Origin of the sequence: Aequorivita soesokkakensis, from assembly GCF_001641085.1 — a bacterium.
Taxonomy (GTDB): domain Bacteria; phylum Bacteroidota; class Bacteroidia; order Flavobacteriales; family Flavobacteriaceae; genus Aequorivita; species Aequorivita soesokkakensis.
Genome location: NZ_LXIE01000049.1, coordinates 57672 through 115342, shown reverse-complemented (window position 1 = coordinate 115342; position 57671 = coordinate 57672). Strand labels below are relative to the sequence as shown.

The window sequence follows — 57671 nt, the reverse complement described above, 5'->3', positions numbered from 1 at the left end:
TTCCAAAAAAGAAGCGTATAAAAAAACGGAACGTGTAATTACTGATCTTACGGTATTGCTTTTTGCAGGCGAAACGGCCGAACGCCACAATCTTTTGGGAAGTGCTTACAAACGTTTGGCAATGTTGGCTCCAGATGCAAAAAAACGAACCAATGCCTATAAAACTGCAATCTCCCATTACGAAAGGGCTTTTAAAAATGATTTAAATTCAAATAAAACCTATTCCCTCGCAAATGCCATCGAACTCGCCTGTATATTAGTATTTAGTGGCGCATTGAGCCCGGGAAGTGAATTTACGGTAGATAAGAAAAAATATAAATTGAGATTTACTTCCGAAGCACGACAAATACTTAATGAGCTAGAAAGGAAAATAGAAGAAAAGGCTGAAGTTGAAGACCTTGACTATTGGGATTTGATTGCCTCTTTGAATATTGATTTATGCCTCGTCTTGATTATTGAAGATGATAAAATTGAATCAAAATGGAACGAGGTAATTAAAGGTTTTGAAAAGATATGGCAAAAAGCAGGTTCCGAAGCAAAGAAAGCTGCAGAGCTGGAACACCTTGAATTTTTAACCCAATCTCTCAATGAAGTTGTCGGTTTAAATAGCACCGTTTATAAACCGAAAAAAGATTTGGAAACGCGGATAAGTGAATTGAGGACTGCCTTGAGTGGTGTTAGAAAAAAAATGAAGTCGGAAAGCACTGTAAAAGCGAAACCAAAAGCAGCAAAGCAAAGTCCGAAACCAAAACCAAAATCAAAACCTAAAAAATAGTTTAAACATCAAATGTTTTAAATTATAAACCTTGTTGATTTAATTATCGGCAAGGTTTTTTATTTTAGAAAGAATAAGCATTGGCATAATCTTTCCACAAATATTATCTTTATCAAAATTTCAGTTTATGGAAGAAAAATTTAAAACGATTGTCAATGATAATTTTGAGTTTTCATTAAATCCGAAAGATTTGGAAACACTTGATGTTATATCCGATAACAAAAAATCCAATGTTATTTATAATAATAAATCGGTTGAGGTTGAAACCCTCGGGGCAGATTTTAGAAACAGAATTTACACGGTATCAATAAATGGCAATCGCTATCAAGTCAAGATAGAAAACGAATTGGATGCCCTTATTACCAAGATGGGGCTTTCGCTTGGAAATGATTCTTTTGAAGATGAAATCCACGCCCCAATGCCGGGCGTTATTTTGGAAGTCAACATTTCCGCAGGAGATGAAGTAAAAAAAGGCGATTTCATTTGCGTTTTGGAAGCGATGAAAATGGAAAATACCTTGACTGCTCCACGTGACGGCGTTATCAAATCGGTAAACATCGCAAAAGGCGAAACAGTCGATAAAGGAAAATTGCTAATTGAATTGGAAAAAAATGATTAAGAAAATATTAATTGCCAATAGAGGCGAAATTGCTTTGCGAATCATGAAGACCGCCCGAAATATGGGCATTAAAACGGTTGCCGTGTTTTCCGAAGCCGATAGAAATGCGCCCCACGTAAAGTTTGCGGATGAAGCCGTTTGCATTGGTCCGCCGCCTTCCAACGAATCCTATCTTTTGGGCGATAAAATTATAAAGATTGCCAAGGAATTGAACGTGGATGCCATCCATCCCGGCTACGGATTTTTAAGTGAAAATGCGGAATTCGGTGAAAGTGTCGAAAAAAGCGGAATGATATTTATAGGGCCAAAATCGCACGCCATCCGCATCATGGGAAGCAAGCTCGCCGCAAAGGATGCCGTAAAAAAATACGACATCCCGATGGTTCCCGGCACCGATGAAGCTATTACCGATGTTTCCGCTGCCAAGGAAATTGCAAAGGAAATTGGCTTCCCAATTCTCATAAAAGCGTCCGCTGGTGGCGGCGGAAAAGGAATGCGAATCGTTGAAAACGCCAATGAATTTGAAGACCAAATGAAACGCGCCATCAGCGAAGCAGAAAATGCTTTTGGGGACGGCTCGGTTTTTATTGAAAAATTTGTCACTTCACCGCGACATATCGAAATTCAGGTTTTGGCAGATAATTTTGGAAACACGGTTTATCTTTTTGAGCGTGAATGCAGTATTCAGCGTCGTCATCAAAAAGTGGTTGAAGAAGCGCCATCGTCAGTTTTGACTTCGGAATTGCGTAAACAAATGGGCGAAGCTGCTGTTAAAGTCGCAAAAGCCTGCGATTATGTGGGCGCGGGAACGGTGGAATTTCTTTTGGACGACAAACACAATTTCTACTTCCTCGAAATGAACACTCGGCTGCAGGTGGAGCATCCCGTTACTGAATTAATTACGGGACTCGATTTGGTGGAACAGCAGATAAATGTTGCAAACAACGAAAAATTGGCTTTTTCGCAGGAAGATTTAAAAATCATGGGCCACGCTTTTGAACTTCGCGTGTATGCCGAAGACCCGCTGAACAACTTTATGCCGAGCGTTGGAAAGTTGGAAGTGTACCGTCCGCCAAGCGGAAAAAACATCCGCGTGGACGATGGTTTTACCGAAGGAATGCAGGTACCGATCCAATACGACCCCATGCTTTCAAAACTGATCACCTACGGAAAAACCCGAAATGAGGCGATGCAGCGGATGCTGGAAGCCATTTCGGAATACGATATTGAAGGCGTGAGCACCACGCTTTCCTTTGGAAAATTCGTTTTTGAACACGAAGCCTTCCGAAGCGGAAGTTTCGACACCAATTTTGTAAAGAAATACTATTCCGAAGAAAAGCTGAAAGCCATCAATGAAGAGGAAGCCAAAGTGGCGGCGCTTTTCGCATTAAAACAATATTTAAAAGATTCACAAATGCTTCGTATGCCGAAGTAAATTCTTTGCGCCCTCTGCGTCTCTGCGGTGCAATTTATTACCGCAAAGGCGCAGAGTTCGCAGAGGCTTCAATTATCACAAATATGACCGACAACAATAAAAAACTGCAAGCAATCCTTTCCGAAGCCAAAAAAGGCGGGGGCGAAAAACGGATTGCAAAACAGCACGAAAAGAAAAAACTCACCGCCCGCGAACGTGTGGAATATCTCCTCGACGAAGGCTCCTTTGAGGAAATGGGCATTCTCGTAACCCATAGAACCACAGACTTCGATATGCAAAAGGAAGTGTATTACGGCGATGGGGTAGTTACAGGCTATGGCACCATCAACGGCCGTTTGGTATATGTTTTTGCACAGGATTTTACGGTTTTTGGCGGCGCCCTTTCCGAAACCCACGCGGAGAAAATCTGTAAAATAATGGACCACGCCGTGAGCGTTGGCGCACCCGTGATTGGCTTGAACGATTCCGGTGGCGCCCGGATTCAAGAGGGCGTTCGGTCTTTGGGTGGCTACGCCGATATTTTTTACAGAAACGTGCAGGCTTCGGGTGTGATTCCGCAAATTTCGGCAATTATGGGGCCTTGTGCCGGCGGGGCGGTGTATTCACCAGCGATGACCGATTTCACTTTGATGGTGCAGGACAGCAGTTATATGTTCGTTACGGGACCCAACGTGGTGAAAACCGTTACCAATGAAAACGTTACTTCCGAAGAACTGGGCGGCGCACGCACGCACGCCACCAAAAGTGGGGTAACGCATTTCACGGCGGCGAATGATATTGTATGTTTGGAACAGATTAAAACCCTGCTCAGCTATATTCCGCAGAACAACAAATCCGTGACTGAAAAACTGCCTTTTGAAGCCGCCGATGAGTATCGGGAGGAACTGGAGACGATCGTGCCCGATTCCGCCAACAAACCCTACGATATGCACGAGGTAATCAAGGGAATTATTGATGCAGATACTTTTTTTGAAGTGCATAAGGATTACGCGGACAACATTATAGTCGGTTTTGCGCGATTGGGTGGCAGAAGCATTGGCATCGTTGCAAACCAACCGATGAGCCTCGCGGGCGTTTTGGATGTTGACAGTTCCAAAAAAGGTGCGCGGTTTACGCGTTTCTGCGATTGTTTTAACATTCCGCTTTTGGTTTTGGTGGACGTGCCGGGCTTTCTTCCGGGAACTGATCAAGAATGGAACGGTATTATTCTGAACGGAGCAAAATTGCTTTACGCTTTAAGTGAAGCAACTGTTCCAAGGGTAACAGTAATTACCCGAAAAGCTTACGGTGGTGCGTACGATGTAATGAACAGTAAACACATTGGCGCCGATATGAATTACGCATGGCCAACGGCTGAAATTGCCGTGATGGGCGCAAAGGGCGCCAGCGAGATTATTTTTAGAAAAGAAATCGCCGAAGCTGCAAATCCCGAACTAAAACTTTCGGAAAAGGAAGCAGAATATGCCGAAAAATTTGCCAATCCTTTTAAGGCCGCACAGCGCGGATTTATCGATGAGGTAATCCAGCCCCGCGAAACCCGCAGAAAACTGCTGAAGGCTTTTGCAATGCTGGAAACGAAGGACGTTCCGCGGCCAAACAGGAAGCACGGGAATATTCCTTTGTAATTTTTTTTAGTGATATCGATGTCCGGCCGAGCCTGCCTTCCTACGGAGAGCAGACAGGCGCCGTTGAGACCTGGTTTTGGACTTTTTCTTTTTTTAAATGATAGTTATCATAAATGAATGGGTGGGAAATTCATAATTTTAATGATTAACCAAGCCCGTTCCAAAAATGCCCATAACTAACTTCAACATAAAAGGACTGACCAACTCCGAAGTCTTAGCCTCACGAAAAAAATTCGGCAGCAATGTTCTTGAATCAAAAAAGAAAAACCACTTTCTTGAGGCTATAAAGGGCTTGGTAAAGGAACCGATGGTAATTTTACTGCTGGTCGCCGCAACGCTCTATTTTTTCACGGGAAATACGGGTGACGGTATTTTCCTCGCCGCAGCCATTCTTTTGGTCGCTGCCATTTCACTTTACCAGGATGCAAAAACCCATAACGCACTCGAAAAACTAAAGGAACTTTCCCAACCGCACTGCAAGGTAATCCGCAATGGGGAAGTGGTTGAAATAATGAGCCAAGAAGTCGTCGTGGGAGATTTTTTGATGGTGGAGGAAGGGTCAACTATTGTGGCCGATGGCGTTATCGTCCATTCCAATGACTTTTCGGTAAATGAGTCCATTTTAACGGGGGAATCCTTTTCTGTTGAAAAAGATGCAAATTCCGCCGACAATAAGATTTATATGGGAACCCAAGTAGGGGGCGGCCTTGCCATAGCCGAAATAACCGCGATAGGCAACCAGACCAAGGTCGGAAAAATAGGGAAGAGCATAGAGGATATTTCTTCCGAAAAATCGACGCTCGAGCTCCAGATAAACAATTTTGTAAAAAAGATGGTAATCGCCGGAGCGGTGATTTTTCTTTTGGTTTGGGGCATCAATTATTACAATTCCGAAGACGTTTTGGACAGCCTGTTAAAGGCGCTTACCCTTGCCATGAGCATCTTGCCGGAGGAAATCCCGGTTGCCTTTACCACCTTTATGGCCATTGGCGCGTGGCGGCTGATGAATATGGGCGTAATCGTAAAACAGATGAAAACCGTGGAATCCCTGGGTAGTGCCACGATAATATGTGTGGACAAGACGGGAACGATTACGGAGAATAAAATGCGGCTCGATAAAATTTTCACGCTGGAAACCGATAAGGTCACTTCGGTAAAAGAAGTGCTTTCCGCCAGTGAAAAGGAACTTATAATTACTGCCATGTGGGCCAGCGAGCCCATTCCTTTTGATACCATGGAGCAATCGCTGCACAGTTTTTATGAAACAATTACTGAAAAGGATGAAAGGCTCAATTTCAAAATGGTCCACGAATATCCTCTGGGAGGCAAACCCCCGATGATGACCCATATTTTTGAAAATGACAGGGGCAAACGAATTATTGCTGCTAAAGGCGCGCCCGAAGCTTTGATGGCAGTTTCAAATTTAAGTGATAGTAAAAAGGAAATTTTAAAAAAGACAATAACTGATTTGGCAGCCCATGGCTATCGGGTTTTGGGTGTGGGAATTTCAAAATTTGAAGGAACTGACTGGCCAAAAAAGCAACAGCATTTCAAGTTTGAATTTAAGGGTCTGGTTGCTTTTTACGACCCGCCAAAAGGGAACATTTCAAAAGTATTCCAGGATTTTTACAATGCGGGCATTGCGGTTAAAATCATTACCGGCGATATTGCCGAAACCACTGCGGCCATTGCCAAAAAGGTAAATTTCAGGGGCTCTGGGGAGGTTATTTCGGGTGATGACCTTGTGCATCTGAGCGATTCGGAACTGGCAAAGATCACTTCGGAAAAAAACATTTTCGCGCGGATGTTTCCCGAAGCGAAACTTAAAATAATCAACGCCCTGAAAGCACAGGGCCACATAGTGGCGATGACGGGCGATGGCGTAAACGACGGCCCGGCGCTAAAAGCCGCAAATATCGGGGTGGCAATGGGGAAGAAGGGCACCGAGATAGCCAAGCATTCCGCTTCATTGATTCTTGTAGATGACGATCTTTCCAAAATGGTTGACGCCGTGGCGATGGGCAGAAAAATATATTCCAACCTAAAAAAGGCTATTCAGTATATCATTTCCATCCACATTCCCATCATCCTTACCGTTTTTATTCCTTTGGTCTTGGGCTGGGTTTATCCCAATATCTTCACGCCCGTACACGTTATTTTGTTGGAATTGATAATGGGTCCAACCTGCTCGATAGTTTATGAAAACGAACCGCTGGAAAAGGATTCCATGCTCCAAAAACCACGGCCTTTTTCCAGCACCTTTTTTAATTGGAGCGAACTTTTCACCAGTATAATCCAAGGATTAATCATTACGGCAGGAGTGCTTACGGTTTATCAGATTGCGGTAAATGACGGTTCAAATGAAGCGGTAACCCGTACTATGGTTTTCACTGCACTTATAACCGCAAATATTGTGTTGACCTTTGTAAACCGCTCTTTTATCTACTCCATCTTTACCACATTCAAATATAAAAACAACTTGGTGCCAATCATCGTGGGCATTACCGTGGGCATTACCCTGTTGCTCCTTTTTGTGCCGCCCTTCACTAAGTTTTTTCAATTTGAAACACTTGATATAAACCAGCTCGGCATCAGTGTTGGGATCGGGATGTTGAGTGTGTTGTGGTTTGAAATCGTGAAATGGTGGAAACGCCACCAAATTTCAAAAACAGCTATTTCTTCTTCTTAAATAGCTTCAAGTTATTGATAAACAATAATTAACTGATTTTCGTCATAGTAAAAAACTGTTATCCAAAGTAAATTTGAGTGTTTCACGAAAACGTAAACATTATGAAAAAGTTCAGTTTTTTGTTTGTTGCCAACATGCTGCTGTTTTCAATTGGAGCGGAAGCACAGGAAAAATGGTCGTTGGAGTTTAGGCCTGGACTTAATTTTCCCACTGGTGACGTGGGCAATACCGACACTAAAATTGGCTTTGGTTTCGAACTTACCGGCGCATATAAAATTATGCCCCATTTTGCAGTTTATGCGGGTTGGGGCTTAAACGAGTTTAAGGGTGATGATAATTTTTTGACTGAGGAACTTACACTCAAGGAAACAGGATATACATTCGGTTTTCAAATCATAAAACCTATCGGTACTTCCGCATTTTCGTACTTGGCAAGGGCTGGAGCGGTTTACAATCATATAGAAGTTGAAAATAACAGTGGCAGTATTACCGCCGACACTGGCCACGGATTTGGTTGGCAAGTTGCTGCAGGAGTAGATTATGAGTTTGCCCCCAATCTCGCGTTGCGCCCAATGCTTCGCTACCGTTCGCTTTCTAGGGATATAACGATTGAAAATACTTCAACTGAATTAAAACTGAATTATATCTCATTTGGAATTGGTTTGGCTTTGGACTTTTAAGACTGAAATCACGAAAAGTATTTTAAAATGAAAATCGCATTCTTCATTCTTCTTTTACTCCACGGCCTAATTCACTTGATGGGCTTTTTGAAGGCTTTTGACTTTGCTGAAATTCCACAATTGTCACAAAATTTCTCAAAACCGCAAGGTCTTTTATGGCTCGCGGTCGCTTTGACTTTTATAACGATAGGAATTCTATTTCTGTTGAAAAACAAACTTTGGTTTTGGATTGGCGTAGCTGCGATAGTAGTATCGCAGGTTTTGATTATTGTGAATTGGCAGGACGCCAAATTTGGCACCCTTGCCAATTTAATTGTATTGTTTGTAGCCCTATTGGCAATGGCGGGCTGGAATTTTGAAAGGGAATTTAAAAATGATGTTTCTCAATCTTTTGAAAGCGTGAACATTTCCGAAGAAATAATCTCTGAAGCCGATGTTGCCCAGCTTCCTATTCCAGTTCAGAACTATCTCAAATACGTCGGGGCAATCGGTAAACCTAAAATAAAAACTGCAAGAGCCACTTTTAAAGGCGAAATGCGCGAAAAGGGAAAGGATTGGTTTGCGTTCACTTCGGAACAGTATAATTTTTTTGAAGATCCCACGCGCTTGTTTTTTATGAAGGCCAATTTCAAAGGCTTGCCCACCCAAGGTTACCATCGGTATAAAGAGGGAAAGGCATCGATGCTGATAAAACTGCTTTCCGTTTTCCCAGTGGTAAATATCGCGGAACCCGAAATGTTCAAGACCGAAACCGTCACTTTTTTTAACGATATGTGCCTTTTTGCGCCAGCAGCCTTGATTGATAAACGGATCGATTGGCAGACCTTGGATAATAATTCGGTAAAGGCTGTTTTTCACAATGGAGGGGTTTCAGTATCGGCGATTTTGAAATTCAACGAGAGTGGGCGATTGATCAATTTTATTTCAGAAGACAGGGTGGATGTGAATTCCAACCAAAACGTTCCGTTTTCAACCCCGGTTACCGAATACGGCACGGTCAACGGCTATAAACTGCCCGTTGCTGCCGATGCCGTTTGGCACTTTCCCGATGGCGATTTTGTTTACGGAAAGTTTAATTTACAGGATGTTCAGTATAATTTGAAAATTTCAGATTAGGAAAATGGCCTATTCAAAAAACAAGAGACTGCTGTTTATAAAAAGCCTGCACACGGTTATTTGGCTGTTTTTTAATGTGGTTATTTTCTATCTTTTGTACGCCGCCATCGCCAATAAAATTGACAAATGGGTCTGGATCTGCATAGCCCTTGTTTTGATGGAAGGTTTGGTTTTGCTGGCTTTTAGAATGTTTTGTCCGCTTACGGTCTTGGCTCGAAAATATTCTGACTCCACCAGAGCCAACTTCGATATTTTTCTTCCGAATTGGTTGGCGAAATACAACAAGCTTATTTACACAACTATTTTCTTTATAGCTTTAATTATTATCTTTTTTAGAATATTTATTGAATAAAAAAATTAACGCTACCTGTAGATCCATTTGATATGGTTGAAATTTGGTATTTTCGTTATTTAAAAACCAACCAAAAAACATCTCGCATGCTCACAGATTTAAAAGAAAATTTCACCCATATTTTTGAAGACGCTCTCATCGCTGAAATAAACGAAGTAGGTACTTTAAAAGAGGTAAAGGAAGGCGAGAAGCTTATTGAGATTGGCGATTACGTACGTTCCATGCCCTTGCTCCTCAAGGGGGCTATAAAAATTTTAAGGGAAGACGATGACGGGGACGAACTGCTGCTCTATTTTTTGGAGCGCGGCGATACCTGCGCCATGACCCTAACCTGCTGTTTGGGGCAGACCAAAAGTGAGATCCGCGCTATTGCAGAGCTCGACACCACGTTGATAATGATACCCATCCAAAAAATGGAGGAGTGGACGGGCAAGTATAAAAGTTGGCGCAATTTCGTCTTTCAAAGTTACCATGCCCGCCTTACCGAAATGCTCGAAACCATTGACAGCATTGCATTTTACAATATGGACGAGCGCTTGGTAAAATACCTTCAAAACAAAAAAAAGGTAACAAATGATTCCCTGATCAATTCCACGCATCAGGAAATTGCGTATGAGCTTCACACCTCGCGCGTGGTGGTGTCGCGTTTGTTGAAGAAGCTGGAATCCATGGGGAAAATCGAGCTTAACCGAAATAGTATTAAAATAATCGCACTTTAGTTTTAAGATGACATATTTAAACCGTTGAAGTGTAACTTTTGTTACTGTCAAGGGTGAAGTTTCCCTTTATTTTTGAAGTGTCCACAACTTTATACTTAAAATATGAAACTTTTAGCCACATTATTTTTGATCAGTTTATTCACTGCCTGCAATACCAATCCCCGCAGCGAATATTTGGCGATTGCCGAAAATGCAGACAACACTGAAACCGAAATAAATCAGGAACATCCCGGCAAGAAATTGATGGAAAACAACTGTTACGTTTGCCACAATCCAAAAACTGCCGAAGATGCAATGATTGCCCCTCCGATGGTAGCCGTAAAGATGCATTATATTTCTGAGGAAACTTCAAAGGAAGAATTTATTGAGGCAATGGTGGCGTGGGCCAAGAATCCTTCCGAAGAAAAATCAAAAATGCCCGGCGCCATCAAGAAATTCGGATTGATGCCCTATCAATTCTATCCAGAGGAAACTATCAAGCAAATTGCGGATTATATGTTTGATAACGATATAGAAGAGCCCGAATGGTTTGACGCCCACTACAAGCAAATGCACGGCGACCGACCACAGATGAAGGGCCGAATGGGTCGCGCAATGGGCAATGGCAAAGGAATGGGTAAAAACCAAAATACAAATACGCAACCTTCCGTAAATGATCGCGGCATGCAAATGGCACAGACCACCAAAGCCGAATTGGGGAAGAACCTGATGAGCCAAATCCAAAAGAACGGGGTTATTGCCGCCCTAGACTTTTGTAATGTTCAGGCTTTGCCCATAACAGACAGTATGGCTACCGTCCATAAGGCATATATTAAGCGCGTTACGGATAAACCGAGAAATCCAAAAAACAAAGCCAATGCCGCAGAGCTTCAGTATCTTGAAAACTTTAAAAAACAAGTGACTGCCGGAGACGAGGTAAACCCAATTGTGGTTGATTTGGGCAAGGAAACAGAATTTTATTACCCCATCGTTACCAATTCCATGTGCTTGAAATGCCACGGCACTCCCGGAAAGGAACTGGAAACACTCACCTTGTCCAAAATACAGGAGTTGTACCCAATGGATAAGGCCACAGGCTACGGCGAAAATGAAGTGCGCGGCATTTGGAGTATACGTTTTGAAAATTAGCATATGAATTATTACGAAGCTTTCTGGAACCACAAATACCTCAGTGGCGAAACAGGCTGGGATATAGGCCACGTTTCCACGCCTATAAAGGAATACATCGACCAACTTTCAGATAAAGACCTAAAGATTTTGATTCCCGGCGGCGGTAATTCCTATGAGGCGGAATACCTTTTTGAAAACGGTTTCAACAACGTTTACGTGGTGGATATTTCGTCTATTCCCTTAAAAAATCTTGCGGAACGCATTCCGACATTCCCAAAGGAAAATCTGCTGCACGCCGACTTTTTTGAATTGGAGGATACCTTCGACCTGATTTTGGAACAGACTTTCTTTTGTGCGTTGGATCCATCCTTTCGTAAAGAATATGTAAATAAAATGTACAAACTGCTCAAGCCAAATGGCAAGCTAGTAGGATTGCTCTTCAATATTCCTTTAAATGATGACAAGCCGCCTTTTGGGGGGAATAAAGACGAATATGAAAAGCTTTTTTCGGAAAAATTCAAAATTGAGAAAATGGAAACAGCCTACAATTCCATTCCTCCCCGTGCGGGAAATGAACTGTTTTTCATTTTAAAAAGAGAATGAATTTTTAGAGTTTCACACCAAAGGCCAAATCGCCAGCATCGCCCAAGCCCGGCAGAATATAGCCTCGGCTGTTTAGTTTTTCATCAACAGCCGCTATCCAAAGATGGGTGTTTTCGGGAAATTTATCCTGAATATACGCTATTCCAGGTTTGGCGCCGATGATGGATAGAATATGTATCTCCTTTGGCATTCCGTGACTTTTAAAGGCTTTAAGTACGTTTTCCAACGTTTTTCCAGTTGCCAGCATCGGGTCGGTCAATATCAAGGTTTTTCCCTCAACGGAGGGCGATGCCAGATAATTTACGATCACTTCAAAGGCATCGCCGCCATCGGGATGGTGCCGAAATGCAGAAATATAAGCGTTTTCGGCCTTGTCAAAAAAACTTATAACCCCCGTGTGAAGGGGCAGGGCCGCCCGTAAAATGGAACAAACAACAATATCCGTTTCGGGTACTTTCATTTCCTTTTCCCCCAACGGCGTTTTTACCACTTCCGTTTTATAGTGAAGTGTTTTGCTCATCTCATAACTGAGAATTTCCCCAATACGCTCAATATTTTTCCGAAAGCGCATGGAATCCTTTTGAATGGAAACATCGCGCATTTCCAAAACAAATTGGTTGAGAACGGAATTTTCGTTGCTGAAGTCGTGGACAATCATAATCTAACTGAATTGGCACGAAGTTATAATTTCTAACCGATGAATGGAATATTTCAATAATAATATTTCGGCTGTGTAACAAAAGTTACTGTTTTTCTTGTGAAATAGAATCACTTTTGATTTGTCTAATTATTTCATTTCAATATGATTACGGTTATTTTCTGCCGCCATCTTTTGAAGTACTTTAGATGTCAAATCCAAAGAGCCATGGCAAAAATCGTAATATTGGGTGCAGGAATCTCGGGTCACGTTGCTGCCTCACACCTTCGCAGAAAACTGGACAAAACCCATGAAGTAGTCGTGGTTTCGCCCAACAGCAATTACCAATGGATTCCCTCAAACATCTGGGTGGGAATTGGCCGAATGAAATCCAAAGAAATACTTTTTCCGCTTGCGCCTTTGTATAAAAAGAAAGGAATTGGTTTTATGCAGGCGAAAGTTACTTCCTTTTATCCCGAAGGCGATAACGAAACTGAAAAGCCGTTTGTGGTGGCTGAATATGTTTCCGCAGAAAAAAGAGGCCAGACCGAAAGAATAACTTATGATTACCTCATAAACGCCACAGGTCCCAAACTCAATTTTGAGGCTACTGAAGGATTGAATCCCGGAACAAACAAAGCGTATTCGGTTTGTACCTATACCCATGCAGACCATGCCAACGAAGGTTTACAGGCCCTAATTGCTGAAATGAAAAAGGGTAAAGAAGCAAAAATTGTTATCGGCACGGGCCACGCCAAGGCTACCTGCCAAGGTGCTGCCTTTGAATATATATTGAATGTGGAACAGGAGCTTCGCCGCCAAAAGGTTCGCGACAAAGCTAAAATTACTTGGATTTCCAACGAATATGAATTGGGAGACTTTGGAATGGACGGTATGTTGCTAAGCTACGGCAGCAACATTATGAAATCGCACGAAATGGTCGAGATGGTTTTTGAAGACCGCAATATTAATTGGATACTTGGAGCAGGCGTGAATAAAATTGAAGACGGATTAGCTCATTATGAAACTTTGAACGGAGAACACAATAGTATTGAATATGACTTTGCGATGTTGATTCCATCCTTTTCTGGCCACGGATTCAAGGCTTTCGATAAACACAATAACGACATTACGGAAAAACTTTTTAAAGGATTTATGATCGTGGATGCAGACTATACGCCAAAACCTTATGAGGACTGGACCGTACAGGATTGGCCCGAAACCTATCAAAACCCAAACTATAAAAATATTTTTGCTCCGGGAATTGCTTTTGCACCGCCGCATAGCATTTCCAAACCCCGTAAAAGCCCAAATGGGACCGAAATCTTTCCAGCGCCGCCAAGAACAGGGATGCCCTCGGGAATTACGGCCAAATTGGTTGCCGACAATATTATAGACAGTATAAAAAACAAAAAGGAATTTTTGCACCACAAAGGCTCTATGGGCAATATGGGCGCGGCTTGTATCGCCTCTGCGGGCTTTGGGATGACAAAGGGCAGTGGGGTTAGTATCACTACCTTTCCAATTGTGCCAGATTACAAAAAATATCCAGATACCATGGGCAGAAAACTGGGCAAAACCTTTGGAGAGATTGGGCTGGCAGGCCATTGGCTAAAGCTGATGCTCCACTACGCCTTTATATACAAGGCCAAAATGAAACCTTTTTGGTATTTAATTCCTGAATAATTAGGCAGTAGTCAGTAGGTATTAGGCATTAGGCATTAGGTAGTAAGTAGTAAAGTGAGAATCATAGGTAGTATTCAAAAACCAATAATAATAGTAATAAAAATAAATAATAAGAAATGACACAGAGAATATCAAAATTCAAACGGTTTGTGATGATGAACCCCATCATCCAATTTTTTAAATTTATTTTTTTAAGCATTAAGGTATTGCTTATTGTGGCGGGGGGTCACGGGGGAACCCGAAAAGAAGGCTACTAAACTGATACTAATCATAAATTATTCGAAAAAGATTATATATTTTTGAACCCTAAGTGAAAACAATTATTGCCATATCGCTTTCATTCCTCGTTTTTTTTCAAAGCGCGGGACTTGGTATGTCCGACATTTTTTTGCTTGGACGTTTTGTGGAACATGCGCAATACCATTCTGAAAACTATGGCGATGATTTCTTAACTTTTTTTGAAAAGCATTACGGTTCCCTAAAAACCGATCATCAAAAAAATCATAAGGAAGAGGAACAGGAGCATCAGGAGCTCCCTTTTCAGCATATTTCCTGCCATCACGTTTTAACCGATTTGGTTTTGGTTCCTTTTGAAATTCCTATTGTGAAAGTGGAAATAAGCAAAAAGCAATTGCACGCATTCCACTATCAGAATCTATATTCTTCACTTGAAAAATTCTCTATTTTTCAACCACCAAAGTTTGCATAACTAAATAGGCCTTTCTTGGAAATAATTATTTCCAATTTCTTCTGAGGTCAGTATTTACCGCTTTCAAAGCGGTCATTATCAATTTTTATTATTTCGATTTTCAACAGGTTTATGTTGAAGATGCTAAATCCATAATTTGTTATGCTAACAAAAATCATTCAATTCAGTATAAAGAACAAACTCATCATCGGCTTGTTCACGTTGCTGCTGATAGGCTTTGGGGTGTTTTCGCTCACGCAGCTTTCCATAGGTGCCGTGCCCGATGTTACCAACAACCAAGTACAGGTAATAACCACTTCCCGCAATCTTTCTACCCAGGATATGGAGCAATTCATTACCTATCCCGTGGAGCTGGAAATGGCAAATTTGCCGGGTGTAAAGGAAATCCGATCCGTTTCAAAATTTGGGCTTTCTGTGGTTACCATTGTTTTTGAGGAAAATCTAGGCACTTACCTGCCACGCCAACTCATAGCCGAAAAGATACAATCGGCTGCCGAGAATATTCCCGAAGGTTTCGGCACGCCACAAATGGGACCGATTACTACAGGTCTTGGTGAAATCTACCAATATATTTTGGACGTAAAACCAGAGTTTAAGGATAAATATTCAGTAACGGAACTCCGCACCATCCAGGATTGGATCGTAAAACGGCAACTCTCCGGGATTCCCGGCGTTGTTGAGGTAAACACTTGGGGTGGATATTTAAAACAATATGAAGTCGCCATAAACACCAATAAGCTAAACGCTATGAATATCACTGCCCAAGAGATATTTACAGCTTTGGAAAAGAACAACAGTATTTCGGGAGGCGGGTATATTGAAAGGGAGAACCAAGCTTATTTTATTCGTGGCGAAGGTTTGGCGTCTTCTCTTGAAGATATTGGAAATATCGTTGTAAAAAACGAAAATGGTTTCCCTATTTATGTGAAGGATATTGCGAAAGTGCAATTCGGTAGTGCACCCCGTTTTGGGGCAATTACGGGTAATGGGGAAGGTGAAAAAATCCTTGGGCAGGTAATGATGCTGAAGGACGGCAACTCAAACCAAGTGATTGAAGCCGTTAAGGAGCGTGTAGCAAATATTTCCGAATCGCTGCCCGAAGGGGTTTATATCAATCCAGTTTTGGACCGCAGCGTGCTAATAGGCAAAACCACCTTCACCATAGCCGAAAACCTCATTCTCGGGGTGCTTATCGTAATTTTTGTAGTGGTACTCTTATTGGGAAATCTCCGTTCGGGATTAGTTGTTGCGTCCGTGATTCCGTTGTCATTGCTTTTCACGCTTTCACTGATGTACATTTTTGGCGTAGATGCAAATTTGATGAGTCTTGGCGCCATCGACTTTGGGATTATTATTGACGGAGCAGTGATTATTGTTGAATTTGTGGCATTTCAAATAAGTAAAAATGCCACCAGATTGAATGCCTTTTCTTCCGAAGAGAAACAGCAGGCGAAGGATGAACTCACGGTAAAAAGTGCGTCAAAAATGATGAACTCTGCCATCTTTGGCCAGCTTATTATTTTGATTGTCTTTATCCCAATCCTTTCGCTTAGCGGGGTAGAGGGCAAGATGTTTAAACCGATGGCGCTTACGTTCAGCTTTGCGCTTATTGGGGCCATGGTGCTTTGTTTTACCTACGTTCCCGTTGCGGCTTCCCTATTTTTAAAACCTACTGTAACTTCAGAAAAAAATATTTCAGTTCGAATAATGACTTTCCTGAGCCGATTTTACGAACCGACAATTCGTTGGGCATTAGGTGCTAAAAAGTTGGTATTGGGAGTTGCAATACTGATTCTAGCTTCAACAATTTATCTTTTTTCAACTATGGGAGGCGAATTTGTACCAACGCTGGACGAAGGCGATTTTGTGATCCAGCCCGTACTGAAAACAGGGACTTCCCTTAAAAACACTATTGCTACTACCACACAGATTGAGAAAATCCTGATAGAAAACTTTCCGGAAGTAGATCAGGCGGTTAGTCGTATTGGCGCTGCCGAAGTCCCCACAGACCCTATGTCTATGGAAGAGAGCGATATTATTATTACCCTTAAACCAAAAAGTGAATGGGTTTCGGCCAAAAGTAAAAATGAATTGGCGGAGAAGTTTAAGGAGGCCTTGGCGATAATCCCCGGGATGGAAGTGGAATTTACCCAACCCATTGAAATGCGCTTTAACGAGTTAATCACTGGAGTCCGGGCAGATATTGCCATCAAGATTTTTGGGGAAGATCTGGAAGTGCTTAACAAAAAGGCAAATGAAATTAAAAGCCTTGTAGAAAATGTGGAAGGCGCCGATGATATTACGGTGGAGAAAGTGGTAGGTCTGCCAGAGATGAACGTAAAATTTGACCGAGCCAAGATTGCCCGTTACGGCCTTAACATTGAGGATTTAAACGAAATGATAGCCATGGGTTTTGCGGGTAAATCCCTCGGAAGCATTTTTGAGGGCGAAAAGCGCTTTGACCTTGTTGTAAGGCTGGATGAAAACAACCGCCGCGATCTTTCAAACTTGCAAAATCTATATGTGGATACCCCTTCCGGGGAAAAAGTGCCGTTGCGCGAACTTGCGGAAATAAAATACACAAAGGGTGCGGCAAAAATATCAAGGGACGATACCAAACGCCGCATCGTGGTGGGGATAAACGTACGCAGCCGCGATCTGCAAAGTGTGGTGGACGATGTACAAAAGTTAATCGATGAAAACATACAACTTCCCGTGGGCTATACCATCGATTACGGCGGGCAGTTTGAGAACCTGCAAAGTGCGAAAACCAGACTGCTGTTTGCGGTTCCCGTGGCCTTGTTACTGATTTTCTTCCTGCTTTATTTCGCATTCAATTCCGTCAAGGAAGCCCTGATGATCTATTCGGCTATTCCTTTGGCGGCGGTTGGCGGCGTGTTGCTGCTATGGCTGCGCGATATGCCCTTTAGCATCTCGGCAGGGGTCGGTTTTATCGCCCTCTTCGGAATTGCGGTGCTCAACGGCATTGTGCTGATAGAACATTTTAAGGAATTAAAAGAAGAAGGAATGAAAGATAAAAAGGAGCTTATCATACAAGGGACAAAAGATCGTTTAAGAGCGGTTTTACTGACTGCCTCAGCTGCAGCCCTCGGGTTTTTACCGATGGCAATTTCCACCAATGCCGGGGCTGAGGTGCAAAGACCCTTGGCAACCGTGGTTATTGGCGGCTTAATAACCGCTACCATTTTAACCTTGGTTGTGTTGCCGGTGCTCTATTCAATTTTTGATTCAGATAAAAAAACAATCAGTTTAAAAAGAAAAGGTAAAAAGTTGCCTATGGCCATACTTATTTTCTTGCTTGGCTTTTCTGGAGTGGCACAGCAAAATCCCAAAACATTGGAAGACTTACAGCAAATAGCTTTGGAAAACAATGCTGGCCTAAAAGCCGCTTCGCTTCAGAAAGAGGAAGCAAACGCTTTGATAGGCAGTGCTTTCAATTTCGATAAAACCACTGTTTTTTATGAGTATGACGAGAATAATTTAGCACCAAACAATGAACCCCTCGAAGTTTTTGGCGTGCAGCAGGGTTTTCTTTTTCCAACGGTTTATTTCGCTGAAAAAAATGTAAACAAGCGTCAGTTTGAAATGCAAAGCAGTCAATACGAACTGCAAAAACGCAAAACGGAAGGGATGGTGGCCGCTGCCTATTATCAGTTGCAGTTTGAGAAAAACAGAGAGCGTGTTTATAAAAGATTGGACAGTCTCTACCAAAACTTTGCCCACGCTGCCCAACGCCGTTTTGAGCTTGGGGAAACCAATTATCTGGAAAAGATAACCGCCCGCGCCAAACAGCGGCAGTTGGAAACCGATTATAGGCAGAGTAGGGAAGACGTGCAGATTGCAAGGGAACGCTTGAAGGCAGCTGTTCAATCTAAGGATAGTTTAGTAATTCCTGACCAACCCTTGGAGAAGTTACAGCTTTCGCTCTCAGGTATGGAAGCGCATCCGGCAATAGATTATTACCAAAACAGAACTGATTTCTATGAAGCTAAACGCAGTCTGGAAAAGCAGCATTTGTTGCCCGACATCAGTCTTTCCTACTCTCTGGGAAGCAATTCGGGTTTGAGCCAAAATCTATATGCCTATCAGATCGGTCTTAAGATTCCGTTGCTCTTTAGCGGGAATGCCTCAAAAATAAAAGCCTCAAAAATTGCGGCGGACGTGAGCCAACAGCAGGCTGAGGATTATAAAATCCAACTCGATTCACGAAAACTTCAATTGCTCAATGAGGTTTCAAAATATGAAGAAGCGCTGAGTTATTATGAAACCGAAGGAAAATCCCTTTCCGAGGAAATTTTAAAAACGGCAAATATCGGTTTTAAAAATGGGGAAATTGACTTCTTTCAATACATCCAAAGCCTTGAAAACGCTTATGAAATTGAACTGCAATACCTCGAAAATCTCAACAATTACAACCAGGCGGTCATCGCCCTTAACTATTTAATACTCTAAAAACATTTGTTATGAACTATATAAAATCACTTATGTTGCTTTCCGCTTTAGTGTTGACAGCCTGCAACAATTCCGAAAAAGAAAGTCCCCTCCTAACCTCCCCAGAGGGGAGGGATGACATCGTACATCTTTCAAAGGCACAGTTTGAAAATGCAAAAATGGAGGTAGGCCAACTCACCGAAAAACCCTTTGCGGAAACCGTGCAAACCAGTGGGATGATTGACGTGCCGCCACAGAGCCGGGCGGTGATAAGTGCCTTTGCAGGTGGATATATCAAAAACACTCCTTTATTGGTGGGTAATAAAGTCTCCAAGGGTCAGCGTTTGGTAACCCTTGAAAACCCTGAGTTTATTACAATGCAACAGAACTATCTGGAAACCGCCGAGCAGCTTTCCTATTTAAAATCGGAGTACGAGCGGCAGCGGATTATGTTTGATGAAAAAATCACTTCCCAAAAAAGTTTTCTAAAAGCCGAGAGCGAATACAAATCGAACTTGGCGCGCTACAACAGCTTCAAGAAAAACCTTGAAATGTTGAATATAAACCCAGCATCGGTCCAGGCAGGAAATATTGTTTCAGCAGTGAACATTTACAGCCCTATAGACGGCAATGTGACCCAGGTTTATGTTAATACGGGCACCTACGTTTCCCCGGCCGATAAGATTATGGAAATTATGAACACAGACCATATCCACTTAGAGTTAAAGGTTTTTGAAAAGGACTTGCTTCAACTTAAAAAAGGGCAGGAAATACTTTTTACAGTACCCGAGGCTTCAAAAGAAATTTTTAAGGGCGAAGTTCATTTGGTTGGAACTTCAATAGATCCAAATACACGAATAGCCTTAATTCACGGGCATATTGACGAAAAGGACGAGCAGAATTTTACCGCCGGTATGTTTGTAGAGGCCCAGATTGTAACGGGCACTTCAGACCAGTGGGCGCTTCCGGAAAACGCTGTGGTGGAAATGGAAGGGAAAAATTACGTTTTATTGATTGAAAACGAGAATGCTGAAGAATTTGAAATCCTTCCCGTGGAAGTAAAAATTGGAGCGACTTACAATGGCTTCACAGCGATTGGGAAATCTGAGAAATTTAAACCTGAAACTAAGTTTTTAACCAAAGGTGCATTTGTGCTTTTACAGGAAGAAGGAGGAGGGCACGATCATTAAGAGCTGGGCGTCATTGAGATTGCTTCAGTCGTACTTTCTTTGCAATGACCTCTCGACTCCGCTCGAGGCAGGCTCTCTCGACTCCCTTCGACTGTGCTTAGGCAGGCTATCGAGGCAGGCTAGCCAACCGATTGTTTCAGTTGTGTCTCCTTTGCGATGACAAGGGGCTTGCCATCGCAAAGGAGCTAAAGTTGGGCAGATTGATTTGGTATAATGATGATATTAATGGGTTATAGGATGTATTGAATGTTTTTAATACGCTATATATATGCTATAAATATACTATATACACGCTATAAATATGCTTTAAATACCCTTTAAAATTTATATCATTTTGAATTTTTATTATATTAGTATTCTTTAAATCTTACTGTAATGGCAAAGCAAACTGGAACAATAAAGTTAAAGGGAACCATTGGGGATATTAATTATTACAGATCAAAGAACGGGGGGTATTTGGCGCGAGCAGCTGGGGGTGGATTTCAGAAGGGGTCAAAGCACAAGGAAAGCATGGTGCGGACTATGGAAAACGCTTCGGAGTTTGGACGGTGTAGCAAGACCAAGAAAGTTTTTCGCATTGCGCTTGCTCCATTTTTATGCGTTCGCAAGGATGGAGAACTTCATGGGCGGATGATGCAATTGTTTACAAAATTGAAGGATTTGGACTCTGTGAATAGACGAGGGGAAAGGAGGGTAGGACGTGGATTGGAGACTCCTAAGGGCAAACAGTTAGTAAGGGATTTTGCGTTTACCCCTTCGTGCAGTATTACGGAAGTATTGGCTTGTTCATTGAGCTATGATTTAGATTTCAGAACCCTAAGCGTTACGAATTTTGATATAAAAAATGTTGGTTTTCCTGCTGGGGCGACACATATAGCGCTTACATTGGGACTTTTGCATTTTGATTTTGACACTTTGGACTACCGATTGAAGAGCAGTGCTCCGCTTTATATGGACAAGGAATACAGTGCTACATCGTTTGAAATGAGTACAGAATTACCTGATGTTGCTGGAATTGCAGTTGCGGTTTTGGGAGTGAAGTTTTATCAGAAGGTTGAAAGCACTTATTATTTGTTTAAGAGTGCCAATGCTGTTGGAGTTGAGGTGTTGGTGGTTGGTGGTTGATGGTTGGTTGTTTGGCGCAAAGCTAATCCCTAGTACTTCGTATTTCGTACTTCGTATTTCGTACCTCGTATTTCTAAACTCGTCGTTCATTTCATTCCTCAGCATCATCTATTTTCCCATCTCTTTTATCCTTTCTATATTCCTTTTCCTGATTGGCATTGTTCTTCTTTGGGTCAACCGGGCTTTGTTCCGGGCGATTATCATTTTTCTTATCTTCCATGATTATATGTTTTAAAAATTAGTATCGAATAGTACCACACCAATAAATTTAATGCAGCCTACTTTAAAATTAGTTATAAAAACTATAAATAAAATGTAATACTTTGGATTACAATTAGGTTTTTCCTACTTCATCTTTCGTAGTTCGTGTTTATTTTATAGCTCATCGCTAGACGTTCAAATGTCAAGTAAAACACTATAAATTCCTGTTAAGTACTCCCTATATGAAGCTAATTTTCATTACCTTAGAAAAGAAACATTAAATAACCTATCTATAATAAAACCTAAAGATTATGAAAAAACTCTTGATTTTAGCACTTTGCTCCAGTTTTGTTCTTACATCATGTGTAACAAAAAAGCAGTATGCAGAACTTGAAGCCAAACAAAAAAACACTCAAAATTTATTGAACACAGCAACCGTTAAGCTCAACGACTGTCTAGCAGAAAGAGCTGTTGCGACCGCTCGTGCCAAGGAGCTTGAGGGGCGCTTAGCCGATATGAAACAAACAAATTCCGATCTTATACAAAGCTCCAAAGAGCTTACCATGTTAACCTCAAAAGGAGCTACCAACTTAGAAAAATCCCTGGAAAGCTTAAAAGAAAAAGACCTCAAAATCACGCGCTTGCAAGATGCGCTTAACAAAAAGGACAGTGTTACCCTTGCCCTTGTTACTAGCCTTAAGCGGGAAGTGGGTATAAACGATCCCGATATTGAAATAAATGTTGAAAAAGGGGTAGTGTATATTTCACTTTCAGACAAAGTACTGTTTAAAAGTGGAAGCTATCAAATTTCAAACAGAGCGACTGAAATCTTAGGGAAGGTTGCTAAAGTAATCAACGGCAAACCTAACTTTGAGGCCATGGTAGAAGGCCATACAGATAATGTGCCTTACAGCAATGGCTTGTTGCTGGACAATTGGGACTTAAGTGTGAAAAGAGCTACCGCCATTGTAAGGGAACTTCAAAACTTAGGCGTGGAACCCTCTAGATTAGTTGCTTCCGGACGTGCAGACTACGTACCATTAGTACCAAACGACACTGCAGAAAATAGAGCAACCAATAGACGTACGCGTATTTTGGTACTTCCAAAAATCGATCAATTCTATGATATGATTGAAAAGGAAATGAAAAACCTGGAAGCTGGTGGCAAGTAAGAACCTCTAGTATAAAACTAAAAAAAACCAGCTTTTAGCGCTGGGTTTTTTTGTTGGTTTAGTTTTTAGTAGTGAGTAGTTCCACCTACGCTGAAAAAGCTTCGGTGGACGAAGGGAGTGAGACGTGAGACGAGAAACGGAAGCCAGGAATCAAGAAAAAAATAATAAAAAACCCCCAACAGTTCCATTTTTATGGAAAGTTGAAGGTTTTAAAGGAACAATTTAACCTAACTATTAACCTAATCTCTTATTTTAATTCCGTAATAAACTCTGCTTTTGGGCTGCGCACTTTTTTCATGTTTACCAGCCAGTCTTCTGTTTCATTGCGATAGCCCAGGGCTAATATCAACACGCTTTTTAACCCCTGTTCCTTTAGCTCCAATAATTCATCTACCGCTTCGGGCGTAAAACCTTCCATTGGTGTGGCATCTATCTTTTGTTCTGCTGCAGCGGCAATGGCCATGCCAAAAGAAATATATGCTTGTTTTGCTGCATGGTTTGCCTGCCATTCTTCGCCTAGGGGTTTATACATGCCCCATAGCTTTTCTTTGTAAGCATCCATGGTGTCGAGGGGCAGTCCACGCTCGTTCATGGTATAGTTAAAAACCGATTCAATTCTGTCTAAGGAATACCCATCCCACGCCGCAAAAACCAATACGTGCGAAGCGTCCAATATCTGACTTTGGTCCCAAGCAACAGGTTTTATCTTTTGTAAAAGTTCCCTGTTGGAGATTACGAATATCTTATAAGGCTGTAGGCCCGAGGAGGAAGGCGCCAATCGGGCTGCTTCCAGTATATAATCCAGTTTTTCTTGCGGAATGGTTTTGCCATTCATCTTTTTGGTGGCATAGCGCCACTGTAAATCTTCTACTAAATTCATATCGTATAGTGTTTTTTATTTATTCAATTGGTCCCAAAGCTTTTCGGCAACCAACTCAGACGATGCAGGATTTTGGCCTGTAATTAAAAGTCCGTCTTCCACAGCATACACTGCCCAGTCATCACTTTTGGAATAGTCCCCTCCGTTTTCCTTCAGCATATCTTCCACTAAAAAGGGAACAACATCGGTAAGTTGTACTGCCGCTTCTTCACTATTGGTAAAACCAGTAACCTTTTTATCTTTTACCAACGGTAAGCCATCAGCGCCTTTTGTATTTTTAAAAACCGCTGGGGCATGACAAACTGCTGCCACTGGTTTATTGTGTTTGTAAAATGACTCTATTAGGGCAATGGAATTTTTGTCATTTGCTAAATCCCATAACGGGCCGTGGCCTCCTGGATAAAAAACCGCATCAAAACCAGCTTGGTCCACGGTTTCCAGTTTTACCGTGTTTGCAAGAATTTCTTGCGTCTCTTTGTCACCATTAAAGCGCACAGTTGCGGGGGTTTGTGCATCTGGGGCAGCACTTTTTGGATCTATGGGGGGTTGTCCGCCTTTTGGGGATGCAATAGTAATTTCCACACCTTTATCTTTTAATAAATAGTATGGGGCTGCAAATTCCTCAATCCAAAATCCTGTTTTTTCGCCAGTGTTCCCTAAGTCGGAATGGCTTGTCAATACAAATAATACCTTTTTCATTGTTTTTTCTTTTTCAATATTTATAGTTTCAATTTTAGACTTGTCTTCTTGTTTGCTACCACAGGAAGTAACCACAGCGGCAATAACAATTGCAAGTAAAGTAAATTGGTATTTCATAATCGCGTTAAATTGCTGAAATTAGAATAGTAGCTATACTGTATTTCAACTACTTCTAGTGAATACAAAGTTAGCTGGCAGGGTTGAGAAAAAAATTGACCTATGGTAAGAAACTATCCCTGCACCAATTCCTTTCGAATGCGGCTTAGGCTCTGGGTTGTGATACCTAAATAGGAAGCAATATGATAGTTTTTAACGTTTTGTTCTATGTTTGGGTAGGTGTTTATAAAATTTAAATAACGCTCGGAAGCCGTTTGTGAAAGATTGGCAATAATTCTTTTTTGGAAGGAAGCAAACGCGCGTTCCATCTTTTTCCGGAAATAAGATTCAAGCTTTGGCATATGGTGGTACAGCTGCTCCATATCATTTTTGGAGATTTTGTAGAGTGTGGCATCCTGAATACATTCAATATGCATCAAGGCGTTGCTACTATTGAAAAATGCGGTATAGTCACTGATCCACCAATCGGTTATAGCGAACTGTACAGTGTGTTCTTTGCCATCTGGGGCTATATAATAAGTTCGCAGGCAACCCTCGGCAACATAATATTGCTCATACACGGCTTCACCTGCTTTCAGGAGCAAGCTGTGTTTTGGGAGATGCAATTTTTCAAAACTCCGCGTCAACAGTTTCCTTTCCTCTAAGGTGAAGGACAGGCCGTTAAAAATGGTAGTTATCAGTTCTGTTTCTAGCGTCATTGCTTTTTGGTACTGTAAAAATACATCAAAAGGAAGTACGAAGGACAAAATACGAATGATGCAGGTTGAATTATAAAGTACAGGTATTAACTTTCTTGCTGAGTTCAAGTTCCCACCCCACAACCCACAACCGATAACTGACAACCGACAACCATCAGCCATCAACTAACAACTAACACCAACAACCACCATAAGAAGAGAGCAAGGTTTTCATAACGGGAACTTAATGCATACAATCATTTCGTAAAAGTAGCTATAATGGGTACTTTAAAAACAAATGAACGTTTGGTTCTTTCCCAACTTTAATTAAAGGTTAAGTCTACTTGATGATATCTGTTTCTGCTGTTCTTGCCTAAAAAGCCTTAGTATATTTGCCTGAAAAAATTAATCTTTTAAATCATTTACAAGAAATGAAACAATTCAACTATTTATTTATTCTCTCAATTTTCTGCGTTTTTTCAAACGCGCTAATTGCCCAAACGGTAATCGGATTTGAGGATTTTGATGGAAATGAAATTAATTTAACAAATACCGCAAACGTAGCCGATTATGGAATGGCTGGCGGAACAGGCGGCGATGTGTTTGGCCGTGTGGATGGCCAACTGGGAGGGGTAGGAATGCCTTTTGACGTTGCCGACGACACTCAATTTGATGTGAGCGGAGCTGGGGCTGGATCAAGCTTTCCAGCAGACCAACTTGGTATTGCCGGACAAAATACCACGGCCTTTTTTGCCCTAAATGACATGGACGCAATTAACATTAATAATGCAACATTCACCTTTTCTGGATGGGGTGCAGCGGTAATTAGTGATATAACTATTGATCTAGCCGCTATGGGTAATTTTGAAGCTGCTTCCAGTGATGGATTTATTATTGAGGCAGCAATTGATGGAGGCGCTTTTCAGGAAATATTTAGGGGAGCAACCAATGAGGCGGCTTCCAAAGCATACAGACCATTGGACGGCGGTTTTGTTTTTACTGATGATGATCCCTTAGAATTATTTATTGACGGAAGCAGTACTGCATTTGGTTTTCTTGATAAGTGCGATGTTGCTAGTGGGAACTTTGATACCTATACTTCCACACTTTTAAACGGTCAACTGGCTACCGAGGTTCAAATTAGAATTCGTTGGGAGGGAACCCCAAGCGGATCTGAACCTATGGGGATTGATAACATTACGGTTAATGGTACTTTGAGTAATGGTATGCCGCAATTGGTGATTTCAGAAATTATGTACAATCCTTCTAGCGCTGAGGATGATTGGGAATGGATAGAAATCTACAATGCAGGGGCTGTTGCGGTGGACCTAACAGGTTTTGTAATTGACGATAATAATGGAGTAGCCCACACAGCGGCAAATATTGCGGGGGGTACAATAGCCGCAGGGGCTTCGGGGGTTTTATATAATGCTGACGATATTACGGCTTCCAACTTTACAGCTGCTTGGGGCGATGTTGCACTAATTCCAGTTACCAACTGGACGGCTATGGCATTAAACAATGGCGGGGATACCATAGGAATTTGGGAAAGCTTTGCTGATTATTCTGGCGACCACCAAACACAATTAAATACTGTTGAGCAAGTAGTCTATGATGATGCCAGCGGATGGCCAAGTGATGATGGCTTAGGTTCTATCTTTTTAAATGACCTAATGGCTGATAATAATGTGGGTGCCAATTGGTCGTTAAGTACAAATGGGGCATCTACACCACTTTTTAACGCCTACACCAGCACTGCCACTGGTGGAAATTCTGGGTCCGATATAGGCTCCCCTGGCTTAAAAGCGGGAGGAGTCCAATCCTTGCTTATCAGTGAAATTGTGGTAACCCCCACAGCTGGTGAGTTTATTGAAATATACAACCCGAATGCAACGGCAATGGATTTAAGCAATGTGTATATTACAGATGCTACTTTTGCCGGCGGTTCCACTTACTATTACAACATCGTAACAGGAAGCAACGCTGGGGGCGGAAGCTTTGCAGATTTCTTAGCGCGTTTCCCTGATGGGGCAACTATAGCCCCGGGTGCTTACCAAACGATTGCCCTAGCAGGTTCCGATGGGTATTTTGCTGCCTATGGCTTAAATCCAGATTATGAACTTTTTGAGGACAATGCCACTGCTGATGGGATTGCCGATATGCGCGAGGCATTGCCTGGGTCTATTAACAATCAAGGAGGGTTAACCAATGGAGGCGAAGTTGCAATCCTTTTTTATTGGGATGGCACTACCGATCTGGTTACCGACCTCGACTACGTTATTTGGGGCGATACCGATGAGGCCGTAGATAAAACAGGAGTTTCAATTGATGGTCCAGATGCCGATAATACGCCTTCCGTTTACAATAACGATACCGCCATCGCTTCACAGCAAATAATAAGTGCCTCAGCGCATTCCAATGGGCAATCCTTCCAAAGACAGGATCTTAATGAAGGGAATGAAATTACTACTGGAGGAAATGGCGTAAACGGTCAAGATGAAACTTCGGAAGATTTGATGAACACTTGGTGTTCTTCTGCCGTAACTCCGGGAGCAGAAAATTCCTGTGGTGTGCTTCCCATTGCTGAATATAAAATTCACGAAGTGCAAGGCGCTTCCTCAGCTACCCCCTTAGCCGGACAAATGGTAAAAGTTTCTGCCATTGTTACTGCTAACTATCAAGCAAATGATCAATTGAGCGGTTTCTTTATTCAGGAAGAAGATGCAGATGCCGATGCAGACGATGCAACTTCAGAAGGAGTGTTTGTGTATTGCAACTCGTGTCCCGATGCAGTGGCGATTGGCGATTTGGTAGAGGTAACAGGTTTGGCGGAAGAATTTTTCGGAATGACCCAAATAGATATTTCTGAAACAGGAGGCCTTGTTTCAATTATCAGCCATGCAAATGCGCTACCAACCGAAACTGCAATTACATTGCCTGCAGCCTCAAGCACCGAGACTGAAAGCACTTTTGAAAATGTGGAGGGAATGATTATCAATATTACTACCGATCTAGTAGTAAGCGAATATTTTGAGTTGGCTCGTTACGGTACTTTGGTGCTTTCTGCTAATGAAAGGGTACATCAGTATAGCCACGACAATGCTCCTGATCCAGCGGGATATTCTATTTTCTTGGAGGAATTGAACAAAAACAGAATTTTATTGGACGACGATAACAACCTTCAAAACGATGCTATAGTAGGCCCTTCCGATGAGCCCTATTTCTGGCCACGCCCCGGCTTGAGCAACACAAACCTAATTCGTGGCGGGGATCAAATAAGCAATTTAAAAGGAATTATGCATTGGTCATTTTCAGGACAAAGCGGTACCGATGCTTGGAGAATTCGCCCTGTGGATGTTTTTGATTATAACTTCACTGCTGTAAACCCAAGGGAAACTACCCCACCTGAAGTAGGGGGAACTTTTAAGGTTGCCAGTTTTAACGTCCTTAACTATTTTACTACCATTGATTCCCGAGGCGCAGATTCTGCAGCCGAATTGACACGCCAACGCGAAAAAATAGCTACTGCTATTTGCGCATTGAACGCCGATGTGGTAGGGCTTATAGAAATTGAAAACAATGGAACCGTAGCAATAAACGACCTACTGAATGGAACAGGCGGAATAAATGAAATGTGTACGGGTACTTATGCTGCTGTTGATACAGGAGTTGTGGGTACTGATGAAATTGCCGTAGCCTTTATTTATAATACCGCAACCGTTTCTTTGGAAGGAGCACATGCTATTTTGGACAGTTCTGTTGATCCGCGTTTCCTTGACAATAAAAACCGTCCTGCTTTGGCACAAACTTTTAAGGAAACTGCTTCAGGCGCTAAAATAACGGTAGTTGTAAACCACTTTAAATCTAAAGGTTCTTCCTGTAATGATGTGGGCGATCCAGACTTAAATGATGGAGCGGGCAATTGTAACCTTACTCGTACTGATGCTGCAGCTGCCTTGGTAGATTGGTTGGCTACAGACCCAACAAATAGTAATGACCCCGATTTCTTGATTATTGGCGATTTGAATTCCTATAAAAGTGAAACTCCAATCGATGCCATTAAAGCCGGTGCTGATGATACAGCAAGCACAGGAGATGATTTTACTGATTTGTTGGAAAATTTTGTTGGCGATGACGCCTACAGCTATGTGTTTGATGGGCAATTGGGCTATTTGGATTACGGCTTGGCAAGTGCGAACCTCGTGAGCCAAATAACTGGTACTATCGCTTGGAACATCAATGCCGATGAGGTGAATGTATTTGATTATAACGACGCAATCCAAGATGCAGGCGAATCGTCCTTCGAACGCGAATCAGACGCCCTTCCTATTTATGAGGCCAATATGTTTAGAGCATCAGATCACGATCCTATTTTGGTGGGGATGAATCTTGACCCAGCAAACAATGCCCCCGTTATTAGTTGTACTCCCAATATTAGTACAACTACCGATGCAGGGGTTTGTGGGGCAGTGGTTACTTTTCCAGATGCTACGGCTACGGATATTGATGGAGATTTAGATACAATAATGCAAACAAGTGGTCTTATCTCAGGAAGTGAATTTCCAGTGGGAGTTTCAACAATTGAATTTACGGCTACTGATTTAAATGGAAATGCTACAGTTTGTACTTTCACTATTACAGTAGAGGATAATGAAGCTCCCGAACTGGTGTGTATGGATATTACAGTTGAATTGGGCGCAGATGGAACAGCTACTATCGCACCTCAAGATGTAATTGCAAGTAGTTTTGATGCCTGTGGTATAGCTACCTTGGCGATAGACATTAATGCAGTTAGTTGTACTGATATTGGAAATCCAGTTGCTGTAACTGTTTTTGCAGAAGATGTAAATGGAAACTTGGCGCAGTGTGCTACTACAATTACCGTGGTTGATGCATTGGCTCCAGAAGTAAACTGCCCCAATGGCTTGACGGTTGATCCGGGTGCTGGGAACTTGTTCTATGAAGTTCCAGACTTTTTTGCAACTGGTGATGCTTCCGCGATTGACAATTGTACCAATCCAGTCATCACGTTCACCCAGGACCCTGCGGTAGGCGACTTGCTTGCGGATGGTATCTATCAAGTTAGGGTAACTGCGGAAGATGAATATGGAAATATAGGGGAATGTACTTTTGAATTGATTGTAGAAAGTGTATTGGGAACCCAGGATATTACATTGGAAAATTCAGTAAGTCTATATCCAAACCCAGCTACAAATAAAGTTATTATCGCGAAGCACCAAAGCATCTCTTTAACCGAAGTGGTTATTTATGATGTGACCGGAAGAATGATAAATACAATCGATTTAAGCAAGATGGGACAAGAAGAAACAATTGATGTTTCTGCTTTGGAAGCAGGGATTTACCTTTTCCAAATTAGAGGAGAAAATACAAGTATGGTAAAACAGTTGATTAAGAAATAAAACAGAGTTAGCCCAATTTTGAAAAGACCGCCTGCTTTTGTGGGCGGTACAGCACTTTATAAAAAAACCGTAGCCCTAATCCGCGCCTATGCCAACATAGCTGAAGAGATGGAGGATGCAGGTTATACTTTAAAAGAAATAGAAGGCATTAAAAAGGAAATAGATTATTATTTAAAACTTCGGGAAGAGATTAGAAGGGCAAGTGGTGAGACTTTGGATCTAAAAAGCTATGAAGCAGATATGCGGCATTTAATAGACACCTATATTCAAGCCGATGACTCCATAAAGGTATCTGCTTTTGATGATATGACTTTACTGGATATAATTGTGAACTCTGGAATTGCTGATGCGATCAACTCGTTGCCAACAGGTATAAAAAAGGATCAGGGTGCTATTGCAGAAACGATAGAAAATAATGTTAGAAGCAAAATAATTAAAGATCATTTAATTGACCCTGCTTTTTTTGAAGAGATGTCGAAGTTATTAGATGCTGTAATACAAGAACGAAAGGCCAAAGCAATTAGTTATGCAGTTTATTTGGAAAAAATTGCTTTTATAGCAAAAACAGTAAAAGAAGGAAAAAGTGATGCAACTCCTGATATTTTAAAAACACAAGGCCAACGTGCGATTTATAACAATGCCGGTAAGGATGAACATTTAGCTATTCAGCTTGATAAGGCCATAAAAAGAGTAAAACGTGACGGCTGGAGGGGAAACCTTGCCAAGGAGCGGGAAATAAAAGCTGAGATTTTTAAACAAATAACAAAATACGGAGCTGAAAATGGTATTGATATCGCAAACGAACCCCCAGAGCCTTATGGAATAGAAAATAAAGTGGAAGCCATTTTCAATATTATTAAAGCACAGGAAGAGTATTAATGCAACAACTTGAACTAGGAAATATAACTATTGATGTAGAGCTAAAGGATATTAAAAACATCCATTTAAGTGTCTACCCTCCTAATGGTGCAGTTAAGATAGCTGCTCCATCTAGAATGGATATGGACACGATTAGGGTTTTCGCTCTAAACAAGTTAAAATGGATAAAGAAACAACAAGCCACATTTAAAGGTCAAGAACGCGAAACTCCAAGAGAGTATTTGTCAAAAGAAAGTCATTATTTTAAAGGAAAACGCTACTTGCTAGAAGTAATAGAACACTCGCATCCTCCAAAAGTAGTTTTAAAACATAGTACACTTAAACTCTATGTTAAGCCAGATACACCCTTAGAAAAAAGGAAGGAGATTTTGGAAGAATGGTATCGCACCCAACTTAAAGAAATAGTACCTAAGCTTATAAAAAAATGGGAACGTAAAATAGATGTACAAGCCAATGAATTTGGTATACGGAAAATGCGTACCAAATGGGGTACTTGTAATACAGAGGCCAAACGTATTTGGCTCAACTTAGAACTTGCTAAAAAGCCTGTAGAGTGTTTAGAATTTATTATTGTACACGAATTGGTGCATTTGCTAGAAAGAAGTCACAATGAGGTTTTTGTAAATTATATGAATCAGTTTATGCCTAAATGGAGGTTTTATAGAGAAGAATTGAATAAGCTTCCTTTTAGTCATTTGGAATGGAAGTATTAAGACTTCCTATAAGAAATTTTTTAAATATGAAAGAGCTTGTAAAACATTACATTAAAAAACTAACAGATCAAGGCGATCCAGACGAAGCATACAAATGGGAAGCTATTAACCATTTTCAAAAACATTGGGATATTGAAGCTATAGATTTTAATGCAATGTTTTTAGAATCTTTCAAGCAAGTGGGCAATCTACTTTACCAAAACTCTTGGGGTTACATTAGATCCTTAACAGCAAATTTTCCGGAAGAAACTCGAGAAATGTTTCGAGAATTGTATGATGAATCCGAAGGCATTGGAATTAGAATTAAAAATTTTCAGAAACAAGCAAAGGATTTGGTTCCTCGTGTTAAGGAGGCTTTGGGAAAAACGAAAATTAATCATCAGCAAGATGAGCGCACCATTTCGGTATATCTATCTTTTAAATTCCCAGAGAAATATTACTTATATAAGTCTTCGTTTTATACCCAACTCTGCAACCAGCTTCATATAAAGCCAGTAGAAACAGGAAGAAAATATTTACATTATTTAAAGCTCGTTGATGACTTAAATGAGCAGTACATATCTACTAACCAGGACATTCAACAAATTCACCAGGAAATTTATCCTAAAACATCGTGGAATGATGACAACTTAATTACACAGAACTTTTTGTATACTATGTTAGAAAAACCAATCTTGGACACCAACGATTCAAGTACTCTCCAGTTAGTCGAAAACAGAAAATATTGGCTTTTTGCTCCAGGCAAAAATGCAATTAAATTCAACGAATTTTATGAAATAGGAGAAATAGGAATGGGTTGGGACAAAATTGGCGATTTGGCACAGTATACATCACTCGATGAAATCAGGCAGGCGCTATATGCCGCTTATGGAGGTGAAGGAGATAAACGAAATGACACTACAGCTAATTGGGAATTTGCAAACGTGATGGACATCGGAGATATAGTGATTATAAAAAAAGGCAGAAGTCATATATTGGGCTATGGCCTTGTTACGTCAGGTTATTATTATGATGGTTCTAAATCCGAATTTACAAGTCGCAGAAAAATTGAATGGAAAAAAAAGGGAGATTGGAAAGTGGAAAACAGTTTAGTGCTTAAAACGTTGACAGATATCACAAAATATCCAAGTTACTCCCAGAAGTTTAATACTTATTATGATGAATTGATGAATCTTATGGAATTTAATGTGGAAAGCAGTATAAAGTTTAATCAGCTAATTAAAGAAGTATTTCCATTAAATCAAATACTTTACGGCCCACCAGGAACGGGAAAAACATATATCAGTAAAGAGATTGCAGTTAAAATTGCTGCTCCTGAATTTAAAGTTGAAGAATCATTAAACTCAAAGGAAATAAGGAGAGAAATTAATTTGAAGTACCAAGAATTATATGATAAGGGTCAAATTGTCTTTACCACTTTCCATCAATCTTTCAGTTATGAAGATTTTGTTGAAGGTATAAAACCGCTTTGGGAAAAATCTGATGATAAGACTGATGAATTAGAATATGGAATTGAAGCAGGAATTTTTATGCGCTGCTGTGCCTATGCTGCCTATAATTGCTATAAGCTTTTAAGACAAAAGGATACTAACGAAAAATACAGTTTTGATGATTTGTATGAAGCCTTTATAGATCAATACCGCGAGGTGGAAGAAAAGCCTAATTTTAGGACTATCACGGGTAGGGAGGTTGAAATTTTTGAGATTAATAAAAATGATTCTATTCGAGCTAGAGCTAAAGATTCAAAAGCTACACACGTTGCTCCTCTAACAAAAGAAAATTTACAAAAGTTATATGATACATTTGATTCTGTTGCGGAAATTAAAAATCTACAACAAGTTAGAGATGCAGTAGGGGTAAGTCCTAGAATTACTGAATTTTACGCCATTTTTAAAGGGATTAAAAATTTTGAGAAGAAGGAGTATAAAAATTTACCTAAAGAACTTTTAGAAATTGATACTACAGAGTTAGATGATGCAGAGATAATCAAGAAATTTAGGGCGGGTGTATTTGATAAAGCGTTTGAATTATATTCAAATAAAGCAAACCCAGTGGTACTCATTATAGATGAAATAAATAGAGGTAATGTTTCCTCAATATTTGGAGAATTGATAACATTAATTGAAAAAGACAAAAGGTTAGGAGGTGAAGAAAAATTACGAGTACAACTTCCTTATTCAAAACTTTCATTTGGAGTACCATCAAATTTGTACATTATTGGTACTATGAATACCGCAGACCGCTCAGTGGAAGCTTTAGACACCGCTTTGCGAAGAAGGTTCAGCTTTAAGGAGATTATGCCAGACCCATCGCTTATTGAAGCTATAGAATTTGATGGCTTCAATCTAAAAGAAGTGTTGGAAACCATCAATGAACGTATCGAATTTCTATTGGACAGAGACCATACAATTGGCCATTCCTATTTTATGGATTTGGAAAGTGATGATACCGATGGTTTGGAAGAAGTTTTTAAAAATAAAGTCATTCCACTATTGCAAGAATATTTTTACCACGACTATGAAAAGATAGCTCTTATACTCGGTTCTGGTTTTGTAAAAGTAGAAACAAATCATCAGGTTAAATTCCCAAGTATTGAAGGAATCTCCAGACCAGATCAAGTTACCTTATGTGAACTTGTAAATGATATTGACGATATAGAAGCTGCTGTACTTAAACTTCTAAACAGGGATGGGGAATAAAGTAATTCAGGTTTTTGAACATCAAACACTTAATTACGGTGGGGTATATAAAAACGTGCCTTTCACCAAAAAGCACTTTTATGCGCTCGCCAAACTGAATGAACTTCACGATAATAAATATTTTACCTTACTACATAAGGGCATTAAGTTTTCGCAATATGTGGGGGTGGTTCAAATTGATACACTTACGATTGAGATTTTGCCCAAAGCAGATTACTCGAAGTCTAGCAATGGAGAAGAAGGCATATGGCGTGATGTATTGATTGATATGCTTCGCATTACTCGAAAACTTAAAGTAAATCAGGTAGGGCAGGCCAATGTGAACAAACAGAATATCCATCTTTTGGATATTTACTTTGAATGGTTTTTAAGAGAGGTGGAACTCTTGCAACGGCAGGGTTTGGTGAAAAAATACTACAAAGAAACCAAGAATGTTACCGCACTAAAAGGAAAGCTAGAATTTGCGGGGCATATTGCCAAAAACCTAATTCATAAGGAACGGTTTTATATTACCCATCAGATTTATGATAAGGACCATCAGCTACATCAAATATTAAATCTTGCGCTTTGTATTATTGAACAAGTTTCAAAAGGAAGTTATCTATACGCTAAATGCAAAAGGGTACAGTTGGATTTTCCAGAGGTTTCCGGCATAAACTGTAATGCATCCACTTTTGAAAAAATAAAGCTAAACCGGAAAACACAGCCCTATGAAACAGCGCTCGAAATTGCGCGATTGATCATATTGAATTATGCGCCTAATATATCTTCTGGCTCAGAAAGAATGTTGGCATTATTGTTTGATATGAATAGTTTGTGGGAAGAGTATATATTGATTCAGTTAAAAAAATCCTGTATTCATAAACCCTACGAAATACTTGGGCAGCAATCAAAATCCTTTTGGGGTGGCATGACCATAAGGCCCGATATTCTTATAAAACAGGGCGATACTACAAAAATTGTTATAGACACTAAATGGAAACGGATGGATGGCAATAAGCCTTCTACAAATGATCTTAGACAGATGTATGTTTACAATGATCATTGGAAATCCAATTGTTCCATATTGCTATATCCCGGGGTAAAGCAAGAAAAAATATATCATCAGCCATTTAAATTTCCAGATCATTCTTGTGGTATTTTAAAGATGAATGTACTAGACAATGATGGGGTATTGGATAAAGAAATTGGTGAGAAGATTATAATGGCTTTTGAGGGTGCGAGCTTTATTTCATCATAAATAAATTATTCATAAAAACCTTAAAAAGGAGTTCGATTAATAACACCAATTAATCATAAAAATTTATAGGTTCAAAAAGATGACTTCCTAAACCAAATCGTATATACCCTAAATATTGCAATCTACCTATTATGCAAGCAGGATGGGTAGTGAATTTTTTAGCATATGTTAGAATGTCCTCTTCCATTAAATTTGGGGTACACCATATTTCATCAACCTGTGCCTCAGTTAAAATTAAATTAGAAGCGAATTCATCAGCTTCCTTTTCATAATCTTCATTCTCGCCAGAGTATGAAACATTTTCAATAGAGATGTATTTTTTTCCATGTAGTAATATATGTCCTACTTCGTGAAAAAAAGTAAACCAAAAAATATCATTTCTTTTATACCTGCCACTTAATTGTATCAAAGGAATATCATTAATCCATCGTGTTGAACCGTGAATAGCCGTATTTGGCAAACAAGGTGTATGCACAACTTTAACGCCAGCTGTTAAACAGATTGCTTGTAATTGGGCAAAAAAGTTTTTAGGATGTACCGCCATTATATCTTTAATCTTGGGCAGTAATGCCTTAAATTTTGCTCTATCATATTCTGGAGCTTTCAAACTTTGAGATTGAATTTCTCCTTGTCTTAACCAAGAGGCAATAGCAGTAGCATTTTCCTGATCCTTTAATGAAATTCTAAAAGCTACTTGTAATTTCTGGTTAAGGTAGAAGTCATTCCAACCTTTTAAACTGGCGACTTCAAAATAGTCAAACAAATGGATAACTTTTTCCCTTAGCTTAACTGTCTTTGGCACCCAATTAAATTTTGCCATTTTAGCATAAGGAAAAGATTGAGCCCATTCTTGGGCTTCATCAATGGCATTTTGGTAATTTAACCTTGCTTGGTATTCATCAAAATTTCTTTGGGCTTCCATCCAAAAATGAGCGGGTATCTTAAGCACTTGTTCAAATAAAACTGCCATATCTGGTGTTATGGCACTTTCCCCTTTTAATACTGCTGTAATTGTTTTTTCTGGTTTCCCAGTTCTAATTGCAAATTCTTTTGCTCCTAAGTCTCTTTCTTCTAATGTTTCTAATAAAATCTCTCCAGGGTGTGTAACACTCTCCGGATAATACTGATTAATAGTAGCCATACTTTCTCCCCTTTTTAATGTTCTGTGTTAATGGTAATCTTCAATTTCAATAATTTCCACTCCTAAAATTTCAACCCAAATAAATTTCCCATGATTATCAGTAGGTATTGGGTTTTCTTGTGGAATAAAAATGAGTCTATAAGGTTGGTCTAGATCACAAGCCCATTCACCTTTTCTGTTCTCTTTTAATTCGTGGAATCTACCTGGTGAATACCTTAAGTCTTCTAGATTTTTCGCCGCTCTAATTTGGTCAAGTCTTTTTTTGTAGATTTTAAATCGAATTACTCCCAATTTTTTATAGCCCTCTCTGTCACTGTTGGCGTACTTCTCTAACTTATTGTTCCCAAATAGTATATCCATTGCAAATATATAAATATTATTAACATCAAGTGTTAATTAAAAAACAAAAATACAAATTAATATTTTATTGTCTCTTAAAATTCCCACTCTTATTCGAAAAATTATTTTATTCAGAACAGATATATGTGCGAAACAGTTTTCCATTAATACAAAAGCGGGCTTATTTAATTAAATTGGATAAAATGATTGGCAACCTTAATACTAGTTTCTGTACTAGGGCCAAATTAACTGGTCCTCCTACGTTATTTGCAATAAATTCGGAGGACGAGGGGGAGAGTGCCAAAAATAAATATTTTCTTCGGGCTTTAAAATTTAGGTTCAAGCTATAAATACCGCAATTACTTGACGCGCTTTTCTAAGCTATTCTAGGGTGGAAGTGCTTTTAAAGTTACACTATACAGCATATCGCATATCGCAATATGCGATATAGTTATTAAGTAATTTGGTTTTCAGTTATATATAATTTAATATTGCATATCGCAATATGCAGTACGTATGAATATTTCAAAAAACAATCTCAAACCACAAGATGTGGTAATTTTATTAAAAATAATTGCTTTGGGTTCAGAGCTCTGGTATCATCATACTCTTGCAGAGGATTTAGGAATAAGCCAGTCTGAGGTGAGCCAGTCATTAAATAGGTCTAAATATGCAGGACTTATAGACAATGCTAAAAAAAAAGTAAACAAATTGGCGTTTATCGATTTCTTATTACATGGCGTTGCATATGTTTTTCCACAACAACCTGGAGCGTTGGTAAGAGGAGTTTTAACTGCGCACTCAGCGGCACCATTGAACCAAATTATCATATCAAATGACAAGTACGTTTGGCCATATGCTAAAGGCAATGAAAGAGGGCAAGCTATAGAGCCCTTGTATAATACAGTTGTAGAAGCATCAATAAGGGATAAAGAATTATACGAATTGCTCACCATGGTAGACGCTATACGGGTGGGAAGAACTAGAGAAAAGGAAATTGCAAAAAACGAACTCCACAATAGAATTCTAAATGCATAATAAGGTCATAAATCTAGCCTTAGTGGCTCAAGTGGCAGAAGGCTTACACGAACTACGAGATAGAATGGTATTTATTGGAGGGGCAGTAATTAGCCTATATACGGATGATCCAGCTGCAGATGAAGTGCGTCCAACGGGAGATATTGATATGACTATCAATTTGGCAAATTATACAGAATGGACACAGATGCAGGAACGTCTGACAGAATTAGGGTTTTATCCAGATCCACATGGACAATCAATTTGCTCATACAAGTATAAGGATATTGCCATAGATATAATGCCAGCAGATGACAGCAGCATCGGAATTTCAAATAGTTGGTACAAACCTGGTTTTGAATATCAACAACAAATTGAATTACCAGCAGGGATAAAAATCAATATTTTACCTTCGCCTTATTTTTTAGCAACAAAACTAGAGGCTTTTATAGATAGAGGTAAAAATGATTTTTATGGCAGCCACGATTACGAAGATATTATCTATCTAATTGATAACAGAACAACTATAGTTGAAGAGATTCTGGCAGCTGATATTAAGGTGAAAGAATTTATTAAAACTCAATTGACTGCTATAAAAAATCATCCTCAAGCTGAGGAAATTCTAGCCATGCATATTCATCCTTTGATTAGAGAGGAGCGATTTCAAATGTTGATGGAGAAAATAGAACTTATAACTAATTAACCCTTTTTCTTCAATACCTGTTGAAGTTCCTTTTCGGTGAGCTGAAGTTTATCAGTTAAGAGTTTAATTGCTTTCTTGATTTGGCTCCCAGATTCGCTCATTATTTTATCGGCCTGGCTTAGCACTTTTATCTCATCTTCCAGATAAGTTAATTTTTTGCGGAGTATATAGGGGCTCTTCGCTTCGTTTACTTGCAGCTCCTGAATTTTACTTTCGGTTATCATAGGTTCCTTCCCACATAATAACCAAGAAGGATTTAACTCTGGACACTTATTGTAAAGGAGTTCGGCATCAAACGAATTTCTGCTTTTCCAATTAGAAAATGTTTGCGGTGTAATTCCTAGAAATTTAGCAAAATCCACATCCGTTTGAAAACTATAGTGATCTTTAATCCTATCTAACATTATGGCTTTATCCATAATTATAAACTTTTTGTGTATAAAATTTGCATAATAAACAAAGTGTTTATATATTTGATTTTCAGTTTAAATATCTGTTCAATAAGTGGGAACAGTTTATATAATTTGTAAATATAGTTAAAATGAAGCAAACTTATAGCGCAACACTTGTAAAGGCGCTGGCTAAGAAATATAAAATATCACCAAAATACGTTAGGTATTGTCTTAAAGGAGAACGTTCTCCATGCTTTGCAGATAAGATTAAGAAGGATTATAAAAAGTTTATTAGTGAGATTGAAATTGTTTTGGAAAGGAAATGTAAGCCTAAACCATAGAATTTCGTGAAAAAATTTAAACGAGCCCTTTTGAATGGGGCTTGGTCGGTTTTTCTTTCTTCAATCTTCTTTCAAGGCGTTTTTTGTGAATTTGTGAGTTTGTGAGTTTGTGAATTTGTGAGTGGTGAAACGTGAAGTGTTAATCGTGAATTGATTTATTCAGCACCCCCTCTCCGCCGTTGGTGGATCTCCCCCTTAAAAGGGGGCGAAGCTTTGGGGGATTAATAATTAGTAATGAATTAAGGTATGTTTACCTGCCTTTTAAACTTCTTTTGAAACCGAAACCGAAACCGAAACCGAAACCGAAATCGAAATCGAAATCGAAATCGAAATCGAAATCGAAAATGAGAATGTCGGAGTAAGTGCAGTCGAACCTCGGTTAGTGCGCGTTCGCAACGCGTGACCAAATCCATTACCCGTAAAACATATCAGTCTCCACAACAACCCACTCCCATAATCTCCCAAAAATCCGTATCTTAAACCTTCATTTTTAAAACCTACGGACTATGAAAAAACTAATGACTCTTTTCGTTTTGGCAATGGCGTTCTCAACTTTTGCCCAAAACAAGATTCTTCCAAAGGACATACAGATTAAGACCGCCGTCTTGGCCGCCCCCGAAATGTACCGCGAAGATGCCACGGTTTTGGGCTATAACCAAGAAGGAAAAATCGTCACTCTGCGCGAGGGCAACAATGGCATGGTATGCCTGGCAGACGACCCCAACAAGGCGGGCATAAGCGTGGCCTGTTACGGCGCCGAATTGGAACCTTTTATGGCCCGCGGCCGTGAGTTGGCCGCAGAGGGCAAATCAAACGAAGAAAAACGGGAGGCGCGAAAAAATGAAATAGAGGCAGGCACTCTTAAAATGCCTTCGGAACCGTCTATGGTATATATTTTGGCGGGAGAGGAAAAGGACTATAGCGCCGAAACGGGCGAACTTCTAAAGAGCAAGATACGCTACGTAATCTACAAACCCTATATGACGGGCGAAAGCACAGGCCTGCCCACAAAACCCCAAGCCCCCGGTATGCCCTGGCTGATGGATGCGGGCACCCACCGCTCGCATATTATGATTACGCCGGCGAATTAGTTTTCGGTTGTGGGTTGTGGGTTTTCGGTTGTGGGTTTTCGGTTGTGAGTTGTCGGTTGTGAGTTTTCGGTTGTGGGTTGTCGGTTGTGAGTTTTCGGTTGTGAGTTTTTGGTTGTGAGTTGTCGGTTATGGGTTGTCGGTTGTGGGTTGTCGGTTGTGGGTTGTCGGTTGTGGGTTTTCGGTTGTGGGTTGTCGGTTGTGAGTTTTCGGTTGTGGGTTTTCGGTTGTGGGTTGTCGGTTGTGAGTTTTCGGTTGTGAGTTTTTGGTTGTGAGTTGTCGGTTGTGGGTTGTGGGTTTTTACTTCGTACCTCGTATTTCGTACCTCTTACTTCGTACCTCTTACTTCGTACCTCGTATTTCGTACTTCATATTTCATAAATTTTTCCTTATGTAATCTTTGTTACAGAACTTCCCGTTTTGCAGGCTTACCTTTGTTTCAGATTGTTAAAGCAAATTAAATAATCCGAAAATTATGAGTTATTACATCAGTACAACATTAAAAAACACAACTTTTGAAGACGCCATTGAAAAGACAACGGCAGCTTTAAAAGAGGAAGGTTTCGGGGTGTTGACCGAAATAGATATAAAAGCCACCTTAAAAAAGAAGTTGGATGCAGATTTTTATAATTACACCATTCTAGGTGCCTGCAATCCGCAAATGGCACATCAAGCATTGCAAGCTGAAAACAAAATAGGTACTATGCTTCCCTGTAACGTAATAGTGCAGGAACGCGAGCCCGGAACTGTTGAGGTTTCGGCAGTAGATCCAGCGGCATCCATGATGGCGGTAGAAAATGATTCTTTGGCTGGTATAGCGAAAGAGGTCCAAGAAAAATTGACCAAGGTCATTAAAAGTATTTAGGAGCGTTTCTTGGTTGGTTCGTTCCTGATAAGTGCAGATTTTATTTGGTTAGTGAAGAGGCTGTCTTAATAGGCGGTCTCTTTTTGATATAATAGGGTAGGGTTGAGGGATTAATTTTCAATACTCAATATTCAATTTTCAATACTCAATTATCAATTATCAACATTCACTACCCACTGTCCACTACCACTATCAATACTTCTTTGGTAACATTAGTTACTGACCGTTGTTAAATTCTGAACTATGTTTGCATCAAATTAATTTAAAAAATGAAGATCAACAAGTTTTTTCTATTTCTCGGTTTCTTGCCCGCACTGGTTTTTGCGCAAGAAATAATCCCAATTTCCAAAGCTGAGGTTTTGGAAAAGGTTAGTACACAAAACAATCAGCTAAAAATAGGGGAGCAACAGGTGCTTGCCGCCAAAGGTGATTACAACCAAACCAATGCGGTTTTCCTGCCTAATATTTCTGCGTCGCATACAGGAATGGCAACAACCAATCCGTTGATGGCTTTTGGGTTTAAGTTGAACCAGGAAATAGTGACCCAAGCAGATTTTGATCCGAATAAATTAAACGATCCTTCCCAAATAAACCTGTTCGCAACAAAGTTTGAAGTGCAACAGCCCCTTATAAACGTTGATGGTATTTTCCAAAGAAAAGCGGCAAGGGCAACATGGGAGGCCACCCAAATGCAATTGGCTAGAACTGGCGATTACCTTTCCCTGGAAACTGAAAAAGCCTATATGCAGTTGCAGTTGGCCTATAAAAGTGTGGAGGTTTTGGAAAAAGCTTTTAATGCCGCCAACGAAAACCTGCGCTTGGCTAACAATAGTTTTAAGCAGGGGTATTTGCAACAGAGCGATGTTTTGGCGGTGCAGGTCCGTGTTACTGAGGTAGAGAACCAATTGCAATACGCAAAAAGCAATGTGATAAATGCTTCAGAATATCTTACAATGTTAATGAATGAAGAGGTTTCCGGTGTTTTAAAACCAACGGATTCGTTGACGGTTTCTTCGGAATTGAATTCCGCTGAAACCCTTTCCAATTCCAGGGCCGATATTCAGGCGATGGAATTTGCCGCCGAAGCCTACAGACAAAATTACAAGGCAGATAAAATGACGTTTTTGCCAAGGCTGAATGCTTTTGGAAGCTACGAACTCTACGACGACCAGATTTTTCAGGCAGATGCCAATGGTTATTTGTTTGGCGCAGCTTTAACCTGGAATCTCTTTGAAGGCTCAAAACGTTTTGGGAAAACCCAAAAAAGCAAGGCTGAATTCAACAAGGCAAATTTGGAATTGGAGCAATACAAGGCCGAAAGCCAATTGGAGCTGAACAAGGCAAAACGAATGTTACAGGATGCAAAAAGTAATTTAAAACTTACCGAATTGGCGCTGGAACAATCAAAGGAAGCACTTAGAATCCGCACCAACCGATTTAAGGAAGGCCTGGAAAGAACCACCGACCTGTTAATGGCCGAGACGCAGTATTCGCAAAAGCAATTGGAGTATTTCAATACCGTATTTCAGCATAATTACGCCTTGGCATATCTTCAGTTTTTAACAAAGAATTGAAAACGAAATTGAAAATGTCAAGTTGAGCCCTTCGACTGCGCTCAGGGTGACAGCAGAATGTCAGGTTGAGCGCAGTCGAAACCTACTTATGGAAACCAAATAATTATAGATTAGAATTTCTCTTAAACAGAAATCGAAAACGAAACCGAAATCAAACAAGATTTAAAAAATATAAATATGAAATTATTATACTCAAGCTTGATATTGACAGCAGTTATAGGTCTTACTAGCTGCGGCAATTCTTCAGAAGAAAAGAAAATTGATAGCACTCCAGCTGTTCCAGTAACAGTAGGTTCTGTAGCTGCAGAAAATAACACCCCATTTTTAACCGCCAGTGGAAAAATTGAAGCTGCAAACAGTGCCACCCTTAGCACCCGAATGATGGGCTTTGTGGATAAGGTGCACGTGAATGTGGGTGACAAGGTTTCAAAAGGGCAGTTGTTGGTGAGTATTAACAATTCAGATCTTTCAGCAAAACAAGCCCAGACCAGTGCCGGCATTACCGAGGCTCAGGCGGCTTTTAACAATGCCGAAAAGGATTACCAACGTTTCCAAAACCTTTTTGCTGAAAATAGCGCGAGCCAAAAGGAACTCGACGACCAACGCGCCCGATATGAAATGGCAAAAGCCAGATTGGAAGGGGCAAAGCAGATGAAAAACGAGGTGCAATCGCAGTTTGCCTATGTAAATCTTCGCGCTCCTTTTAGCGGCGTGGTTACCAATAAATTCATTGAAGCGGGCGATATGGCAAATCCCGGGGTGCCATTGGTTTCAGTGGAAGGGCCAGGCAATTTTGAAGTAACGGCTTCAGTTCCCGAAAGTGAAATTTCAAAAATAAAGTCTGGAACGGAGGTACAAGTGATTGTAAAATCTTCAGATAAAATACTTCCCGGCACGGTTACCGAGGTCAGCACTTCCGCTAAAAACACGGGCGGGCAGTATTTGGTAAAAGTAGTTTTGGACAAAACCGATGCCAGCATTCTTTCGGGTATGTATGCTACGGTCCAGTTTCCCATTGAAAAGAAAGCAGACGTTACCGCGGTTATGGTGCCAAAGGAGGCCTTGGTCAAACGCGGACAATTAACTGGAATTTACACCGTGAGCCAAAGCAATACCGCCTTACTGCGCTGGTTACGCCTTGGTCGCACTTTCGGCGATAATGTGGAAGTACTTTCGGGCCTTGCCGCAGATGAAAATTATATTATTTCTTCCGAAGGAAAACTTTTCAACGGAGCAAAAATAACCATTAAACAATAACGATGAAGGACGGATTAGCAGGCAAAATTGCCAAGTTATTTATAGGCTCAAAGCTTACGGTGCTGTTGATGATCGTGTTTATGGTCATCGGCGTTTACAGTTCGTTTTTGATACCGCGCGAGGAAGAACCACAGATTGATGTGGCGATGGCCGACATCTTCGTGGGCTACCCCGGCGCCTCCCCAACCGAGGTAGAATCGAGGGTAGTAAAACCTTTGGAAAAACTGGTTTCCAATATTCCGGGGGTGGAATATGTTTATTCCACTTCTTCGAAAGAAGGCGCGATGGTAATCGTACAATTTTATGTGGGCGAGGGTATTGAGCGTTCCTTCGTAAAACTCTATAACGAAATGAACAAGCATATGGACCAAATGCCTCCGGGCGTTACCATGCCGCTTGTAAAACCGCGTGCTATTGATGATGTGCCAATGCTTGGAATTACACTTTGGAGCGAAAATTATGACGATTTTCAACTGAAACAGATTTCGGACGAACTCACACAAGAAATTGAAAAGGTGAGTGAAGTTTCTAATACCAAAAAGGTTGGCGGTCGAAATAGACAACTAAGAGTGGTTTTGGACAAAGACAAATTAGCTGCAAGCGGTCTAGACTTTTTGGGCGTTGCCGAAATGATAAAGGCAAACAACCAGCAACTGGGCTCGGGCAGTTTTGATAAGAACGATACGGAGTTTTTGGTTACTACCGGAAATTTCCTAAAGTCCGTAACAGATGTGGAAAACTTGGTAGTGGGCGTACAGCAGAACCAACCCATTTATTTAAAACAGATTGCGGCTATTTTTGATGGTCCGGAAATTCCAAGTCATTATGTTTCCTTTGGATTTGGAGGCGCTAGCGATAATATTTCAAAGTATCCTTCCGAATATCCTGCCGTAACCATTTCGGTTGCAAAAAGAAAAGGAGCCGATGCAATGAAAATTGCGGATGTAATTATCGATAAAGTAGATCATTTGCGAAGCAACTTAATTCCAGATGACGTTCACGTAGAAATAACACGTAACTACGGCGAAACAGCTTCCCACAAAGTATCAGAACTGTTGATGCACCTTATTGGTGCTATCTTCGCCGTTACTTTGGTGGTAATGCTCGCCATGGGCTGGCGCGGTGGTTTGGTGGTTTTTCTTTCAGTGCCAATTACGTTTGCCTTGACACTTTTGAGTTATTATTTGCTTGATTATACGCTAAACAGAATTACGCTTTTCGCTTTGGTATTCGTAACGGGAATTGTGGTGGACGACTCCATCATTATTGCAGAGAATATGCACCGGCATTTCAAGATGAAGCGCTTGCCGTTTAAGCAAGCAGCTATTTACGCAATAAACGAAGTAGGAAACCCAACCATTTTGGCAACGTTTACGGTAATCGCTTCGGTATTGCCAATGGCGTTTGTTTCCGGACTGATGGGGCCATATATGTCGCCAATGCCTATTGGAGCTTCTATTGCGATGATACTATCGTTATTCGTGGCCTTGACTATAACACCATATTTAGGCTATATTTTTCTTCGTGAAAAAGAGAAAAAAGGAAAAGCACCGAAAGAGGAAAAACCTTTGGAGCGTACTTTTATTTATAGAATTTACTCAAAATTTGAAACGCCTTTAATCGAAAACAAAAAAACACGTTGGCTGTTTTTGGGGATTACCATTGTGATGCTTTTGGGATCGATAATGATGTTTTTTACCAAATCGGTTGCCGTGAAAATGCTGCCTTTCGACAATAAAAACGAAATGCAGGTAGTGATAGATATGCCAGAGGGAACCACTTTGGAAAGAACAGCAGTGGTTGCCCGTGAAATTGGACAATATCTTTCAACACAGCCTTTGGTAGTGAATTATCAAAATTACGTGGGTACTTCGGCACCGATAACCTTTAACGGTTTGGTGCGCCATTACGATTTACGCGGTGGTAGCAATATGGCTGATATTCAAGTGAATTTGGTAGGGAAGAAAGATAGAAAAGAACAGAGCCACGATATTGCAAAATTGATTCGTCCGCGCATTCAGGAAATTGGAAAAAAGTTTGGCGCAAATGTGAAAATAGTGGAAGTCCCACCGGGACCACCAGTACTTTCTACGATAGTTGCTGAAATATATGGACCCGATTATGACCAACAAATTGCAGTTGCAAAACAAGTTGAAAACATTCTGAACGAAACCCAAGATGTGGTAGATGTAGATTGGATGGTTGAAGCAGACCAAAAGGAATACGAATTTATTATAGACAAAGAAAAAGCGATGCGTTACGGCGTGGCGCCACAACAGATTGTTTACACAATGAATATGGCACTTTCGGATAAACCTGTTACCAATCTGTATGCTGAAGATGCTACGAACCAAGTAGGTATTTTGCTTGCTTTGGATGAAAAGGAAAAATCGACCATTCAGGATATTTCACAGTTGAAGATTGCTTCCAAACAAGGTAATATGTTTTCTGTGGGCGATTTGGTCGATATACGGGAAAGCATCCGTGCCAAGAGTATTTATCGCAAAAACCAAAAACGCGTGGTTTATGTGTTGGCGGATATGGCCGGGGAGCTCGAAAGTCCGGTGTATGCCATATTGGGGATGACGGACAAGCTGAATAATATTGAACTACCAACTGGTTACAAAATGAACGAACTGTATTTACAGCAACCCGAACACGAAGACGATTTTACGGTGAAATGGGATGGCGAATGGCAGATTACACTGGAAGTATTCCGCGATTTGGGGATTGCGTTTTTGGGCGTAATCATCATCATTTACATTTTGATAGTTGGTTGGTTCCAAAACTTTAAAGCGCCTGTGGTAATGATGGTTGCCATTCCCCTCTCATTGATAGGGATTGTGCTTGGCCACTGGATAATGGGCGCGTTTTTTACCGCTACTTCCTTTATTGGGATGATTGCCCTGGCAGGAATAATGGTGCGGAACTCGGTGTTGTTGATTGACTTTATAAATCTTCGAACTGCTGAGGGAATTCCGTTAAAGCAAGCCGTTATTGAAGCGGGCGCCGTACGGACAACCCCAATTTTATTGACTGCGGGAACGGTGGTAATTGGAGCATTTGTAATACTGTTTGACCCAATTTTCCAAGGACTTGCCATTTCACTAATGGGCGGAACTATTGTTTCAACTGTACTTACATTACTTGTAGTACCATTGGTTTATTATATGATTGAACGGAAGAATTTTGAGGAAAAAGACAAAGAGTTAGGGGAGAAAAAAGAGTAAAGAATAAACAGAAAAGATGTGATTGTGAGTAAAATAACCAAAAACCACAAACAATAAACCATAAACATTTTTATTATGAAACTACTAATTGTAACCGTTGTAGACGAATTTCAGAAAGACGTGCTACAGCTTTTCAAAAAAGCGAAAATTGAGAGTTATAGCGGCTCCGATATTGAAGGCTATAAAAATGTGTCATCCTTTATGATGAACTCCAATTGGTTTCCTTCGGAAAAAGGCGGAGCGGACAGCAGTATGTTTTTCTCTTTTACCGAGGATGAAAGGATTGATTCGTTTTTCGATTTGGTAGAAAAATTTAATGAAAACCTGGAAACAAACAACCCAATTCATGCGGTTGTGGTACCGATAGAACGGAGCATTTAGGCCCCTCCCGGCCTCCCCGAAGGGGAGGTGATGGAGAGGACAATCAAGATTGTTTAATTTTAAAATTTCAATATTATGATTAACAGATATATCAGGGCAATTGCCGGGACTTTTATTTTGACCAGTCTTATTTTGGCTGTTTATGTGAATATTAATTGGTTGTGGTTCACAGGTTTTGTGGGTGTCAACTTACTGCAATCATCTTTTACAAAATGGTGCTTGATGGAAAAAATACTCAAGAAACTCGGTGTAAAGGACGAAGGAGAAAGCTGCTGTGCATAGCTAACCTCGTAAAATCAGTTATAATTTAAATAAATCCTGTTTTCAATTATTTTGGGAAACAGGTTTTTTTATGATAAAATCTTTCTTTTTAATTAGCTGAAAAATGTGACGAAAATCATTTTTGAAACGGCTTAGCGATACTATATTTGCTCTGTGAAAAATGTAATTCTCATAGTCGCTTCCCTGATAATGCTCACAAAACCATTGTGGCCCGTGGTTGAGTATGTTGTGAATTATGATTACATAGTAAATGTACTTTGTGAAAACAAAGACAAGCCCGAAATGCACTGTAACGGAAAGTGTCATTTAACCAAAGAACTTGCAAAAGAGGCTGGGGCAGAAGATAAAAACCCGTTCAGCGGCAAAACATTAAAAACTGAGATTCCACAATTTATCATTTCAGAAAATATATCAGAATATACTTTTGCTTCGGCAACTGAAATTATTTCCTTTAAAAACATAGGCTACAAGCCAAATTTGAATTCTTCCCTTTTTACTTCAAAAATCCTTCATCCGCCACAGTTGGGATAATTTATAGCAACGGTCATAATTGAAATTTCTTCGGAATATTTTCAACGTGACAATTCTTATTAAACTATCAAAACTATCATAAAATGAAAGCATTTATAAGTGTATTTCCTTCACGGGGAATACTTATGGGCTGCCTTTGGTGTGCACTGTTTTGCGGTACTTTTATGTCGCAATTGTATGCACAGGAAACGCCTGCGGATAGCTTGAAATTGATTCATCTTAACGAGGTGATCGTAATTTCGGCTGGCAAGCAATTGGATCATCAAAAGCAGCGAAAACCGTTGTCAACTCTAGACGAGTTTTTGGAATCATCGCTCAGCATCAATATGGTGAAACGCGGCGCCTACGCTTGGGAACCAACCATGAACGATATGGCTTCGGAACGTTTGGCGGTAACCATTGACGGTATGCAGGTTTTTGGCGCCTGTACCGATAAAATGGACCCGATAACATCTTATGTTGACGTGTCAAATCTTTCGGAAGCGCAAATTGGTTCAAGTCAGCAAGGTGCAGCTTTTGGAAATACAATTGGTGGTGGCATCAACCTAAAACTGGACAAAAGCAATTTTAAACCAACTGGCTGGAACGGTTCAGTGGAAAGCGCTTTTGAAAGCAATAACCTGATGCGTGTGTTTGGTGGTGAGCTGAACTATTCTGATGAAAAATTCTATTTGAACACTGACGGAATCTATCGAAAAGCAGATAATTATAAAGCCGGCGGCGATAGAGAAGTGTTCTTTTCTCAATTTGAAAAATATAATTTCTCTGTCAATTCTGGATATAAATTGGCTGCCGACAAATCCATTTCTGCCACTTTAATTTATGACGAAGCGAACGATGTGGGCTATCCAGCATTGACGATGGATGTTTCCTTGGCGCGCGCGGTGATTAGCTCGGTGAGTTTTAATCAGGATACTTTGCTTGGTAATTTCACCAATTGGGAATCTAAACTGTATTACAATAACATAAAACACGTAATGGACGATACCAAGCGCCCAGACGTGCCGATACACATGGATATGCCGGGTTGGAGCGAAACGGCTGGTTTTTATACGCAAGCCAATTTCAATAAAGAAAAGAATCATTTCTTCTTAAAATTAGATGGGTTTTACAACAAGAGTTATGCGGAAATGACGATGTACCCGGCTGACAGTAACGAGCCGTTGATGTTTATGTTGACGTGGCCAGATGTGCGGACAAAGGATGTTGGATTTTATGCCGAAGACCATATTGCTTTTGAAAAAGCTTCACTGAAACTTTCCACACGTTTGGCGTACCATTCAAACACGGTTGCGGATGATTTTGGGTTGAACAGTTTAAAAATCTTTTACCCAGAAATGGATCGTACAAATACCCGTTTTCTGAAAAGCTTTTCAGCACAATACCACAAAATGGTGAATGATTTTCACTTTAATGGTGGTGTTTCCTACGGCGAACGGGCGCCTTCGGTTTCGGAAGGGTATGGGTTTTATTTGTTCAATAGTTTTGATAACCACGATTACATTGGCGATCCAGACTTAAATACGGAAAGCTCTGCAGACGCCAATATTTCCGTGACCTATAAAAAACCAACTTTTGAAATTACTGCCGCTGCAAATTATTTCCACATTTTCAATTATATAATTGGTGTGGTGGATAATTCGCTGAGCACGATGACCATTGGCGCTGATGGGGTGAAGATTTATACCAATCTGGAGTATGCGCAGCTTTTCAATGCAACGCTTACGGGAAAGTATAGTATTTCCAATGCCTTTAAATTAACGGGTAATATTTCCTATCACCGTGGAATTGACGACGAAGGTGAAAACCTGCCATTAATAAGTCCCATTTCATACAGAAGCGCCCTCGATTTTTATAAAAATCAATTTTCAGCATCGCTATCCGTTGATGGCGCTGGAGAGCAAACCAATTTCAATCCTACTTATGGCGAAACCAAAAGTGCTGCTTATGCAACGCTTTCGGCGAGTTTCGGGAAGCGATTTTTCATCAATGAAAATGATCTTTTTGTAAAAGCTGGAATTGAAAACATTCTAGACACTTATTACTCTACCTATACAGATTGGAACAACATTCCACGGATGGGCAGAAATTTTTATTTAACAATTTCTTATTCAATCAATTAATAAAACTATAATTATGAAAACATTAAAATATATTTTCGCAATCCTAATTCTGTCAGTTTCATTTGTAAGTTGTTCCGATGACAATGATGAAACCCCAATGGAACCAAACCCAGTAGAAGGTTTGAATAAAATTTATGAATTTCCATCCGCAGACCATTCCGTAGAAATCTATTCAGAAAAGACTGCTTTGGAAGTAGGCTACAATGAAATTTCAATCAGAATAAAAGACATGGCTAGCGACAAATACGTTACCAATGCTGCTGCAACCTGGATGCCGATGATGCATATGGAAACAATGGAACATTCGGCACCGCACAGTATGTTGAGCAATACGGAAAGCAATTCGGTTTATAAAGGCTATATTGTTTTTCAAATGCCAGGAAATGATACAGAATATTGGGATGTAACGCTCAATTATAACTTGAACGGACAAGCAATGACCGAAACCCACCGCGTTTCTGTAACACAACCAGCAGACGGACTGAATAAAGTGCAGGTGTTTATGGGAAGTGATGACAATAGATATGTTTTGGCATACGTAAATCCTAAAACACCACAAGTTGCCATCAATGATTTTCAGGCTGTGCTTTACAAAATGGAGAATATGATGAGTTTTCCCGTGGTTGAAAACTATAAAATCACGGTTGACCCAAGAATGCCTGGAATGGGCAACCACAGTTCGCCAAACAATGAGGATTTAACCTTTAATCCCACAACAAAAATGTATAACGGGAAATTGTCTTTAACTATGACTGGTTACTGGAAAGTAAATCTAAAACTGTTAAACCAAAGCGGCGAAGTATTAAAAGGCGAAGACGTTACGGAGTCCAATCCAGAAAGTAGTCTTTACTTTGAACTGGAATTTTAAATATTGTTGTTTTTTATTGTTTCTGAAAACGCCTGCGAAAGTGGGCGTTTTTGTTTTAAAGGTAACTGTATTTATATGACTTTGGTCATTTTAAATGCTCTTAATAAGAGCTATATTTGAAAAATAGAAACCAATTCAGGAAATTATGACTATAAACATTCAATACGTGAAAATGCCTACCAGTGAAGCGATGAACGAGTTCGTTGGAAAAAAACTCAAAAAGCTGGGTGAAAAATATGAATGGCTAATTAGAGCCGATGTAAGTTTTAAGCTTGAAAACAATAATTATGGCAAAGGCAATATTTGCGAAATAGAACTTAGTCTGCCAGGACCAAAAATCTTCGCTACTTCAACAAAGGAGAGTTTTGAGGCAGCCGCAAAAGAAACCATTTCAGATATTGAAAAACAGCTAAAAAAACGAAAAGCAAAATTCACAACCCATTAAACTCAAAATCATGAAAAAAATATTAGTTCCCGTAGATTTTTCCAACCATTCAGAATATGCGCTGGAAGTTGCAGCAAACATCGCAAAAAAGCAAAATGCTGAAATAGTAGCGCTGCACATGATGGGGCTTAGCGACGCTGTTGTAACGCGCGATGAAAGCAAAGAGGTTTTTGAGGCTATGTACTATATGAAATTGGCTGAAAAGCGTTTTGCTGAATTTCTGGACAAAGACTATTTGGAAGGAATTAAGGTAACGGATGCCGTGCACAATTATAAAATTTTTAGTGAATTGAACGATGTTGCCCGCGAGTTTGAAGCAGATTTAATTGTAATGGGGTCTCACGGAAGTTCTGGTTTAAAAGAGGTCTTCGTTGGAAGCAATACTGAAAAAGTAGTGCGCACTTCTGATATACCAGTTTTGGTAATAAAACACCGCCACGAAAATTTCAATCCTGAAATTGGCGTATTTGCTTGCGATTTTCTGGAAAATTCAATTGGCCCATACAAGCGCGCGCAAAAGCTATTTGATACTTTAGGAATAAATATGCAAATGCTTTACGTGAATCTTGCAGGCGATTTCCGCAGCACCCGAGAAATTGAAAAACGAATTCTCAGCTTTTTGAAAGATGCCGGAGAACCGAATCCACTTGAAACCTTAAACAAAGTGATCCAATACAATGAATATTCTGTGGAAGCTGGCATTTTCGGTTATAGCCAAGTGAGCAATGCAGATATTATCGCTTTGCCAACCCAAGGCCGTCAAGGCTTGGCGCACTTTTTCTCCGGAAGTATCGGCGAAGATGTGGTAAACCATTCAGATTTGCCAGTGATGACTTTTAAAGTATAGTTAATTGCTATCGACAACAATTAACACCGAAAAGCAGGAATTTCAATTTTGAGTTCCTGCTTTTTTTATGGGAAATAGGGAAGAATTTACTTTAAATGCTATGTTGATTTATAATATTTACCAAATCATTTTTCTGAAGCACACCGCTCTGTCGCCAAAGCTGTTTTCCGTTTTTAAAGAGAATCATTGTAGGGACCCCGCGCACTTGATACTGCGCCGCTAACGGTTGATTTTTATCGACGTCTATTTTTACAATTTTTACTTTATCTCCCATTTCATCCTTTACTTGTTTCAGTATGGGAGCAAGCATTTTACAAGGGCCGCACCAATCTGCAAAAAAATCGATCAGTACGGGCGTTTCAGAATTTATTATGTCTTTAAAATTACTTTTCATAAGAACGGTTGTCGGTTGTCAGTTTTCGGTTTTCGGTTTTAAACTTTCTTCTTTCTTCTTTCGTCTTTATTCTTTTTTCTTTTTTCTAAGAAATTAACCAATCAAAAGGTTCTTTTTATATTTTCTTAAAACGGGCATCAGCATTTCCAAGGGAATTTGGATGGAATAAGTTCCCGTATAGGATGGGCAGATTACGCAGTCGTCAAAATAGAACTCCACCACATCGTCATTTATCACAAAATTATTTTTGGCATCGAAGAAATCATCTTCGGAAATAGCCCAACAATCGTAATACATTTCGCCGGAATTTATTTTTTCCTTTAAAAGATCGTTTAAGATTTTGCGAAGTTCTTCTTCAGAACCATTATTAAAAAAATCCTCATAATTCATAAAAACCGCTCTTTCCAAATCAAAGTTTAAACAATCAAAAGTATAGGCAGCATGCGCTGCGCCGGTGTAGTGGTTTTCTTTGTAAAAAAGCACACTTATAAGTCTATCGTTAAGGTTGTAGATTTTATAATCTACCATTCGCTTTTCGTTCTGCTTTGGAATTCCCAAGGAGTCGCATAATCTTTTTTCTTCCAAAATCTGCTTTTCCACGCCTTTGGCATCCAGATAATATTTGCTTATATATTCATTAAAATTTTCAAATTGGGGTTTTATTTTTTCGTTGAGGTACGGATATTTAAAATCCAAAGTGTACCAATCACCTTCTTTCAAAAATGATTTTGAGATCAATAGGTTTTCCATCTCAACCTTTGAATCTTTTTTCTCTATGAGTTCCTGCCGTTTTAGGTTTAGGGTTTTTTGTTGCATTTCCAGATTTCTGTCAGAAACGCGCAAGGAATCTACAATTTCCTCTGAATTGGTTTCCTTTTCAATCTCACTCTTTTTCGAGTCGTTTTTGCAGGCGATACATGTGAAAAGTATCAGAATTGGCAGAAAAATTTTCATGGGTGGGGTTTTAATTTATAAAAATAGGGAAACAATTGAGACGATAAAAAGAAGACTTTTTAAAAAATTACGATTCTTCCAAAAGCATTTTCAGCTTTGCCAGTATAATCAGTTCGTTTTTGTTTTTTCCCGAAAAGGCATTTGCAATCGCGTTTGCGGTTTTCCAAATAAGTTTCTTTCGCTCTTCTGTGAAGAGCTTTTGGTTTTCCTTTTTATAATCCGCAAAACTTTCAAAGCAGTCATTGGCGTCCAGCTGTTCATAATCAAACCAGTCAAAAACCACTTCAATTTGGTATGCAGCATCGGTGTGGAAACCATCCTCATAATCATCAAGATCTTTCCATTGTTCGGCAACGTTTCTTTTTAAAGCTTCATATTCCGCTTTTCGCACCACATTATCTGCCGCCGCAATGGAATAGAAAAGCTCTCCCATTTTCTGGTAAAACAGGAGTTGGGGTTTATCTATAGTTCCCATAATTCTTTGGTTTTTTTATTTCTAATGCTGTAAAACTAAAGGGTTTTTACGTGAAATTTTATGACATAAATCAGTTCGTGAAAACTGTTTAAAATCCTTACTTTTGGGGGATGAAGGTTTTTGAGGAAAAAAAAGGAAATATTTTCAGAATTCTTTCCGAAGCCATATCGGAAGGTATCGTTATTGTTAATGAAAAGCAGGAAATTGTTACTTCTAACGACGCCGCGGGCAAAATGTTTGGCTATAAGCCGGAAGAGCTTTTGGGGAAAAACCTGGGTATTTTAATTCCGAAGGAATACAGGAATAGCCATCCCAAACAAGTTGAAGGTTTTTTGGAAAAGAGTGACCCGCGCCAAATGGGTCATGGCCGAGATCTTTACGGACTTCGAAAAGATGGCAGCACCTTTCCGGTGGAAGCCGGTCTAAACCCTTTTGAAATTTACGGCAGTAAATATGTGATGGCTTTGGTAACGGATATTTCCGTTCGTAAAAGTCAGGAATTGCAAATTTTGGAGCTGAATACCGAACTGGAGCAAAAAATTGAAGAACGTACAAAAGCCCTAAAGGAAACGGTGCGCGAGCTTAAAGCTGAAGTTTTGAAAAGAATGGAAGCAGAGCATAAAATAAAGGAATCCTTAAGAAAGGAACGCGAGCTGAATGAGTTGAAAACAAAATTCCTTTCCTTGGTTTCACACGAATTTAAAACTCCTTTGAGCGGGATTCTTACTTCCGCCACCTTATTGGGAAAATATACCCAAGAAGAGCAGCAGGACAAGCGCGAAAAACACATAAAAACCATTCAGAATAAAGTGAAATATCTCAACAATATTCTGAATGATTTTCTATCCATAGAACGTCTTGAATCTGGCAAGGCAACTTATAAATTTGACACCTTTCCTTTAAGTAAAGTTGTGAATGAAGTTATTTATAACGCCAATATGCTGTTGAAGGATGGGCAAAAAATTAATTACCCCAACAATATTGATGATATAATCGTGAATTTTGATGAAAAAATTCTGGAACTCTCGCTTACCAATCTCATAAACAATGCAGTGAAATATTCGCCAGAATTTACAACTATTGATGTTGATGTGGAGCAAAAAAATAACAGGCTCAGCATTAAAATAATTGATGAAGGAATGGGCATTCCCGAGAAAGAGCAAAAATTTATTTTCAACAGATATTTTAGGGCTGAAAATGCGTTACTGGACCAAGGAACAGGCATAGGCCTAAACATTGTAAAAAGCCATTTGGAAAATGTGGGCGGCAGCATTTCCTTTAAAAGTGAAGAAAACAAGGGAAGCACGTTTACTATTTCATTCCCAACAAAAAACAATACAAATTAAAATGAAGACAATACTCCTTATTGAAGACGATACCGCATTAAGAGAAAACACGGCAGAACTTTTGGAGCTTTCGGGCTACAAAGTTATCACTGCTCCAAATGGTAAAATTGGGATTGATAAAGCTAAACAGGAAATTCCAAATGTTATTATTTGTGATATTATGATGCCCGAAATTGATGGTTATGGCGTATTGGAAGCTATGGCTTCTGGAGAAACCACCCAGCATATTCCTTTTATATTTCTTTCGGCAAAAACCGAGCATAAAGAAATTCGTAAAGGGATGGATATGGGCGCAGATGATTACCTGACCAAGCCTTTTGATGAACAGGAATTAATCAGTGCGGTAGAAAGCCGTTTGGCAAAGGCAACTATTTTGGCAATGCGTGAGCAGAGTTCAGCTTCCGGGATCGATGAAAATGATGAAAATCCGCAAAACCTAAACCAACTAAAAAACTTTTTTTGTGATGAAGGCGTTGTAAATACATTTAAAAAAGGAGAACATATTTATAAAAACGGTGATCATTCCAATAGTTTATTCCTGCTTTTAAAAGGCGTTGTAAAAACCCACACCATGGATGCCAATGCCAAGGAATTGATAACGGGACTCTATAAAGCCGATGATTTTTTAGGATTCACTTCTTTTGAAGACAACATTCCCTACAACGAAACTGCAACTGCGGTGGAAGAAACCGAAATTGTGGGTATTTCAAAAAAATATGTGAAGGATATTTTAAAGAAAAGTCAGGATGTTTCTTTGGAATTGATGAATTTGCTTACAGATAATCTTTCTGAAATAAAGCTACAATTAGTAAAGATGGCGTACAGCTCCGTTCGGAAAAAAACGGCCAGCACGATTCTT

At 40.0% G+C, this 57671-nt stretch carries 49 protein-coding genes (2 of these 49 cut by a window edge); 38 read left to right on the top strand and 11 right to left on the bottom strand.

Annotated elements, in window-relative coordinates:
* The 11 genes from A7A78_RS13505 to A7A78_RS13455 all read left to right on the top strand — a co-directional run.
* Positions 1 to 775, top strand: the 3' portion of a protein-coding gene (locus A7A78_RS13505; protein WP_068762997.1) for a CHAT domain-containing protein. Its footprint begins 4709 nt before the window's first position; only the last 775 of its 5484 coding nucleotides appear in the window; the start codon falls outside the window, past its left edge; its stop codon occupies positions 773 to 775.
* Positions 776 to 902: 127 nt separating this feature from the next.
* The gene (locus A7A78_RS13500) at positions 903 to 1394 is read left to right on the top strand and encodes an acyl-CoA carboxylase biotin carboxyl carrier protein subunit (RefSeq protein WP_068762996.1); all 492 of its coding nucleotides are present in this window, start codon (positions 903 to 905) and stop codon (positions 1392 to 1394) included.
* A complete protein-coding gene (accC, locus tag A7A78_RS13495; RefSeq protein WP_068763030.1) occupies positions 1390 to 2829 on the top strand; it encodes an acetyl-CoA carboxylase biotin carboxylase subunit in 1440 nt (479 codons plus the stop codon). Before A7A78_RS13500 ends, accC begins: the two co-directional genes overlap by 5 nt.
* Positions 2830 to 2912: 83 nt before the next feature.
* Positions 2913 to 4454, top strand: a complete 1542-nt coding sequence (locus A7A78_RS13490) for an acyl-CoA carboxylase subunit beta (protein WP_068763029.1) — start codon at positions 2913 to 2915, stop codon at positions 4452 to 4454.
* A 166-nt stretch (positions 4455 to 4620) separates the two neighbouring features.
* The gene (locus tag A7A78_RS13485) at positions 4621 to 7143 is read left to right on the top strand and encodes a cation-translocating P-type ATPase (protein ID WP_068762995.1); all 2523 of its coding nucleotides are present in this window, start codon (positions 4621 to 4623) and stop codon (positions 7141 to 7143) included.
* Between the two features lie 101 nt (positions 7144 to 7244).
* The gene (locus A7A78_RS13480) at positions 7245 to 7823 is read left to right on the top strand and encodes an outer membrane beta-barrel protein (RefSeq protein WP_068762994.1); all 579 of its coding nucleotides are present in this window, start codon (positions 7245 to 7247) and stop codon (positions 7821 to 7823) included.
* A gap of 27 nt (positions 7824 to 7850) precedes the next feature.
* Complete coding sequence (locus tag A7A78_RS13475; protein ID WP_068762993.1) at positions 7851 to 8939, top strand: DUF6544 family protein; 1089 nt, start codon at positions 7851 to 7853, stop codon at positions 8937 to 8939.
* Between the two features lie 4 nt (positions 8940 to 8943).
* Complete coding sequence (locus A7A78_RS13470; protein WP_068762992.1) at positions 8944 to 9291, top strand: hypothetical protein; 348 nt, start codon at positions 8944 to 8946, stop codon at positions 9289 to 9291.
* Between the two features lie 86 nt (positions 9292 to 9377).
* Complete coding sequence (locus A7A78_RS13465) at positions 9378 to 10010, top strand: Crp/Fnr family transcriptional regulator (protein ID WP_068763028.1); 633 nt, start codon at positions 9378 to 9380, stop codon at positions 10008 to 10010.
* Between the two features lie 102 nt (positions 10011 to 10112).
* The gene (locus A7A78_RS13460; RefSeq protein ID WP_068762991.1) at positions 10113 to 11138 is read left to right on the top strand and encodes a c-type heme family protein; all 1026 of its coding nucleotides are present in this window, start codon (positions 10113 to 10115) and stop codon (positions 11136 to 11138) included.
* A gap of 3 nt (positions 11139 to 11141) precedes the next feature.
* A complete protein-coding gene (locus A7A78_RS13455; RefSeq protein ID WP_068762990.1) occupies positions 11142 to 11723 on the top strand; it encodes a methyltransferase in 582 nt (193 codons plus the stop codon).
* Positions 11724 to 11727: 4 nt separating this feature from the next.
* Here the strand turns inward: A7A78_RS13455 and upp are convergent, their stop codons facing one another.
* The gene (gene upp / locus A7A78_RS13450; protein ID WP_068762989.1) at positions 11728 to 12381 is read right to left on the bottom strand and encodes a uracil phosphoribosyltransferase; all 654 of its coding nucleotides are present in this window, start codon (positions 12379 to 12381) and stop codon (positions 11728 to 11730) included.
* Positions 12382 to 12588: 207 nt separating this feature from the next.
* Between upp and A7A78_RS13445 the strand changes: the two genes are divergently transcribed.
* The 5 genes from A7A78_RS13445 (at position 12589) to A7A78_RS13425 (ending at position 21522) form a co-directional block, all read left to right on the top strand.
* Positions 12589 to 14046 (top strand): NAD(P)/FAD-dependent oxidoreductase, encoded by a 1458-nt coding sequence (locus tag A7A78_RS13445; RefSeq protein WP_068762988.1) that lies wholly within the window; start codon positions 12589 to 12591, stop codon positions 14044 to 14046.
* A 373-nt stretch (positions 14047 to 14419) separates the two neighbouring features.
* On the top strand, positions 14420 to 14755 hold the full coding sequence (locus tag A7A78_RS13440) for a hypothetical protein (protein ID WP_131811153.1): 336 nt from the start codon (positions 14420 to 14422) through the stop codon (positions 14753 to 14755).
* A 141-nt stretch (positions 14756 to 14896) separates the two neighbouring features.
* Positions 14897 to 19228, top strand: coding sequence for a CusA/CzcA family heavy metal efflux RND transporter (locus A7A78_RS13435; RefSeq protein ID WP_068762986.1), 4332 nt, complete (start codon positions 14897 to 14899; stop codon positions 19226 to 19228).
* A gap of 11 nt (positions 19229 to 19239) precedes the next feature.
* Positions 19240 to 20397 (top strand): efflux RND transporter periplasmic adaptor subunit, encoded by a 1158-nt coding sequence (locus tag A7A78_RS13430; RefSeq protein ID WP_068762985.1) that lies wholly within the window; start codon positions 19240 to 19242, stop codon positions 20395 to 20397.
* Between the two features lie 375 nt (positions 20398 to 20772).
* A complete protein-coding gene (locus tag A7A78_RS13425) occupies positions 20773 to 21522 on the top strand; it encodes a hypothetical protein (RefSeq protein ID WP_068762984.1) in 750 nt (249 codons plus the stop codon).
* Positions 21523 to 21613: 91 nt separating this feature from the next.
* Here the strand turns inward: A7A78_RS13425 and A7A78_RS15340 are convergent, their stop codons facing one another.
* Positions 21614 to 21742 carry a hypothetical protein gene (locus A7A78_RS15340; RefSeq protein ID WP_278184092.1) on the bottom strand — a complete coding sequence of 43 codons (129 nt, stop codon included), beginning with the start codon at positions 21740 to 21742 and terminating at the stop codon, positions 21614 to 21616.
* A 292-nt stretch (positions 21743 to 22034) separates the two neighbouring features.
* On the opposite strand from A7A78_RS15340, the gene A7A78_RS13420 reads away from it, so the two are divergent.
* Positions 22035 to 22895, top strand: coding sequence for an OmpA/MotB family protein (locus A7A78_RS13420; protein WP_068762983.1), 861 nt, complete (start codon positions 22035 to 22037; stop codon positions 22893 to 22895).
* Positions 22896 to 23142: 247 nt separating this feature from the next.
* On the opposite strand, the gene A7A78_RS13415 is transcribed toward A7A78_RS13420, so the two are convergent.
* The 3 genes from A7A78_RS13415 to A7A78_RS13405 all read right to left on the bottom strand — a co-directional run bounded on the left by A7A78_RS13415 (position 23143) and on the right by A7A78_RS13405 (position 25289).
* The gene (locus A7A78_RS13415; protein WP_068762982.1) at positions 23143 to 23775 is read right to left on the bottom strand and encodes an NAD(P)H-dependent oxidoreductase; all 633 of its coding nucleotides are present in this window, start codon (positions 23773 to 23775) and stop codon (positions 23143 to 23145) included.
* 15 nt (positions 23776 to 23790) lie between these two features.
* The gene (locus A7A78_RS13410; RefSeq protein WP_068762981.1) at positions 23791 to 24591 is read right to left on the bottom strand and encodes a type 1 glutamine amidotransferase domain-containing protein; all 801 of its coding nucleotides are present in this window, start codon (positions 24589 to 24591) and stop codon (positions 23791 to 23793) included.
* A gap of 113 nt (positions 24592 to 24704) precedes the next feature.
* The gene (locus A7A78_RS13405) at positions 24705 to 25289 is read right to left on the bottom strand and encodes a Crp/Fnr family transcriptional regulator (protein WP_068762980.1); all 585 of its coding nucleotides are present in this window, start codon (positions 25287 to 25289) and stop codon (positions 24705 to 24707) included.
* A gap of 410 nt (positions 25290 to 25699) precedes the next feature.
* Between A7A78_RS13405 and A7A78_RS13400 the strand changes: the two genes are divergently transcribed.
* The 5 genes from A7A78_RS13400 to A7A78_RS13380 are packed head-to-tail and all read left to right on the top strand — an operon-like array spanning position 25700 to position 36219.
* Entirely contained in the window at positions 25700 to 30688 is a 4989-nt protein-coding gene (locus tag A7A78_RS13400) for an ExeM/NucH family extracellular endonuclease (RefSeq protein ID WP_068762979.1), read from the top strand.
* 18 nt (positions 30689 to 30706) lie between these two features.
* Positions 30707 to 31567 carry a hypothetical protein gene (locus A7A78_RS13395; RefSeq protein ID WP_131811152.1) on the top strand — a complete coding sequence of 287 codons (861 nt, stop codon included), beginning with the start codon at positions 30707 to 30709 and terminating at the stop codon, positions 31565 to 31567.
* Positions 31567 to 32280, top strand: a complete 714-nt coding sequence (locus A7A78_RS13390; protein ID WP_068762977.1) for a M48 family metallopeptidase — start codon at positions 31567 to 31569, stop codon at positions 32278 to 32280. Before A7A78_RS13395 ends, A7A78_RS13390 begins: the two co-directional genes overlap by 1 nt.
* 26 nt (positions 32281 to 32306) lie before the next feature.
* A complete protein-coding gene (locus tag A7A78_RS15240; RefSeq protein WP_242649283.1) occupies positions 32307 to 34979 on the top strand; it encodes an McrB family protein in 2673 nt (890 codons plus the stop codon).
* Complete coding sequence (locus tag A7A78_RS13380) at positions 34969 to 36219, top strand: McrC family protein (protein ID WP_068762975.1); 1251 nt, start codon at positions 34969 to 34971, stop codon at positions 36217 to 36219. Before A7A78_RS15240 ends, A7A78_RS13380 begins: the two co-directional genes overlap by 11 nt.
* Before the next feature lie 49 nt (positions 36220 to 36268).
* Here the strand turns inward: A7A78_RS13380 and A7A78_RS13375 are convergent, their stop codons facing one another.
* The gene (locus A7A78_RS13375; protein ID WP_068762974.1) at positions 36269 to 37360 is read right to left on the bottom strand and encodes an ImmA/IrrE family metallo-endopeptidase; all 1092 of its coding nucleotides are present in this window, start codon (positions 37358 to 37360) and stop codon (positions 36269 to 36271) included.
* Between the two features lie 27 nt (positions 37361 to 37387).
* A complete protein-coding gene (locus A7A78_RS13370) occupies positions 37388 to 37720 on the bottom strand; it encodes a type II toxin-antitoxin system RelE/ParE family toxin (RefSeq protein ID WP_068762973.1) in 333 nt (110 codons plus the stop codon).
* A gap of 495 nt (positions 37721 to 38215) precedes the next feature.
* Here A7A78_RS13370 and A7A78_RS13360 point away from each other — a divergent pair, with 495 nt between their 5' ends.
* Together A7A78_RS13360 and A7A78_RS13355 are read left to right on the top strand one after the other, a co-directional pair.
* A complete protein-coding gene (locus A7A78_RS13360; protein WP_068762971.1) occupies positions 38216 to 38737 on the top strand; it encodes a hypothetical protein in 522 nt (173 codons plus the stop codon).
* On the top strand, positions 38730 to 39419 hold the full coding sequence (locus tag A7A78_RS13355; protein ID WP_068762970.1) for a nucleotidyl transferase AbiEii/AbiGii toxin family protein: 690 nt from the start codon (positions 38730 to 38732) through the stop codon (positions 39417 to 39419). The genes A7A78_RS13360 and A7A78_RS13355 overlap by 8 nt, the downstream gene beginning before the upstream one ends.
* On the opposite strand, the gene A7A78_RS13350 is transcribed toward A7A78_RS13355, so the two are convergent.
* Positions 39416 to 39838, bottom strand: a complete 423-nt coding sequence (locus A7A78_RS13350; protein ID WP_068762969.1) for a helix-turn-helix domain-containing protein — start codon at positions 39836 to 39838, stop codon at positions 39416 to 39418. The genes A7A78_RS13355 and A7A78_RS13350 overlap by 4 nt on opposite strands.
* An 820-nt stretch (positions 39839 to 40658) precedes the next feature.
* On the opposite strand from A7A78_RS13350, the gene A7A78_RS13340 reads away from it, so the two are divergent.
* The 12 genes from A7A78_RS13340 to A7A78_RS13285 all read left to right on the top strand — a co-directional run bounded on the left by A7A78_RS13340 (position 40659) and on the right by A7A78_RS13285 (position 53643).
* Positions 40659 to 41243 carry a hypothetical protein gene (locus A7A78_RS13340; RefSeq protein ID WP_068762967.1) on the top strand — a complete coding sequence of 195 codons (585 nt, stop codon included), beginning with the start codon at positions 40659 to 40661 and terminating at the stop codon, positions 41241 to 41243.
* 472 nt (positions 41244 to 41715) lie between these two features.
* Positions 41716 to 42105 (top strand): DUF302 domain-containing protein, encoded by a 390-nt coding sequence (locus A7A78_RS13335; RefSeq protein ID WP_068762966.1) that lies wholly within the window; start codon positions 41716 to 41718, stop codon positions 42103 to 42105.
* A gap of 269 nt (positions 42106 to 42374) precedes the next feature.
* Positions 42375 to 43679, top strand: coding sequence for a TolC family protein (locus A7A78_RS13330; protein WP_068762965.1), 1305 nt, complete (start codon positions 42375 to 42377; stop codon positions 43677 to 43679).
* A 177-nt stretch (positions 43680 to 43856) separates the two neighbouring features.
* Complete coding sequence (locus A7A78_RS13325) at positions 43857 to 44936, top strand: efflux RND transporter periplasmic adaptor subunit (RefSeq protein WP_068762964.1); 1080 nt, start codon at positions 43857 to 43859, stop codon at positions 44934 to 44936.
* Positions 44937 to 44938: 2 nt separating this feature from the next.
* Positions 44939 to 48166 carry an efflux RND transporter permease subunit gene (locus A7A78_RS13320; RefSeq protein WP_068762963.1) on the top strand — a complete coding sequence of 1076 codons (3228 nt, stop codon included), beginning with the start codon at positions 44939 to 44941 and terminating at the stop codon, positions 48164 to 48166.
* 75 nt (positions 48167 to 48241) lie between these two features.
* Positions 48242 to 48547 carry a hypothetical protein gene (locus A7A78_RS13315; protein WP_068762962.1) on the top strand — a complete coding sequence of 102 codons (306 nt, stop codon included), beginning with the start codon at positions 48242 to 48244 and terminating at the stop codon, positions 48545 to 48547.
* Positions 48548 to 48622: 75 nt separating this feature from the next.
* The gene (locus A7A78_RS13310; RefSeq protein ID WP_068762961.1) at positions 48623 to 48829 is read left to right on the top strand and encodes a YgaP family membrane protein; all 207 of its coding nucleotides are present in this window, start codon (positions 48623 to 48625) and stop codon (positions 48827 to 48829) included.
* A gap of 153 nt (positions 48830 to 48982) precedes the next feature.
* Positions 48983 to 49360: a hypothetical protein gene (locus tag A7A78_RS14985; protein WP_131811151.1), complete on the top strand. Its 378-nt coding sequence runs from the start codon at positions 48983 to 48985 to the stop codon at positions 49358 to 49360.
* Between the two features lie 83 nt (positions 49361 to 49443).
* The gene (locus tag A7A78_RS13300; RefSeq protein WP_242649282.1) at positions 49444 to 51483 is read left to right on the top strand and encodes a TonB-dependent receptor plug domain-containing protein; all 2040 of its coding nucleotides are present in this window, start codon (positions 49444 to 49446) and stop codon (positions 51481 to 51483) included.
* A gap of 13 nt (positions 51484 to 51496) precedes the next feature.
* Entirely contained in the window at positions 51497 to 52351 is an 855-nt protein-coding gene (locus A7A78_RS13295) for a FixH family protein (RefSeq protein ID WP_068762958.1), read from the top strand.
* Positions 52352 to 52496: 145 nt separating this feature from the next.
* A complete protein-coding gene (hpf, locus tag A7A78_RS13290) occupies positions 52497 to 52796 on the top strand; it encodes a ribosome hibernation-promoting factor, HPF/YfiA family (protein WP_068762957.1) in 300 nt (99 codons plus the stop codon).
* A 10-nt stretch (positions 52797 to 52806) separates the two neighbouring features.
* Positions 52807 to 53643: a universal stress protein gene (locus tag A7A78_RS13285; RefSeq protein WP_068762956.1), complete on the top strand. Its 837-nt coding sequence runs from the start codon at positions 52807 to 52809 to the stop codon at positions 53641 to 53643.
* 91 nt (positions 53644 to 53734) lie between these two features.
* On the opposite strand, the gene trxA is transcribed toward A7A78_RS13285, so the two are convergent.
* The 3 genes from trxA to A7A78_RS13270 form a co-directional block, all read right to left on the bottom strand.
* Positions 53735 to 54037, bottom strand: a complete 303-nt coding sequence (gene trxA, locus A7A78_RS13280; RefSeq protein WP_068762955.1) for a thioredoxin — start codon at positions 54035 to 54037, stop codon at positions 53735 to 53737.
* A 93-nt stretch (positions 54038 to 54130) separates the two neighbouring features.
* A complete protein-coding gene (locus tag A7A78_RS13275; protein WP_068762954.1) occupies positions 54131 to 54991 on the bottom strand; it encodes an RsiV family protein in 861 nt (286 codons plus the stop codon).
* Positions 54992 to 55058: 67 nt separating this feature from the next.
* Positions 55059 to 55466 (bottom strand): hypothetical protein, encoded by a 408-nt coding sequence (locus A7A78_RS13270; RefSeq protein ID WP_068762953.1) that lies wholly within the window; start codon positions 55464 to 55466, stop codon positions 55059 to 55061.
* 110 nt (positions 55467 to 55576) lie between these two features.
* On the opposite strand from A7A78_RS13270, the gene A7A78_RS13265 reads away from it, so the two are divergent.
* Both A7A78_RS13265 and A7A78_RS13260 read left to right on the top strand, forming a co-directional pair.
* Positions 55577 to 56812 (top strand): sensor histidine kinase, encoded by a 1236-nt coding sequence (locus tag A7A78_RS13265; RefSeq protein ID WP_068762952.1) that lies wholly within the window; start codon positions 55577 to 55579, stop codon positions 56810 to 56812.
* Between the two features lies 1 nt (position 56813).
* Positions 56814 to 57671, top strand: partial view of a response regulator gene (locus A7A78_RS13260; RefSeq protein WP_068762951.1) — the 5' portion only. The gene runs 195 nt beyond the window's last position; 858 of the gene's 1053 nt are visible here — the first part of the coding sequence; the start codon lies at positions 56814 to 56816; the stop codon falls past the right edge of the window.

Bases quoted from the DNA above. Each gene is read 5' to 3' on its own strand.
- A7A78_RS13500 (WP_068762996.1), top strand. From the start codon at position 903: ATGGAAGAAAAATTTAAAACGATTGTCAATGATAATTTTGAGTTTTCA.
- A7A78_RS13490 (WP_068763029.1), top strand. From the start codon at position 2,913: ATGACCGACAACAATAAAAAACTGCAAGCAATCCTTTCCGAAGCCAAA.
- A7A78_RS13485 (WP_068762995.1), top strand. From the start codon at position 4,621: ATGCCCATAACTAACTTCAACATAAAAGGACTGACCAACTCCGAAGTC.
- A7A78_RS13480 (WP_068762994.1), top strand. From the start codon at position 7,245: ATGAAAAAGTTCAGTTTTTTGTTTGTTGCCAACATGCTGCTGTTTTCA.
- A7A78_RS13475 (WP_068762993.1), top strand. From the start codon at position 7,851: ATGAAAATCGCATTCTTCATTCTTCTTTTACTCCACGGCCTAATTCAC.
- A7A78_RS13470 (WP_068762992.1), top strand. From the start codon at position 8,944: ATGGCCTATTCAAAAAACAAGAGACTGCTGTTTATAAAAAGCCTGCAC.
- A7A78_RS13465 (WP_068763028.1), top strand. From the start codon at position 9,378: ATGCTCACAGATTTAAAAGAAAATTTCACCCATATTTTTGAAGACGCT.
- A7A78_RS13460 (WP_068762991.1), top strand. From the start codon at position 10,113: ATGAAACTTTTAGCCACATTATTTTTGATCAGTTTATTCACTGCCTGC.
- A7A78_RS13455 (WP_068762990.1), top strand. From the start codon at position 11,142: ATGAATTATTACGAAGCTTTCTGGAACCACAAATACCTCAGTGGCGAA.
- upp (WP_068762989.1), bottom strand. From the start codon at position 12,381: ATGATTGTCCACGACTTCAGCAACGAAAATTCCGTTCTCAACCAATTT.
- A7A78_RS13445 (WP_068762988.1), top strand. From the start codon at position 12,589: ATGGCAAAAATCGTAATATTGGGTGCAGGAATCTCGGGTCACGTTGCT.
- A7A78_RS13440 (WP_131811153.1), top strand. From the start codon at position 14,420: ATGTCCGACATTTTTTTGCTTGGACGTTTTGTGGAACATGCGCAATAC.
- A7A78_RS13435 (WP_068762986.1), top strand. From the start codon at position 14,897: ATGCTAACAAAAATCATTCAATTCAGTATAAAGAACAAACTCATCATC.
- A7A78_RS13430 (WP_068762985.1), top strand. From the start codon at position 19,240: ATGAACTATATAAAATCACTTATGTTGCTTTCCGCTTTAGTGTTGACA.
- A7A78_RS13425 (WP_068762984.1), top strand. From the start codon at position 20,773: ATGGCAAAGCAAACTGGAACAATAAAGTTAAAGGGAACCATTGGGGAT.
- A7A78_RS15340 (WP_278184092.1), bottom strand. From the start codon at position 21,742: ATGGAAGATAAGAAAAATGATAATCGCCCGGAACAAAGCCCGGTTGAC.
- A7A78_RS13420 (WP_068762983.1), top strand. From the start codon at position 22,035: ATGAAAAAACTCTTGATTTTAGCACTTTGCTCCAGTTTTGTTCTTACA.
- A7A78_RS13415 (WP_068762982.1), bottom strand. From the start codon at position 23,775: ATGAATTTAGTAGAAGATTTACAGTGGCGCTATGCCACCAAAAAGATG.
- A7A78_RS13410 (WP_068762981.1), bottom strand. From the start codon at position 24,591: ATGAAATACCAATTTACTTTACTTGCAATTGTTATTGCCGCTGTGGTT.
- A7A78_RS13405 (WP_068762980.1), bottom strand. From the start codon at position 25,289: ATGACGCTAGAAACAGAACTGATAACTACCATTTTTAACGGCCTGTCC.
- A7A78_RS13400 (WP_068762979.1), top strand. From the start codon at position 25,700: ATGAAACAATTCAACTATTTATTTATTCTCTCAATTTTCTGCGTTTTT.
- A7A78_RS13390 (WP_068762977.1), top strand. From the start codon at position 31,567: ATGCAACAACTTGAACTAGGAAATATAACTATTGATGTAGAGCTAAAG.
- A7A78_RS15240 (WP_242649283.1), top strand. From the start codon at position 32,307: ATGAAAGAGCTTGTAAAACATTACATTAAAAAACTAACAGATCAAGGC.
- A7A78_RS13380 (WP_068762975.1), top strand. From the start codon at position 34,969: ATGGGGAATAAAGTAATTCAGGTTTTTGAACATCAAACACTTAATTAC.
- A7A78_RS13375 (WP_068762974.1), bottom strand. From the start codon at position 37,360: ATGGCTACTATTAATCAGTATTATCCGGAGAGTGTTACACACCCTGGA.
- A7A78_RS13370 (WP_068762973.1), bottom strand. From the start codon at position 37,720: ATGGATATACTATTTGGGAACAATAAGTTAGAGAAGTACGCCAACAGT.
- A7A78_RS13360 (WP_068762971.1), top strand. From the start codon at position 38,216: ATGAATATTTCAAAAAACAATCTCAAACCACAAGATGTGGTAATTTTA.
- A7A78_RS13355 (WP_068762970.1), top strand. From the start codon at position 38,730: ATGCATAATAAGGTCATAAATCTAGCCTTAGTGGCTCAAGTGGCAGAA.
- A7A78_RS13350 (WP_068762969.1), bottom strand. From the start codon at position 39,838: ATGGATAAAGCCATAATGTTAGATAGGATTAAAGATCACTATAGTTTT.
- A7A78_RS13340 (WP_068762967.1), top strand. From the start codon at position 40,659: ATGAAAAAACTAATGACTCTTTTCGTTTTGGCAATGGCGTTCTCAACT.
- A7A78_RS13335 (WP_068762966.1), top strand. From the start codon at position 41,716: ATGAGTTATTACATCAGTACAACATTAAAAAACACAACTTTTGAAGAC.
- A7A78_RS13330 (WP_068762965.1), top strand. From the start codon at position 42,375: ATGAAGATCAACAAGTTTTTTCTATTTCTCGGTTTCTTGCCCGCACTG.
- A7A78_RS13325 (WP_068762964.1), top strand. From the start codon at position 43,857: ATGAAATTATTATACTCAAGCTTGATATTGACAGCAGTTATAGGTCTT.
- A7A78_RS13320 (WP_068762963.1), top strand. From the start codon at position 44,939: ATGAAGGACGGATTAGCAGGCAAAATTGCCAAGTTATTTATAGGCTCA.
- A7A78_RS13315 (WP_068762962.1), top strand. From the start codon at position 48,242: ATGAAACTACTAATTGTAACCGTTGTAGACGAATTTCAGAAAGACGTG.
- A7A78_RS13310 (WP_068762961.1), top strand. From the start codon at position 48,623: ATGATTAACAGATATATCAGGGCAATTGCCGGGACTTTTATTTTGACC.
- A7A78_RS13300 (WP_242649282.1), top strand. From the start codon at position 49,444: ATGAAAGCATTTATAAGTGTATTTCCTTCACGGGGAATACTTATGGGC.
- A7A78_RS13295 (WP_068762958.1), top strand. From the start codon at position 51,497: ATGAAAACATTAAAATATATTTTCGCAATCCTAATTCTGTCAGTTTCA.
- hpf (WP_068762957.1), top strand. From the start codon at position 52,497: ATGACTATAAACATTCAATACGTGAAAATGCCTACCAGTGAAGCGATG.
- A7A78_RS13285 (WP_068762956.1), top strand. From the start codon at position 52,807: ATGAAAAAAATATTAGTTCCCGTAGATTTTTCCAACCATTCAGAATAT.
- trxA (WP_068762955.1), bottom strand. From the start codon at position 54,037: ATGAAAAGTAATTTTAAAGACATAATAAATTCTGAAACGCCCGTACTG.
- A7A78_RS13275 (WP_068762954.1), bottom strand. From the start codon at position 54,991: ATGAAAATTTTTCTGCCAATTCTGATACTTTTCACATGTATCGCCTGC.
- A7A78_RS13270 (WP_068762953.1), bottom strand. From the start codon at position 55,466: ATGGGAACTATAGATAAACCCCAACTCCTGTTTTACCAGAAAATGGGA.
- A7A78_RS13265 (WP_068762952.1), top strand. From the start codon at position 55,577: ATGAAGGTTTTTGAGGAAAAAAAAGGAAATATTTTCAGAATTCTTTCC.